The sequence below is a fragment of the Crossiella sp. NPDC003009 genome (assembly GCF_053591555.1).
In genome coordinates this window covers 1-56449 of record NZ_JBSFUA010000037.1, presented here as the reverse complement: position 1 = coordinate 56449, position 56449 = coordinate 1, and the positions used below count along the sequence as shown (strand labels likewise).

Here is a 56449-nt window from a genome sequence, read left to right as displayed (position 1 = left end):
TGGGCAACACCGGCGGCTCCACCGGCGCGCACCTGCACTACGAGCAGCGGCTCAACGGGGCCGATGTGCGGATCACCTTCAACGGCAGCCAGATCCTGTACTTCGGCAGCCGGAGCTACACCAGCCGCAACTGCGGTGGCGGCGGCAACCCCTATACCCCGGAGCAGGTCTGCGGCAGCGGCTACGGCGTGGTCGACGAGCAGGCCCTGGGCACCGTCGGCCGCACCTACCTGCTCTACAACAACAGCAATGGTAACAACTGCGTGGTGACCCTGAAGTCGGTCTCCGTGGGCACCGCGAGCGCGGTCTCGGCCTTCCTGGAGGTCCAGGGCGAGGCCCGCACCACCGACTCCGGCAACTTCACCCACTACGCGGGACCGGTGCGCAAAGCGGCCCCCGGCAAGTGCGTGAAGTGGGGCGGCTCGGTCGGTTCCACCGCCTACACCAGCGGGTTCGAGCACTGCGGTAGCTGAGCCCCGGCGCCAACCGCAGGGAAAGTCTGTGGCGGCCGTCCCCTGGGGGTCGGCCGCCACAGACGCGTCGAACCTCAGTTGCGCAGCATCTCCGCGACCAGGAACGCCAGCTCAAGGGACTGCTGGGTGTTCAGGCGCGGGTCGCAGGCGGTCTCGTAGCGACCGGCCAGGTCGGCGTCGGAGATCTCCTGTGCCCCACCGAGGCATTCGGTGACGTCCTCACCGGTCAGCTCGATGTGGATGCCACCGGGGTGGGTGCCCAGCTTGCGGTGCACCTCGAAGAAGCCCTGCACCTCGTCCACGATCCGGTCGAAGTGCCGGGTCTTGTAGCCGGTGCTGGCCTCGATGGTGTTGCCGTGCATGGGGTCGCACTGCCAGATGACCTGGTGGCCGGAGGCGGTGACCTTCTCCACGATGGGCGGCAGCACCTCGCGCACCTTGGAGTTGCCCATGCGCGAGATCAGCGTCAGCCGGCCGGGGGTGTTGTGCGGGTCGAGCCGCTGCACGTACTCCACGGCCATCTCCGGCGTGGTGCCCGGCCCGATCTTGAGCCCGATCGGGTTGGCCAGCAGCTCGGCGAAGGCGATGTGCGCGCCGTCGAGCTGACGGGTGCGCTCACCGATCCACAGGAAGTGCGCGGACAGGTCGTACAGCTTGGGCGTCTCGCCGCTGACGTCCATCCGCAGCATGGCGCGCTCGTAGTCCAGCACGAGCGCCTCGTGGCTGGCGTAGAGCTCGACCGTCTCCAGGTTGTGGTCGGTCACGCCGCAGGCCTGCATGAAGCGCAGCCCGCGGTCGATCTCGGCCGCCACCGCCTCGTACCGCTCACCGGCGGGCGAGGAGCGCACGAAGTCCTTGTTCCAGTCGTGCACCCGGTGCAGGTCGGCCATGCCCGCGCTGGTGAGCGCGCGGACCAGGTTCATCGCCGCACCGGCGTTGGCGTAGGCGCGGACCAGCCGGGACGGGTCGTGCGCGCGGGCCTCCGGCGTGGCGACCAGCGAGTTGACCATGTCGCCCCGGTAGGTGGGCAGGCCGAGCGCGTCGGTGCCGGAGGAGCGGGGCTTGGCGTACTGCCCGGCGATCCGGCCCACCTTGACCACCGGCATGGAAGCGCCGTAGGTCAGCACGATCGCCATCTGCAGCAGCGTCCGGATGTTGCCCCGGATGTGCGGCTCGGTGTTGTCGGCGAAGGTCTCCGCGCAGTCGCCGCCCTGGAGCAGGAACGCCTCACCGCGGGCCACCTGGGCCAGGCGGTCACGCAGGCGCTCGATCTCCGGCGGCACCGTGATCGGGGGAACACTTTCGAGCACGGCGCGGACGTTGCGTACCTGCTCGGGGTCGGGCCAGTCCGGCTGCTGGGCAGCGGGACGGGCGAGGGCGTCGTCGAGACGGGTACGCAGTTCGGGTGGCAGGGGCGGCAACGCAGGAAGCGTGTCGACCGGCACGTCCACGGTCCAGTTCACGGGCCAAGGGTACGCGGTGTAGTCCAGCTCCTGATCCCTGGTACAGCCCTCCCGCTATGTGGAACGAAAACGTGAGAGCAGGCTCACCGAATCAATCCAGTTAGGTCAGGCTAACCTTAAACTCAGGGAGTCATCCAGAGCTGAGGGAGAACGTCATGCAGCGCCCGCTACGGGTCGCGGTCATCGGTGCGGGACCGGCGGGCATCTACGCCGCCGACATCCTGGCCAAGTCCGAAACCCCGGTCAGCATCGACCTGCTGGAAAAGCTGCCTGCTCCTTATGGCCTGATCCGCTACGGCGTGGCCCCCGACCATCCCCGCATCAAGCAGATCGTGCACGCCCTGCAGCGAGTGCTGGAACGCCCGGAGATCCGCTTCCTGGGCAACGTCAACTACGGCACCGACCTCACCCTGGACGACCTGCGCAGGCACTACGACGTGGCCATCTTCGCCACCGGCGCCGAGAAGGACCGCAGCCTCGACATCCCCGGCATCGGCCTGGACGGCAGCTACGGCGCGGCCGACTTCGTCAGCTGGTACGACGGCCACCCGGACGTGCCGAGGGACTGGCCGCTGGTCGCCAACAGCGTCGCCGTGCTCGGCGTGGGCAACGTCGCCCTGGACGTGGCCCGCATCCTGGCCAAGACCGCCGACGAGCTGCTCAGCACCGAGATCCCGGACAACGTCTACCGGGGCCTCAAGGGCAGCCCGGTCACCGACGTGCACGTCTTCGGCCGCCGGGGCCCGGCCCAGGCCAAGTTCACCCCGCTGGAGCTGCGCGAGCTCGACCACTCCCCCAACGTCGAGGTCATCGTCCACCCCGAGGACATCGAGTTCGACCAGGGCAGCCTGCAGGCCATCGAGCGCAGCAACCAGGTCCGCCAGGTGGTCAAGACCCTCCAGGACTGGGCCATCCGCGACCCCGGCGCCCGCCCCCGGCGCCTGCACCTGCACTTCCTGCACCGCCCGGTGGCGATCCTCGGCGACGGCGTGGTCACCGGCCTGCGCACCGAGCGCATGGAGCTGGACGGCACCGGCGACGTCAAGGGCACCGGCGCCTTCCACGAGTGGCCGGTCCAGGCCGTCTACCGCGCGGTCGGCTACCTGAGCAGCCACCTGGCGGAGCTGCCGTTCGACCACGCGGCAGGCGTGGTGCCGAACGAGGCCGGCCGGGTCCTCGACGGCGCGGAGCAGGTGGACCGCACCTACGTCACCGGCTGGATCAAGCGCGGCCCGGTCGGCCTCATCGGCCACACCAAGGGCGACGCGCTGGAAACCGTCAACAGCATCCTGGCCGACCTGCCGAACATCACCCCGGCCGCGGAGCCGAATCCGGACCGGGTCACCGAGCTCCTCATCGAACGCGGCATCGAATACACCACCCTCGACGGCTGGAACCGGCTCGACACCCACGAACTGAAACTCGGCCTGGCCGCCAACCGGGAACGCATCAAGGTGGTGAGCCGCGAGGAGATGATCGAGATCTCCAGCGAAGTGGCGGATCGTTCGACTCGAATTTCGTCGAATTAAGCCAGGCACAGGTTTCTCGCCGCTCAGGGATTGACTGGGCAGGTCGGCTACTGCAATGTTGCGATACGCTTTTCCGCCGCCCTGAAGACGCGGGAGAAACCTGTGCGCTCACCAGCAAAAAAGATCAAAGTCGGCTTCCTCGCCGCGGTGCTGGCGGTTGCCGCCTCCGCGTCCGGCTTGGCGAGTCCGGCATCGGCAGCTCCGGTGAACCAGCTGAACGCCGCGCAGATCGTGGCCAACATGGGTGCGGGCTGGAACCTGGGCAACCAGCTGGAAGCCAATATCAACGGAACACCCGGCGAAACCGCCTGGGGTCAGCCGACCATCACGCAGGCACTCATCGACAAGGTGCGGGCCGCCGGGTTCAAGACGATCCGAATCCCAGTCTCCTACCTGCGCCACATCGGCGCCGGCCCCAACTACACGATCAACTCTTCCTGGCTGAACAGGATCCAGGAGGTCGTGAACTACGCCTACAACCGCGGCCTGCACGTGCTGATCAACATGCACGGTGACGGTTACAAGACCATCAGCAACTCCTGGCTGATCTGCGACTCCTCCGCGCAGGCCACCATCAAGGCCAAGTACCAGAAGGTGTGGCAGCAGATCGCGCAGCGGTTCCAGAACTACGACCAGCGCCTGATCCTGGAGTCGATGAACGAGAATTTCGACGGGCAGTTCGGCAATCCGACCCAGCCCTGCTACTCGAACATCAACAGCTACAACCAGATCTTCGTGGACACCGTGCGGCGGGCGGGCGGGCAGAACAGTTCACGGTGGTTGCTCGTGCCCGGCTGGAACACGAACATCGACTACACCGCGGGTAACTACGGCTTCGTGCTGCCGACCGACCAGTACCGGTCTCCCTCGATCCCGGCCAACGAGAAGCGCATCATGATTTCCGTGCACTACTACAGCCCGTGGGACTTCGCGGGTGAGGAGAAGGACACCATCACGCAGTGGGGCCGGGGGTCGACCAATCCCGCCCGGAAATCCACCTGGGGCCAGGAGGACTACCTGGATTCCCAGCTGAAGAAGATGTACGACACCTTCGTCAGGAAGGGCTACCCGGTAGTCGTCGGTGAGTACGGCTCGATCGACAAGTCCTCGGCCGACTCCTCGAACAACAGGTATCGCGCGGACTACGCGCGGGCCATCGTGTCGGTGTCGAAGAAGTACGGCGCGGCCACCGTCTACTGGGACAACGGCGAAACCGGACGGCACGGGTTCGGGCTGTTCAACCGGCGGACCCTCGCGGTGACGCAGCAGGGCATCATCAACGCCATCATGAGCGGCCTCCAGTAGCTGAGCAACGAGAAGAAAGCGACGCTCTCCCCGTTGAGAGCGTCGCTTAGCTCAACCCGTGAACTCAGCCGAAGAAGACCTCGGCCTCGGCGTACCGGTCCACCGGCACGGTCTTCAGCTCGGCCGTGGCCTCGGCCAGCTTCACCCGCACGATGTCCGTGCCCTTCAGCGCCACCATCACGCCGAAGTCGCCGTCGTTGACCGCGTCCACCGCGTGCAGCCCGAACCTGGTGGCCAGCACCCGGTCGTAGGCCGTCGGGGTACCACCGCGCTGGGTGTGCCCCAGGATCACCGCCCTGGACTCCTTGCCGGTCCGCTGCGCGATCTCCTCGGCCAGCCAGGTGCCGATGCCGCCGAGCCGGACGTGCCCGAAGGCGTCCTTCTCACCGGTGAGCAGGACCTCGGCCCCGTTCTCCGGCACCGCGCCCTCGGCCACCACGATGATCGGCGCGTACTCGCGTTCGAACCGCCGCTGCACCCACTCGACGACCTTGTCCACGCTGAACGGCTTCTCCGGCACCAGGATCACGTTCGCGCCGCCGGCCAGGCCGGAGTGCAGCGCGATCCAGCCCGCGTGCCGCCCCATGACCTCCACGACCAGAGCCCGGTGGTGCGACTCGGCGGTCGTGCGCAACCGGTCGATGGACTCGGTGGCGATGTGCACCGCGGTGTCGAAGCCGAAGGTGTAGTCCGTCGCGCCCAGGTCGTTGTCGATCGTCTTCGGCACGCCGACCACACCGATGCCGTCATCGGTCAGCCGCTTGGCCACACCCAGGGTGTCCTCACCGCCGATGGCGATGAGCGCGTCCACCCCCAGCTCGGCCAGGTTCTTCCGGATGGCCTCGACGCCACCCTCGACCTTGTACGGGTTGGTCCGGGAGCTGCCCAGGATCGTGCCGCCGCGAGTCAGGATGTCCTCGACCTGGTCCAGGCCCAGCGGCTTGGTGTGACCCTCGATCGGGCCCTTCCACCCGTTGCGGAAGCCGACGAAGTCGTGGCCGTAGACCTCGACGCCCTTGCGGACGACTGCCCGGATGACCGCGTTCAGCCCCGGGCAGTCGCCGCCACCCGTGAGCACACCAATGCGCATGTAGTGCCTCCTCTTCGCGCCGACTGTGAGCGGCGTCTCTCGCGTCACCGCCGAGTCTGCCCGCACCTGGATCGGTGCAGCAAGCGGGGTGCCGATAACCGGCAACACTTCCGGAACTTCGGGCGAAGAAGAGGAACTACCGCCGCCTGCTCAGCGGACCGCGAAGCCCTTCCGCTGGCGGGTCTGCTCCATGATCTGCCAGCGCTGGTAGTTGTGCCTGGCGTCGGCCAGCGCGTCGTGCGCGTCGGCGGGCGGGCCGGGCAGCCGGGGCTTGCCCAGGTCCTCCCAGCGCTGCCGCAGGTCCCTGGTGAACCGGGGCAGCTCCGGCGGCAGGGCGGGCATCGCGCCCCACAGCTGGGCCAGCGCCACGTGGTCGTAGGCGGCGAACCAGGCCCACAGCTCGGGCTGGTTGTCCGACTCGGTCACGAAGTCGAGCAGCTCGCGGCGGATCTGGTTGCGGCTGCGCCAGTGCGGATCCGAGGGCGGGGGCAGTTTGGCGAGCACGTGCTGCCGCACCCACGGGCCCGCCCGCTCGGGGTCGAACTCAGTGGACACGGCGTAGTACTCACGACCGTCCTCACTCACCACCCCGATGGAGACGAGGTCGATGGTGACCCCGTCCTCGATGAACTCACAGTCGTAGAAGAACCGCACCGACCAAGGTTAGTCGCCGCCCGTTCCGCCCCTGACCGCGACTCAGGCGGCCTTGCGCTCCGGGGTGGCCGAGGACGGCGTGGCCTGCGGCTCCTTGACCTTCGCGGCGTAGACGTCCACGTACTCCTGCCCGGACATCTCCATCAGGGTGTACATGATCTCGTCGGTGATGGACCGCTCGATGAACCGGTCCCCGCCGAGGCCCTCGTACCGGGAGAAGTCCAGCGGCGGGCCGATCACGATGCGGATCTTGTGCGGCCGCCACATCTTGGAGCCGATCGGGTTGGCCCGGTCCGTGCCGACCATGATCACCGGCACCACCGGCACCCCGGCCTCCAGCGCCATCCTGGCCACGCCGGTCTTGCCCTTGTACAGCCTGCCGTCGGGCGAGCGGGTGCCCTCGGGGTAGATGCCGAGGAGCTTGCCCTCCTTGAGCAGCCGGACGCCGGTGTCCAGCGCGGCCTGCGCGGCCATCGCGCTGGAGCGGTCGATCGGCACCTGGCCCAGCCCGCCGAAGAAGGCCCGCTTGAACCGGCCCTTGATGCCCTTGCCGGTGAAGTACTCCCGCTTGGCCAGGAAGGTGACCCGGCGCGGCACCATCAGGGGCAGGAAGAACGAGTCGGCCACCGCGAGGTGGTTGCTGGCCAGGATGGCTCCGCCGGACTCCGGGACGTGCTCAAGTCCCTGGATGGACGGACGGAAGAACAGCCGCAAGATGGGTCCGAGCAGAACCCACTTCATCACCCACCACAACACCGCGGAAAGCGCCTCCCTCAAAGCCCAGACCAGGCCGGTGTACGCCAGACTACGGAGCGAGTTCGACTGCGCACAACGGCAACGCACCCGTTGACGTGCACAGGTGACCAGACACACCCATCTTCTTCTGCCGGAAGGCCCATTCCGACGTCTGCCGGGCACGGCCCGCTCATGGGACGATGGCGGGGATGAGCAACCGCGCGGAGGAGACCAACGGACCGGAGGACGTGGACGCCGCCTTCGAGGCGATCGTCGCGGGTCTCCGCCGTGAGGGCAGCGCTCCGGAATGGCCGGAGACCCCGGAGGCCGCGGCCAAGGCCGTCGAGCCGCCGGAAGCGGAACGCGCCCCGCGCCCCGAGCGCGCGGCCGAACAAGAGCAGCCGTCCCGCCAGGCGGCCGCGCCGCCGGAGGAGGACGAGGGCCACTACGAGCCCCCGGAGCCGCCGCCCATCCCGCCGCTGCGCCGCACCACGGCCGCGGCGCTGGCGCTGATCGGCCTGGGCGTGCTGCTGTTCTTCACCCACGGTGTGATCGGCATGCTGTGGAGCACCGCCTTCCCGCTGGGCCTGCTGCTGATCAGCGGCGGCATCGGCTGGCTGGTGGTCAACATGCGCAAGGGGCCGCCCCCGGACTCCGGCTGGGACGACGGCGCCCAGGTCTGACGGCGTTCAGCTCTTCGCCAGCGCCAACAGGTTCGCCACCAGCCCGAGCACGATCAGCAGGCCCAGGATCGTGTGCAGAGCGTCCGGCGTGACCCGGTCCGCGCGCACCGGGAACGGCGTCCAGCCGCGCTGCACGTTGGTCTCGATGACCGCTTTCGGCCAGCCGGTCAGGTAGGGCACCCACCAGCTGACCAGGTTGCCGACCAGCATCACCGCGTACAGCACCGCGGCCACCCACAGCTCGAACCGGTGCCCGAGCAGCGTGGTCACCGCCAGCAGCAGCAGGAACAGCTGCATCCACCCGTTGGCCGCCCGGTTCTCGAACCGCAGGTCGTTGAACGGCGGCATCGGGATCCAGTGCGTGACGGTGAAGTATCCGGTCAGCGCCAGGACGCGCTGGTCGAGCGGGTCTCCGAGCTGTCCCGCCCGCCAGAGCCCGCACCGGACGAGCCCCCGGCCACCCAGCTGCGCGCCTTCGCGCACTCCCTGCGCGCCACCCTGATCCGGCACCCCGGCGTGCTGCCGCTGGTGGCCACCCGGCCGCTGCACGGCGCGGGCGCACTGCCGTTCATGGAGGCCACGCTGGCCCGCCTGCGCGCGGCCGGGCTCACCGCGGCCGCGGCCATGGACCTGCTCAACGTGCTGGGCTGCTTCGTCATCGGGCACACCCTGGCCGAGGTGGTCGCCACCGGGGCGGGGCTGGACATGGCGAGCCGGTTCGCGCGGGCGGTGGAGGTGCTGCTCGACGGGTTCGGCGGGAGCCAGCTCACAGGGGATTCGGTAACGCGGTGAAGTGGGCCACGAACTGCGGTTTCTCGTTTGTGTACCGATTCAGTCGAGGCGTAGCCTGAGACTCGTCAGAACCGATACAGAAACGGAAGGCAGGTCCCTCTTCATGGATCAGCTCCAGGCCATGTGGCTCGCCAAGGCGCTCGCCGAGACGAGCTGGGCGCGTGAGCAGAAGCAGCACCGTCGCAACACCACCGGTGGCCGTCGCCGCCGCCTGTTCCGCCGCAGCGCCCGCTGACCCAGCGGCGCCTGACCGGCAGCGTCGCCGGTTCAGCCAGGCGTTCTCCACTTGCCGGACCCGTGCCACCGCGCCGGGTCCGTTTCGTTTTCGAAGGGGCTCAGACCCTGGCGACCAGGTCCGCGGCCAGCGCGGCCGCGCCGACGATGCCGGCGTCGTCGCCGAGCTGGGCCGGGCGGATGCGGGCCAGCGGGCGGTGGCCGGCTCCGGTCACCTGCCGCGCGTAGTGCTCGCGGGCCTCGTCCAGGAACAGCGGCGCGGACTCCGAGACCCCGCCGCCGATCACCACGACCTCCGGGTCGTAGACGTCGGCGACCAGGGCCAGGCCCTCGCCGAGCCAGCGGGCCAGCTCGCCGAAGGCGCGCAGCGCCAGCGGGTCGCCCTCGCGGGCCGCGCCGGCCACCGCGCGGCCGGTGATGGTGCGGCCGTCGCGCACCGGCTCGCGGGCCAGCACGGTGGACAGGCCGGGCTCGTTGGCCAGCAGCTCCACCGTGGTCGCGGCCAGCGCGGTGCCCGAGCAGTAGCGCTCCCAGCAACCCCGCTTGCCACACGGGCACGGGCGGCCGTCCGGCACCACCCGCAGGTGGCCCAGCTCGGGCGCCACGCCGTGCGCGCCGCGGAAGACCTCGCCGTCGACCAGCAGCGCGCCGCCGATCCCGGTGCCGAGTGCGACCATCACCGACACCCGCGCGCCGCGGGAGGCGCCGAAGCGGTACTCGGCCATGGCCGCGGCGTTCGCGTCGTGCTCCAGCACCACGGGCAGCCGCAGCTTGCGGGTCATCCGGTCCGCGACCGGGGCCTGCCGCCAGGCCAGGTGCGGGGCGAAGCGCACGCCGCGCCGGTCCTCGGTGACGAACCCGGCGACCGCGAGGCCGACCGCGCACACCTCGTGCCGCTCGGTCAGCTGGCCGACCACCGAGGCGATGGCGTTCTCCAGCGCGTCCTGGCCGGCCGGGGTGGCGGTGCGGGCGGTGTCCAGCACGGAGCCGTGGTCGTCGACCACCCCTGCCCGCACCGTGGTCCCGCCGACGTCGATGCCGACAGTCAGCACTCCCGCTCCACCGTGATCCGCTGTACCCGGGGCGCGCTCGGCGCTTCAGGCCCAGGCGACCCGGCGGGCGGCGGCGCGGCACCGGCGTCCTGACCCGGCGCCGCGGGCACCCGCTCCTCCATGGCCGCGCGCAGCGTGCCCAGCAGCCCGGCCAGGTGCTCGGCCGCGCGCACGGCCAGCTCCGGCCGTTCGCCGCGGGCCACCGCGATGGCCGCACACAGCGGGCACCAGCCGCAGCTGGCGGGACTGTGCTCGCCGCCGGGCTGCTCGGCGGCGAGCTTGCGCAGCCAGGGCACCGCCCGCTCGGCGAGGGCGTCCAGCAGCAGCCTGGCCTCCTCGGCCAGCCGGTTCTGTCCGTCGCCGGTGTTGTTCTGCTCGTTCATCGCCTCACCGCATCCAGAGCCGGGGGTCGGGCCGGAACCGCACGGTCAGCCCCTCGGTCCCGGCGGCCGCGCCGGTCACCTCGCACCGCCGCAGCACCGCGGGCAGCGCGACCAGCTTGCGCCTGCCGTCCACCGTGACCACCAGGTCGTCGTCCACCCGCGCCAGGTCCACTGAGGACTCGGCCAGCAGCGGCAGCGCCAGGTGCAGCTCGTAGCGGGCCTCCAGGCCGCGGCCACCGCCGCTGACCGAGACCAGCGGCGGCCGGTCGGCCCCGGCCAGCGGGTCGCCCTCGCCGTAGAGCTCGGCGGCCAGTTCCAGCAGCGCGGGCACCCCGACCGGTTCGGCGGCCCGGTGTTCCACGATCCGCACCGGCACGTCGGTGGCCTCGTGCAGCTCGGCCAGCACGGTGTCCTGCTCGCCGCGGCGGGTGCGCAGCCACTGGGCCGCGGCGCCCCGGCCACCGGCGCCCAGGTCGGGCAGCACCCGGTTGGCGATGAGTCCGTCCACCCGGATGCCTTGCAGCGCCAAGGCGGTCAGCGTGCGCCGGGTCTCGGCGGCGACCACCCGCTCCGGGGTCAGCACCAGCCGGACGCTGGTGTGCTCGGGGCTCACCAACAAGTCGCGCAGGGCCTCCAGCCGCACGGCCAGCCTGCCCAGCGCCTCGGCCGCGGCGTCCCACTTCTCCACCGTGGCGCTGCCCGCGACACCGGCGAGCAGGCCGCGGACCACCCTGCGGTGGGTGGGGAAGAGCCGTTCCAGGTAGCCGGCGAAGGCCTCGGGCAGGGCGAGCAGGCGCAGTGTCTCGGCGGTCGGACCGCAGTCCACCACCACCGTCTCCCACGGGCCAAGGCGCGCGGCGCGCTCGACCTCGGCGAGGGCCAGCAGCTCCTCCACGCCGGGCAGCACGGTCAGCTCCTCGGCGTCCAGCTCGTCCACCCCGGCGCCGGCCAGCACGGTGTGCAGGTGCCCGCGCAGCTCCTGCCAGGCCCCGTCGACCAGGCCACGGGCGTCGATCTGGGCCGCGTACAGCCCGTTCGCGCCCTCGACCTCGGCGGGCGCGGAGGTCAGCGGGGCGCCGAGGGCGTCGCCGAGGGAGTGCGCCGGGTCGGTGGAGACGACCAGCGCTTTGTGGCCGCCTGCCGCGAGGCGGGCGGCCGTCGCGGCGGCGAGGGTCGTCTTGCCCACCCCGCCCTTGCCGGTGAACAGCAGGACACGCACGAGTGACGATTCTCCGGGACGCCGGTTCAGCCCGCGCTCTCGACCCGTCGCTTGAGGTTCTTCAGCGCGATATCCATGATCATCTTCTCCGCCTTGCGCTTGAACAGCCCGATCATCGGGATGGCCAGCTCGACGGTGAGCGAGTAGGTGACCTTGGTGCCGGCGCCCTCTTCGGCCAGCTGGTAGCGGCCGTTCTGGGCCTTCTGCATGGTGCCCTTGACCAGGTTCCAGCCGAGCGAGCGGCCGTCCTCGCTGTAGTCGTAGGCCAGCACGTACTCGTCCTTGAACGCGCCGGCGTCCACCTTGAACCGGACCTGGCTCGGCCGGTCCTGATCGTCGGTCTCCAGCACCTCGACCGACTTGAACTGGTCGGCCCAGTCGGGATAACTGACGAAGTCGGCGATCACCGCCATGATCTCCTCTGGCGAGGCGGCGATGACGATGGACTGGGTGGACTGGTCGGCCATAGCCGGGAGGTTACCGCGTTCGGGGGTCACCACCGCAGCACGTAGGGCCGCTCCCGCCGCTGGAAATGACCCACGTTGACGCATTCCGTCCGCCCGATCCGCATCCGCTGCGCCAACGGCTGGTGCACGTGCCCGAACACCGACCACCGAGGCCGGTCCCGGTCAATGAGCTCCACGATCGCCGAGGAGCCCAGCTCGGCCCGCCGCGCCACCACGTCGTAGGTCAGCTCGGCCCGCGCGGGCGGGATGTGCGTGCAGAGCACGTCGACCGCGCCGAGCTCCAGCACCGCCTCGCCGAACTCCTCCGCCGAGCGCAGGTACGGCAGCCACGGCGCGTTCTGCGGCAGCGAGGTGCCCGGCAGCAGCAGCGCCCCACCGGCGAACCCGAACCGCAGCCCTCCGATCTCGGCCACGTCCCCGTCCAGCACCTGGAGATCGGGACCGGCGAACTCCTTCCACAGGTACGGCAGGTCGACGTTGCCGGGCGTGGCATAGGTCGGCGCGGACATCGCCCCGAACATGGCCGCGTACTGCTCCCGCGCGGCCTCCTCGATCACCGACGCGGCGTCGGCCAGCCCAGCCCACAACGACCGGACAAAGGCGCCAGCCTCGCCCCGCCGCCCGCCTTTGCGCAGCTCAGCGAACTGCCGGACCTTCTCCGCGCCGAACACCGCGCCGAAGATCCCGCGCTCGTGGTTGTGGTAGTCGACGAAGTCCAGCAGGTCCCCGAGCACGACCAGCGCGTCCGCTCCCTCACCGGCACGGGCCAGCGCGTCGGCGTTGCCATGGACGTCGGAGACCACATGAACTCGCACGGAACGACTTTAGGCGAGCGGCGGGATCAGTTGAGGCGGCCCAGGTCGATCGTGACGGGGAAGGGCACCGTGGTGGTGAAGGTGCCGGTGACCCGGGAATCGTCCTGGTACCCGAACTCCTCGGTGCGGTGACAGGCGACCAGGGAGACCGGGCGGGTGATGTCGACGATCCAGTAGTGCGGGATACCGGCGTCGGCGTACTCAAGCCGCTTGGTCACGTTGTCGGTGCGCCGTGAGCCAGGCGAGACAACCTCGACGACCAGGCGAACTTCGGAGGCCCGGATGATGCCCCCCTCGGCCTCGATCCTGGGCAGCACGGAGCGGTCGACCACGATGAGGTCCGGTCGCCGGGAAAAACCGGGTTCGTCCGGTGGCGCGAACTCGAGGTCGATGTCGACGTCCGGCACGGCTTCGAGATCGTCGGGGAGTTGCTGTTCGAGCTGCGCCATGAGCCGGTAGATGGCTCGGTTGTGCTGAGGCACCGGACTCGGGGTCATCAGGAGGCGGCCTTCCAGGAGTTCGGTGTAGCCGTGTTCGACTTCACCCAGCGCGAGATACTCCTCGATGGTCAGGAGGTGAAAAAACCCGGTCTCCGGAAGTGCCGTCACAGCCGCTCCTCACGTCTACCGGCAGTATCCCACCGGCCGCCGGCTCACCGCACCAGCACCGCCTCGGCCTTGGCGTTGCGCTCGAACTTCGACCACGGCGTCCCCGCCCCAGCACCGCAGTACCCGCACCCCGCCCCGAAGAACAACCCGCGCGCCTGCCCGTCCCCCATCAGGTGCCACCGGAACCAGGCCGTCACCGGCCCCCGCAACTCGATGCCGGCCAGATGCCCCGCCCCGCGCAGCTCCCCGAACACCGCGGGCACCTGGCCCGCCCGCGCGTACTGGCTCCACACCACCGGCGACCCCACGAGGAGGTCGTTCTGCCCCGCGGTGAACAACGCCGGCCCGCCGTTGCTCCACAGCAGCACCGGGTGCCGCGCACAGCCGAGGCTGCCGAGCTGGCTGGGCCGGAAGATCGTGTGACCGGTGCCGTTGGAGGCGGAAGTGACCGCGAACGGACCCGAGGACGCCCAGTTCCCGTTGACCGAGGGGCAGGCAGTGGCTCCGGCGGCCGCCACGGGTGCGAGGCCCGCCAGCGAGACGAACACCGAGAAAGCGATCGCGGCAAGCCGCAAGCCACCCCGCTTCACCGCAGGCCGCGGGCCTTCTCGTAGATCTCGATGTACTGCTCCGGCGACACCTCGGCCACCACCTCGCCGATCAGCTCCAGCGGCAGGTCGTCCAGCTTGGTGAACCGCACGCAGGACTTCCCCATGTTGAGCTTCTTCCCGGTCGCCTCGTACCGCGCCCGGAAGCCGTCCCCGTCCGCGTACGCCCCCATCAGGTACAGCGACAGGTACTGCTTCTGCGAGGCCAGCGCCACGTAGCCCAGTGGGTGGCCGTTGTAGGTGTCCGGGTACCGGCTCAGCGGGACGTGCCAGCAGATCATCCCGAAGTCCATGCCCTCTTCGTAGCCCGCCGGCAGGTTCGCCAGGACGACCTCACGGACGGCGGCCACGGTCTCGCGGCGGTCCGGGGGCAGCTCGGCCAGGTACTCCTCGACGGTGTTCGCGCTGCTCTGCATACGTGCAGGCTAAGGCGCGACCCCGACCGGCCGGCCCGCCTCGAACAGGTCCTTCCAGGTGAACGCGACCTTCTTCTGGGCGCGCTGGCGGCGCACGGTCTCGCGCTGGGCCTCGCGCGGGGTGAACGGGACCTCGCCCGGGCGTTCGGCGCGCAGGAAGTAGTGCACGACGGTGCCGTCCAGCACCGCCTCCAGCCACAGCTCCATGGTGCCGACCAGCGCCCCGGCCACGGTCCAGCGCAGGCCCTCGGCGCCGCGGTCGGCGTATACGGTCAGCTCCAGGTCCGGCCAGTACGCGCGCCAGGAGGCCGGGTCGGCGAGGCTGGCGGCCAGGGTGGACGGGGGAACTGTGATGAAGAGTTCGTCGACCACGTCTACCGAGGACATGGGACAAAGCGTGCCATAACGGCCACAGCTGGGTTACGCCCTATTGTCACAGCGTCACAAGGAGCTAGGTTAACCCGTCAGTAACACCCTCCCTGCGTTAGCGAGGTTGACGTGCGAGAGTTCAGCGTCCCGGCCACCGCCACCGTGGCCGATGAGGAGAACCTCACCGACATGGTGTGGGCCAACGCGGAGCGGTTCGCGACGGCGGTGAGCTTCCGCAGACGGGTCGACGGCACCTGGCTTGACGTCACCGCCAAGGACTTCGCCAACCAGGTCGTCGCACTGGCCAAGGGTTTCATCGCCGCGGGCGTCCAGCAGGGCGACCGGATCGGGCTGCTGTCCAAGACCCGGTACGAGTGGACCCTGTTCGACTACGCGATCTGGTTCGCCGGCGCGGTCAGCGTGCCGATCTACGAGACCTCCTCGGCCGGTCAGATCGAGTGGATCCTGTCCGACTCGGGTGCCCGCGCGGTGGTCGTGGAGACCTCGGCACACCGCAGCACCCTGGACGGCGTGCGCGGCAACCTGCCCGAACTGTCCGATGTGTGGCAGATCGAGAACGGCGCCGTGACCAGTCTCACCGAGGCGGGCAAGGACGTGCCCGACAGCGAGGTGCACAACCGGCGCGCGGCGGTGCGGGCCGACGACCTGGCCACCATCATCTACACCTCGGGCACCACCGGCCGCCCCAAGGGCTGCGAGCTGACCCACCGCAACCTGCTGGCCGAGATCCGCTCCGACATCGCCGCCTTCCCCAGCCTGCTGCAGCCCGGCAACTCGATGCTGGCCTTCCTGCCGCTGGCGCACGTGCTGGCCAGGGTGCTCGCGGTGTGCGCGGTCTACACCCGCACCACGGTCGGGCACACCGCGGATGTGAAGAACCTGGTCGCCGACCTCGGCACCTTCCGGCCGACCTTCGTGGTCTCGGTGCCCAGGGTGTTCGAGAAGGTCTACAACGGCGCGAAGCAGAAGGCGCACGCCGAGGGCAAGGGCAAGATCTTCGACCTGGCCGAGGCGACCGCGGTGGCCTACAGCGAGGCGCAGGACCACGGTGGCGCGGGCCTTGGCCTCAAGCTCAAGCACGCGCTGTTCGACAAGCTGGTCTACGTCAAGCTGCGCAACGCCCTCGGCGGCCGCTGCCAGGCCGCGGTCTCCGGCGGCGCCCCGCTCGGCGCCCGGCTGGCGCACTTCTTCCGCGGGGTCGGCGTCACCGTCTACGAGGGCTACGGCCTCACCGAGACCAGCGCCGCGGCCTGCGTGAACACCCAGGACGCGATCCGGATCGGCTCGGTCGGCCGCCCGGTGGCAGGCACCTCGGTGCGCATCGGCGAGGACGGCGAGGTGCTGATCAAGGGCGACATCGTCTTCCGCCGCTACTGGAAGAACGAGGCGGCCAGCGCCGAGTCGATCAGGGACGACTGGTTCCACACCGGTGACCTCGGCGAGCTCGACGACGCGGGCTTCCTCTTCATCACCGGGCGGAAGAAGGAGATCATCGTCACCGCCGGCGGCAAGAACGTGGCCCCCGCGGTGCTGGAGGACCGGCTGCGGGCGCACCCGCTGATCAGCCAGTGCATGGTGGTCGGCGACCGGCAGCCGTTCATCGCCGCGCTGATCACCATCGACCCGGAGTTCTTCCCGGCCTGGAAGAAGCAGCACGGCAAGCCGGAAGCCGCCAGTGTGGCCGAGATGATCGAGGACGCCGAGCTGCGCGGGGAGATCGAGGCCGCGGTGGCCGAGGCCAACCAGGCGGTCTCTAACGCGGAGGCGATCAAGAAGTTCCGGATCCTGCCGGTGGACTTCACCGAGGCCGGTGGCGAGCTGACGCCGAGCCTGAAGCTGCGCCGGAACGTGGTGAACGAGACCTACTCGACCGAGATCTCCGGCATGTACAGCTGAGGCAAAAATTTCGGGTGGCCCGCGCTTCGTCCCCCTGTAGCGCGGGCCACCCGGCCCCCCTGAGAACAAGGTTGCCGGACGGCGCTGTCGTCTCGCTGACGTGTGACTAACGCGGACGCCTACAGTGTTCGGGGCACGGTCGGCCCAGGCTTCATGGTGCCCGTAACCAGGGCACGGGGGGAAGGAATTCATGGAATCGGCGCCCAAGGAGGTGGTTTTCCGGATCCTCGGGCCGGTCGAGGTCCGCCGCGGCGGGCTGCCGGTCGAGGTGCGAGCCGGGAAACACCGGGCGCTGCTGGCCACCCTGCTGCTGCGGGCCAACCAGGTGGTGCCGGTCGAGGAGCTGTTCGACCGGATCTGGGGCGACACGCCGCCCGCCCGCGCCCGCGGCACCCTGCAGACCTACGTGATGCGGCTGCGCCAGGCCCTCGGCGACGAACCGGGCCCCGGCCAGCTGGTGCACACCCGCCCCGAGGGCTACCTGATCCGGCTCGGCTCCGCCCAGCTCGACCTGTTCACCTTCCGCGAGCTGCTGGAACGGGGCCGGGCACTGGCCGCGGCCGCCGATCCGGCAGGCGAGGCGGACTGCCTGCGCCGGGCGCTGGCGCTCTGGCGCGGCGAGGCCCTGTCCGGGGTGCCCTCGGACGCGCTGCGCCGGGACGAGGCGCCCCGGCTGGCCGAGGAGCGGTTGCAGGCCCTGGAACGCCGGATCGAGGTCGACCTCCAGCTGGGCAGGCACGCCGAGCTGGCCGCCGAGCTGCACCGGCTCACCGCCGAGCACCCGCTGCGCGAGCGGTTCTGGCACCAGCTGATGCTGGCCCTCTACCGCTGCGACCGGCAGGCCGAGGCGCTGCGCGTGTTCGGCCAGCTCAGCGACACCCTGGCCGAGGAGCTGGGCATCGACCCCGGTGAGCCGCTGCGCCAGCTGCACCGGGCGATCCTGGTCAACGACCCCGCGCTGGCCGCGCCCCGCCCGGTCGAGCCACCGGCCGACCTGCCCGCCCAGCCGCGCCAGGGCGTGCTCCGCCAGCTGCCGCCGGACCTGGCCGACTTCGTGGGCAGGGCCGGTGAGCTGCGGCGGATCGGCGAGCTGCTGTCCAGCTCCGCCCCGCGCACGGCCGCGCCGATCGTGGTGCTGGCCGGCCCGCCGGGCATCGGCAAGACCGCGCTGGCCGTGCGGGCCGCGCACCGGCTGGGCGAACGCTTCCCGGACGGCCAGCTGCACATCAACCTGCGCGGGCACGCCAGCAGCCAGCCGATGACCGTGGCCGAGGCGCTGGCGCACTTCCTGCGGGTGCTGGGCGTGCCGCAGAAGCAGATCCCGACCGAGATCGAGGAGCAGGCCGCGCTGTACCGGTCGCTGCTCACCGGCCGCCGGGTGCTGGTGGTGCTGGACAACGCGGCCGCCGCCGAGCAGGTCCGCCCGCTGCTGCCGGCCGAGCCGCACTGCGGGGTGCTGGTGACCAGCCGGGACGACCTGCGCGGGCTGACCGCGCTGCAGGGCGCGCGCAGGCTCACCCTGGAGGTGCTGGACCGGCCGGAGGCGCGGGACCTGCTGGCCGCGATCCTCGGGCCGGACCGGATCGCCGCCGAGCCGAGCGCCGCCGACGGACTGGCCGAGCTGTGCGCCCGGCTGCCGCTGGCGCTGCGGATCGCCGCGGCCAACCTGGTCAGCAACCCCCGGCACACTCTGGGCGGCTACCGGGACGAGCTGCGCGCAGGCACCATCGCCGCGCTGAGCATCGACGGCGACGACCAGGCCGCGGTGCACGCCGCCTTCGACCTGTCCTACACCGCGCTGCCGGCCGACGTCCGCCGCCTGTTCCGCCACCTCGGCCTGGTCCCCGGCCCCGACTTCACCGCGCTGGCCGCCGCGGCACTGGCCGATGTCGACCTGGCCGAGGCCGACCGCCTGCTGGACCGCCTGGCCGCGGCCAACCTGGTCGGCCAGCACTCGCCTGGACGCTTCCACTTCCACGACCTGCTCCGCCGCTACGCCCAGGACCTGGGCGAGGAGGAGGACAGCGCCGGGGAGCTGGCCGCCGCGCGGCAGCGGCTGTTCGCCGGCTACCTGCGGGGCGCGGACCAGGCCATCCGGCGGCTCTACCCGGACGCGCTGCTGCTCACCAGGGACACCGAGGAGGTCCCCGCGCCCGAGTTCGCCACCGGCCAGGAGGCGCTGGCCTGGCTGGACACCGAGCGGCCCAACCTGCTCGCCGCGGTGCACCACGCCGCCGGCCACGGGCCGCCGGAGACCGCCTGGCACCTGATCGACTCGCTGCGGCTGTACTTCTACGCGCACCGGCACACCGCGGAGTGGCTGGCCGCCGGGCACGCCGCGCTGCGCGCCGCCCAGGAGCACGGCGAGGCCGAGGCGGCCGCGACCATGCACCACAACATCGGCACCGCGCACAGCAACGGCGGCGACTACCAGCAGGCCGTCGAGCACTTCCAGCGCGCGCTGGCCCTGCGCGCCGGTCGCCCGAAGACCGCGGCCACCGCGACCACGCTGAACAACCTGGGCATCGCGCACGCGGTGTTCGGCAGGCTCGCCGAAGCCGCCGGGCACCTGCACCGGGCGGTCGACCTGCACCGCGAACTGGGCGCGCGGGCGCTGGCCTACAGCACCCTGGTCAACCTGGCCATCGTGCTGGCCGACCTCGGGCAGCTGCGCCTGGCCGCGGACCAGCTCACCGAGGCGCTGGCCTTCTACGCCGACCACGGCTCCCGCTACGACCAGGCCAACACCCAGGAAGCCCTGGCCAAGGTGCACCTGGACCTCGGCGAGCACGCCGAAGCCGCCCGGCACGCCGAGGCCGCGCTGGCCAACGCGCGCGCGGTGGACGACCGGCGCACCGAGTGCGACACCCTGTGCACCCAGGCCGCGCTGCACCTGGCCGCCGGTGAGCACGCCGCCGCGCTGCGCGCCGCCACCGGCTCACTCGGCCTGGCCCGCGACATCGCGCACGCCAGCACCGAGATCGACGCGCTGATCGTGCTCACCCAGACGCACACCGCGGCAGGCGCGGTCGAGGAGGCGCTGCACTGCGGGCGGGAGGCCGAGCGGGTGGCCAGGGCCGCCGGCCGCCGGGTCAAGGTCGGCCAGGCGCTCACCGCGCTGGCCGCCGCCTGGCTGGCCGCGGACCCGCTGGGCGCCGACGGCCTGGCCGCGGCGCTGTCCACCGCGCAGCAGGCGCTGGACGTGCACGTGGAGACCGGTCACCGGCTCGGCGAGGCCCGCACCCTGCTGCTCATCGCGGAGGGACTGGGCCGCGGCGCGGAGGCCGAAGCCGCGGCGCCGTACCTGGCGCGGGCGCGGGAGTTGTTCACGCTGGTGTGGGGGCGCCAGCGCGAGCCAGCGGGGGTCGAGTAGACAGGTTGAGCGGAAGGGGGGTGGTGGCGTGACCGGGCTGGAGTTCCAGATCCTCGGTCCGTTGCAGGTGAGCAGTGCCGGCCGGGTGCTGCGGATCGGCGCGGCCCAGCACCGGGTGCTGCTGGCCTGCCTGCTGCTCAGTCCCGGCAAGCCGATCGACGCGGACACCATCGCCGGCCACCTATGGCCGAGGGAGGCCGCCCGGCCGCGCAACCCGCGCGGCGCGGTGCACACCTACGTGCAGCGGCTGCGCGCGCGCCTGGGCGCCGAGGTGATCCGCACCGTGGCACACGGCTACCTGCTCGACGTGCCACCGGAAGCCGTTGACCTGCACCGGTTCGCCGCGCACCTGCGCCGCGCGGACGAGGCCCAGGACACCGCGGTGGAGCACACCGAGCTGACCGCGGCGCTGGCCCAGTGGCACGGCGAGCCCTTCGCCGACGTGCCCGCGCCGGGCTTCACCGAGCCGGAGGCGGCCCGCTGGCAGGAGCGCAGGCTGACCGCGCTGGCCAGGCGGATCCAGCTGGACCTGGACCGCGGCGAGCACAACGCGGTGATCGGCGAGCTCCAGCTGCTCACCCGGCGGCACCCGGTGCAGGAGGTGTTCTGGAGCCAGCTGATGGTCGCCCTCTACCGCGCCCAGCGCCCGGCCGAGGCGGTGCAGGTCTACGCCACCGCGGCGGCCACCCTGCAGGCCGAGCTGGGCATCTCGCCGGGGGCCAGGCTGCGCTGGACGCACGAGGCGGTGCTGACCAACGCCCCGGGACTGGCCGCGCCGGCACCAGCGGCCGACCTGTGGCGACCGGCCTGCCAGCTGCCCTCCGACATCAGTGACTTCACCGGCCGCCAGACCGAGCTGACCGAGCTGGGCGAGCTGCTGGCGCGGCGGCGGGAGCGGCGGGTGCTGGTGTGCGGGCAGCCCGGCATCGGCAAGACCGCGCTCGCGGTGCGCGCCGGGCACCTGCTGCGCCCGGCCTTCCCGGACGGTCAGCTCTACGTGAACCTGCGCGGTTACTGCCCCGGCGAGCAGCTCGACCCGGCCCAGGTGCTCGGCCAGTTCCTGCGTGCGCTCGGCGTGCCCGCCGACCAGGTGCCCTACCGCACCGCGGACCGGATCAGCCGCTACCGGGCGCTGCTGGCCGGGCGGCGGGTGCTGGTGCTGCTGGACAACGCGGGCTCGGCCGCCCAGCTGTTGCCGCTGCTGCCGGACACCCCCGGCTGCGCCGCGCTGGTCACCAGCCGCAACGCTCTGTCCACTGTGGACTGTCTTCGGATCAGGCTGGATCCGTTGGGGGAACAGGACTCCCTGGACCTGATTGGCGCGATCCTCGGCCCGGAACACCTGGCGGAGCACCGCGCGGCCGCCGCCGAGCTGGCCGGGCTGTGCGCGCGGCTGCCGCTGGCGCTGCGCATCGCCGCGGCCAACCTGACCGTCCGCGGCGAGCCGGACCTGCCCGGCTACGTGCACGAGCTGGCCACCGGCAACCGGCTGGCCGCGCTGGCCATCGACGGCGACGACGACGCGGCCGTGCACCGCGCCTTCGACCTCTCCTATGCCACGCTTTCCCCTGCCGCGCAACGGGTCTTCCGTGACCTCGGCCTGGTGCCGGGCCCCGACTTCACCGCCGCGCACGCCGCCGTGCTCACCGGGTGCACCCCGGCGGAGGCGGCCGAGCTGCTGGCCCAGCTGGCCACCGCGCACCTGGTGCAGGAGCACCGCGAGGGCCGCTACCAGTTCCACGACCTGCTCCGGCTCTACACCGGCAGGCAGCGCGACCTGGAGGACCCGCCGGAGGCGGTGGCCGCGGCCCGGCAGCGGCTGCTGGCCTACCTGCTGGACTGCGCGAGCTACGCCGCCCTGCTGCTCTACGCCGAGGCCCCGCGCGCGGACGTGGTGGTCGGCGAGCAGGCCCCGTTCACCGACTCCGACGGCGCCAAGCACTGGCTGGACGCCGAACGCGCCACCCTGGTGGCCGCCGTGCTGGCCACCCAGGAGCAGCCGGACGAGCTGTGCGTGGCCCTGGCCACCGCGCTGACCACCCACTTCTGGACCAACGGGCACTTCGAGGAGCAGGTGCTCAGCTGCGAGGCCGGGCTGCGCTCGGCGCGGCGGCAGGGCCTGGTCCTCGGGCAGGCCGACATGCACAACGCGCTCAGCGGGGCGCTGTCGGTGTACGGGCGGGTGGCCGAGGCGGTGCGGCACGGCGCGCTGGCGGTGTGCCGCTACCGCGAGATCGGCTCCCGCTCGGGGAAGGCCATGGCGCTGACCAACATCGGCATGGCCTACGAGGTCGCCACCCGCTTCCACCGGGCGATCGCCCGCTACACCGAGGCGATCCGGCTCAGCGCCGAGGCCGGGTTCCCGGCGGGCGAGGGCTACGCCAGCCAGGGCCTGCACTCGGCCTACGTCGCGGTCGGCCGACTACCCGAGGCGGTCGCCCGGATCGAGCACGCCTGCCAGATCGCGCACCGGCTGCAAGCGCACGAGTCGGAGACGCTGTGCCTGGTGCGCCTGGCCGACACCCTGGCCGGGGTGGGCGAGTTCGCCGAGGCCGGCCGCCGGCTGACCCAGGCGCAGCGGCTGGCCCAGCGCCTCGGCCGCCTGCAGCAGCGCCTGGTCGAGGAGGCCCGCGCCCGGTACGAGCTGGCCAAGGGCGATGTGGCGGCCGCGCGGGTGCACCTGGACCGGGTGCTGGCCAGCGAGGCGGGCAGCTCACGGGACCGCCTGGAACCGGCCACCCGCACGCTGATCGCGGCCATTCACCGCGCGCACCGGGAGTGGACCGAAGCGCTGCGGCACTACCGGGCCGCCCGCGAACTGGCCAGCACCTCCGGCGGCCACCCCGCGGTCCCGGTGCTGATCTGCCTCGGCGTGTCCGCGGTGCACCGCGGCCAGGGCGACCCGGCCGCGGCGCTGCCGCACGCCGAGGAGGGCGAGCTGATGGCCCGCACCAGGGGCCTGCGCACCGCGCTCGGCGACGCGCTCACCGAGCTAGCCATGGTGCGGCTGGACCTCGGCGAGCCGGAGACCGCGGCCGGACTGGCCGAGTCTGCGATCGCCGTGCACCGGGAGACCGGCAGGCGGCCGGGTGAGGCGCATGCGCTGGAGGTGCTCGGCCAGGCCAGGCTGGCCACCCACGGCCCGCGTGTCGCCTGTCCATTGTGGACACAGGCGCTGGCACACTACGTAGCCATGGGCGTGGTGGACACCAGCGCCGTCCGGGCCAGGCTGGACGAGCACGGAGCCACCCCGTGACGCTGGAGTTCCGGCTGCTCGGCCCCACCGAGACAGTCCACAATGGAGCGTTGCTGCCCGCGCTGCCCGGCAAGCACCGCACCGTGCTGGCCGCGCTGCTGCTGCGACCCGGCCGCCCGGTGAGCATCACCGAGCTGACCGAGCAGGTGTGGGAGCAGCCCCCGCGCAACCCGAAGAACGCGCTGCAGACCTACATCCGCCGCATGCGCGCCACCCTGCCCGAACCGGTGCTGCGCACCACCGCCACCGGCTACCTGGCCGATGTCCCGCCCGATTCCGTTGACCTGCACCGCTTCCGCGCCCTGGTCGCCGAAGCCGGCGGCGACCCGCACGCCGAACGCGCCACCCTGCGCGCCGCGCTGGCGCTGTGGCGCGGCCCCGCGCTCTCCGACGTCTTCTCCCCCGCCCTGCGGGTCACCGCGGCCGGCCTGGAAGCCGAACGGCAGCGGGCGCTGGAACGCCGGATCGACCTGGACCTGGCGCTGGGCGGGCACGCCGAGCTGGTGCCGGAGCTGCAACAGCTGACCACCCAGGACCCGCTGCGCGAACGGCACTGGGCCCAGCTGATGCTCGCGCTGGCCGGCTCCGGCCGCCAAGCCGAAGCGCTGCAAGCCTTCCAGACCGCGAGCGAGACCCTGAGCAGCCTGCTCGGCATCCGCCCGTCCCCGGAACTGCGCGCCCAGCACCAGGCCATCCTGACCGAACAGCTCCCCCGCACCACCCCGCCCCCTGCGCCGCGCGGCGGCCTGCCCATCCACCAGCTCCCGCTGGACATCAACGACTTCGTCGGCCGCGCGGAGCTGGTCGAGGCCATCACCACCGCCCCGCACGGCTGCACGGTGATCTACGGCCAGCCCGGCGTCGGCAAGACCGCGCTGGCCGTGCACATCGGCCACCTGCTCAAGGACCGCTACCCCGACGGCCAGCTCTACGTCGACCTGCGCGGCTACTCCCCCGAGGAGAAACCCACCACCTTCGCGGTGCTGGCCCGCTTCCTGCGCGCCTTCGGCCTCACCGAGTCCGAGATCCCCGCCGACGAACCGGGCCGCGCCCGCCTGTACCAGTCCCTGCTCGCCGACCGCCGCTTCCTGGTCCTGCTGGACAACGCCGCCGACGCCACCACCGTCGCCCCCCTGGTGCCCACCGGCAAGCACTGCCGAACCCTGATCACCAGCCGCGGCGTGATCCCGGGCCTGCCGGAATGCCGCCGCATCACCCTGGACGTGCTCAGCCATACCGAAGCCAGGAGCCTGCTCCGCCGCGTCCTCGGTCCGGCCCTGGTCGAAGCCAACCCGGCCGAGGCCGACCGCCTGGCCGAACTGTGCGCCCGCCTCCCGCTCGCATTGCGGGTGGCCGCGGCCAACATCGCGGGCCTGTCCTCCCCCGACCTCGGCACCTACCTGCACCGGCTGGCCGGCCGCGACCGGCTCGCCGAACTGGCCATCGACGACGACCGGGACACCGTGGTCCGCCGCGCCTTCGACCTGTCCTACCGCGCGCTGTCCGCGCCGGCCCGCCGGATGTTCCGGCTATCCAGCGTGACGCCGGGCTCCGACCTCACCGAACCGACGGCGACCGCGCTCGCCGGGGAACCGGCCGGGGCCGCGCTGGCCGAACTGGCCGACGCGCACCTGCTCGATGAGTACCGGCCCGGCCGCTACCGCGCGCACGACCTGCTCCACCTCTACGCCGCGGAACGCCACCAGGCGGAGGACGCCCCAGCGGACCGGGCGGCCGCCGAGGACCGGCTGCTCGAGCACTGCCTGACCGGCACGGTGCAGTTGACCGGCCTGCTGTACGGGCCGCGTACCGAGACCGCGCTCGACGACTGGTCGCCGCAGCGGGCCTGGCCGCGGCCGCGCACCGCAGCCGAGGGCCTGGAGTGGTTCGACACCGAGTTCGCCACCCTGACCGGGGTGCAGGGGCGGGCCGCCAGCGCCGATCCTGAGCGCAGCGCGATGCTGGGTATCGCGCTGCTGCGGGTGTTCTACATCCAGTACCAGCACGCCGAACAGGTCATCCTCGCCCGGCGCACCGTCGAAGCGGCGGACCGGGCCGGAGCGCACCGGCCGGGCGCGGACGCGCGGGTCATCTTGAGTGAGATCCTGCTCTGGTTGCGGGACTACCGCGCCAGTGTGCGGCTGGGCACCGAGGCCAAGCTGGTCTTCACCCGGCTTGGCCTGCCGGCGGGCGAGGCCCTCGCGCTGATCCGCATCGGCCACGCCCACGGCCTCGCCGGGCGGCTGGACCGGTCCCAGGTGTACTTCGAGCGCGCCCACCAGCTGGCTACCGCGGCGGGTTCGCGGCTGGTCCAAGGGGTGGCGCTGACCCATCTTGGTGCGGCGACCATGCGACTGGGCCGCCTCGCCGAGTCCGGCGCGCAGGTCTCCGCCGCGATCGAGATCTTCGCCGAGCTCGGCGCGGCGGGGCTGGAGACGCTCGCCCTGGCCGACCTCGCCAACCAGCAGGTCCGCCTCGGGCGGCCCGAACTGGCCCTGCGCAGCCTGTCACGCAGCCGCGACCTGCGCTGGAAGCTGGGCATCGCCGCCCCGGAGGCCGTCGGCACCGGCTTGATCGCCGAGGCCTACGCGGAGCTGGGCGAGTACGAGCAGGCGCAGCGGCAGATCAACGCGCTGCGAACCGACCCGTCCCCGGTGCGGCGCAGGCTGAACAGCGCCTACGGCCTGGTCGCCGAGGGCATCGCGGAGCACCGGCGGGGACGGCCCCGGCTCGCCGCCGACCGCTTCGCGGCCGCCTACGAGCAGGCGGCCCCGCTCGGCCAGTTCCAGGAGATGACACAGGCGCTGCTCGGGAACGCCCTGGCCCACCTCGACCTGGCCGAGCTGCCCGAGGCCCGGCGGCTCGCCAGAGCGGCGGTCGCCCTGGCGCGGCGCACCCGCCAGCGGACCTTCGAGGCCCGCGGCCTGCTGGCGCTGGCCAGGACCGAACAGCGGCTGGGCGCGACCGCGGCGGCGGCCCAGCACGCGCGGGCCGCGCTGACCGCTTTCCAGGAGACCGGCTACGAGGGCGGCACCGGGCAGACCCTCGCGCTGCTCGCCGAGCTGGGCGCGGCTCAGCCGTCCAGGTAACCCGCCAGCCGCGCCCCGGCGGCGTCCCAGCGCCAGGCCCGGCGCATCCACTCCCGCCCGGCCCGCCCCATGCTCGCCGCCAGCTCCGGATCACCCAGCAGCCGCCCGACCGACTCGGCCACCGCGCGCACCGAGCGCCCGTCCACCACGCTGCCGGTCACCCCGTCCCGCACCGTCTCCGGCACCCCGCCGGAGTCCCCGGCCACCACCGGCAGCCCGCTGGCCGCGGCCTCCAGGAAGACCAGGCCGTGGCCTTCGACGTCCAGGCCGAAGCCGCGTTTGCGGCAGGGCATGGCGAAGACGTCGGCGGCGGCGTAGTAGGCGGGGACCTCGGTCATCGGGACCGCGCCGGTGAAGATCACGTGTTCGTCCACAGTGGACTGTCTGGCCAGGCGGCGCAGGCGTTTGTGGTACGGGCCGCCGCCGACCAGCAGGAGCTTCGCGCCGGGGACCTGGGTCCGGATCCGGGGCAGGGCGCGGATCAGGGCGTCCTGGCCCTTGCGCGGGACCAGGCGGGAGACGCACAGCACCACCGGGGCCGCGCCGAGGCGGTGGCGGCGGCGGATCTCTTGGCGGGCAACGGAGTCCGGACGGAAGTAGGTGGCGTCCACCCCGGCCGGCAGGTGTTCCAGCGCGGCCAGCGGGCCGAAGGAGGAGGCGATGGCCGAGCGGGTGTACCGGCTCACGCAGGTGACCACGTCCGCGGCCGCGCCGATCCGGCGCAGTGCCCAGCGCGCCCCGGGGAACATGGACCAGCCGACCTCGTGGCCGTGGCTGCACGCCACCACCCGGCGCGCCCCGGCCACCCGCAGCCGCGCGGCCAGCAGGCCCAGCGGGGCGGCCGCGCCGAACCACACCGCGGTGCAGCCCTCGGCGCGCAGGATGTCGGTGGCCCTGGCCACCACCTCGGGCTCGGGTAACAGCAGCGGGCTGGCGTGCCGGATCACTGGGAACGGCAGCGCGGCGTCGAAGTCCGCGGCCGAACCCACCGGGCCGTCCCAGGCCGGGGCGTAGACCACCAGGCTGTCCGGGGGCAGCGCGGTGGCCAGCGAGTGCAGGTACGCCGGGATGCCACCGGGACGGGGCGGGAAGTCGTTGGTGACCAGCAAGGTGCGGCGCACGGGGCGAACCCTAGTGGTTCGGCCCGGAGTATTCGCCTGGTATCGGCCGTGCCACGGCGCGTCCGGCAAGGCGCCGGGGCATCCGCGTACCGGGTCGTACGTGGGTGCCCCGGCAACGCCGCCGGTCGCGTCGTGGTGCGGTCGAGACCAGGCGAAGGCTCCGGGCCGAACCACTAGTTGTAGGTCTTGCGCAGGAACTCTCGCCAACCGACTAGGAGTTTCGCCCGGTCCACGCCGAGGATCTCGCGGAGTATCCGGTCCTGTCCCGCGGTGTCGATCTGGCCCGCCCTGGCCAGCCGCCGGTACAGCTCCACCAGCGTGGCCTCGCCGTAGCGCTCGGCGATGTGCGCCGACAGCGACCAGGACGACTGGTAGGCCACGTCCAGGCGCTGGCCGCCGGAGCGGAAGTCGGTGTCGGCCGGCAGGTCCAGCACGCCGTCCTGGGCGCGCACCCGGCGGGTCAGGTCGGGGGCGGCCTCGGTGGGGGCGATGCCGGAGCCGCGGTAGCCCACGTAGTCGGCGAAGCCCTCCAGCAGCCACATCGGCGCGCCGTCCACGGTGGCGGCGCGAGCGGCCACGTGGGTGATCTCGTGCCGCAGCACCACCCGCAGCGCGCTGGCCGACAGGCGGGTGGCGGTCTTGGGGTTGAACACGATCCGGGCGCCCTCGACCAGCTGCTGCTCGTGGTCCACCCGGTCGGCCAGGGCGACCGCGGCGATGGAGTCCACCGCGAACTCCGAGCCGACCGTCGCCTGTAGCTCCCTGGTGGTCTCCGGCAGCACCACGACCACCCGCTGCGACCACTCCCGGCCCCACACCTCGCTGACCGCGCGCACCGCCGCGTCCAGCTCCTTGGCCACCCGCTGGGCCAGCGCCTGGTTGGCACGGTGGCCGAGCACGATGCCGGAGTTGGTGGTCAGCACCTGGCAGGGCCCGAAGTCCCACGGCCCGCGCCAGGTCCGGCGGCCCTGGGCCTCCAGCGCCGAGTCCGAGGTCAGGTACCAGCTGTCGCCGTAGCGGGCGAACAGGTAGCCCATCGGCCGGGTGGTGGCCACCGCGTCGCCGCCGCCGATGGCGTAGCTCAGCTCGACCCTGGGCGAGTACAGCTCGTCGGCGTCGGGGGCGTAGGAGGTCAGCCCCGAGGTGCCCAGCGCCTCGGCCGGCTCGACCTGGTAGCGCCAGCCGCTCAGCGGCACCCCGGCCAGGTTGACGAACAGGTTGCGCTGGGCGGTGCCGAAAGCGGAGTCGGCGTTGGGGTCGAGGGTGGCCAGGAAGGTGGCCTCGTCCCTGCGCAGCACCGCCTCGGCCCTGCGGCGCAGCAGCTCGGCCACCGCGGCCGCGCGCGGGGCCTCCGCCGAGGTGGCCGGGGCTTCCGGGGGGACCGGGCGGCCCGCCGCGTCCAGGGTGGTGACCTGGGGCGAGGGGTCGACGACGTCCCTGGCCTGCGGCGTGGCGACCACGGCCAGCCCAGCAAGCAGCACGGCGGCCACCGCGGCGACCAGCCAACTCCTGTACCGGCCAACCCCGGACACAGCTGCATCCTAGGACGGGAATGGCCGCAGGGCCGACACCCGATCGGTGACGGCCCCGCGGAAAACAGACTTACCTACCCGTCTGGGTCAGGACCCGACCCCGACCCGGCGGACCGCGATGATCCCGCTCTGCAGCGGGGCGATCTTGACCACGTCGCCGGTGGTGGGCGCGTGCACCATCTTGCCGTTGCCGACCGAGATGCCGATGTGGCCCTTGTAGGCCACCAGGTCGCCCGCCTGGATCGCGTTGATCGGCACCGCGGTGCCGATCCGCGCCTGCTGCGAGCTCGACCGCGGCAGCGTCATGCCGACCTGCTGGTACGCCCAGTAGACCAAGCCGGAGCAGTCGAAGGTGCTCGGGCCCTCGTCGCCGTAGACGTAGGGCGAGCCGCGCTTGCTCAGCGCCTTCTGCAGCGCCGCGCCCGCGATGCCGCTGTTGCCGGGGATGTCGACGACCGAGTTGTCCTCGGGCCCCTTGAGCTTCTTCTTCTCGTCCGCGGTGAGCTTGTCGTACTGCGCCTTCACCTTGGACGTGCGGCTCTTCAGCTCGGCGTCGCGCTTGTCCAGCTCGGCCTTGATCCGCTGGGCCTCGTCGGTGGCCTTCTGCGCGCGGTCCTTGGCGTCCACCGCTCGCTTGGCCGCGTCCTCGGCCTGCTTGATGGTGGCGTGCAGCTTGTCGATCGCGTCCTTGTTGTCGCCCGCGATCAGGTCCAGCACGTACATCTTCTCCAGGAACACCTGCGGCGACGACGAGGTCATCAGCGCTTCGACCTGGCTCAGCCGGGCGCCCTCGAAGTCGGCGGCGGCGACCTTGTCGACGTCCTGGCGGAGTGCCTGCTCCTGCTCGCGAGCCTGGGCGCCCAGCTTGCTGGCGTCCTCGGCCTCCTTGTTGGCCTTGGCCAGGTCCGCGTTCTTCTTGTCGAGGTCGTCCTGGGCCTCGTGCAGGGATTCCGCGAGCTTCTCGGTCTCCTTGGCCAGTTCCTGGAGCTGCTTCATCGCCTCGGAGGCGTTGGCGGGCAGTTCCGGGTCGGCCAGCGCGGGGGTCGTCGGCGCGATGCCAACAGCTACGACCACTGCTGAGGCCGCGAGGGCCCCGCGCATCGTGCGCTTGAGTCGATGCGACGCCACGTGGCGTACTACTCCTTCGTGCTCGCTACCGCTTACCGGGTTAGCTGACGGGTTCGGGCCCGAAGTCGCCCTACGCGCGGCGCCTTCGATCAAGGCCCGCCCGATTCACCCCAACTGCCTGGGTCCCCGGTTCGGCCCCCCGACAGGCCGATTCGGCGGTGACTCGCGGTGTCGCCCTCGGTTGGACGACGGTCCGCCGCGAGATCTCGGACAGGTTACGAGTAGTGAGGCCCGCAGTCCACCGCCGGGGGTCGGCCGATGTTTGGCCGTGACCTGGCCGCCCGATCGGAGTAGTTACCCAGCGACACAACAGCGCTGTGTAGTCGCTCACTATATTCAGCGCGACCTGCGGTGTTCGCCCTGTCCAGAGATCAACTCTGGCCACGCACCGACACGGACGGTTTCTGGTTGCAGGATGGTTCATCCGAGAAAAGTGACGAGCGCCACACGTATAGCGGGTATGGGTGGACTCACACCCGGCCGAGCCTGGCCAGCAGCACGGCCGAGGGCACCGGGTGCGCACCGCGCCTGCGCACCGAGTCGGCCACCGCGCGGTCGGAGGTCACCACCACCACCGGGCGGCCTTCCGGCTCGGCGGTGACCAGCGCCCTGATCACGTCGTCGGCCAGCACCCCGGGGTCGCTGAAGAGCACCCGCACCCCGCGCGGCGCGGAGGCGGGCACCGCGACCACGCCCGCGCCGTCGAAGACCAGGGTGACCTCGGCCCCGGTGCGCGCGGCCAGCACCGCGAGCTGGTGCACCAGCCGGTCCCGCTGCTCGGAGAGGGTCAGCTCGGGATAGCCGGTCTTGGTCACGTTGTAGCCGTCCACCACCAGGTGCACGGCAGGCAGCGCCAGCAGCCGGTCCAGCGCGGCCGGGTCCTGCACCCGGCCGACCGCACCCGAGGCCGGGGTGGCCCCGCGCACGGTGTCCGCGGGCCGGGGGCCGCTGCCGCCGAGGGCCAGTTCCCTGCGCAGCCCGGTGACCGCGCCGGCCAGGGTGTCCACCAGCAGGCCCAGCCGGACCTCGTCGGCCTGCCTGGCCTCGCGGGCGGACTGCCTGGCCACCTCGGCCTCGGCCTGGGCGCGGGCGGCCTTGAGCCGCTCCACCTCGGCCCGTTCCCGTTCCTTGTCCCGTTCTGCGGTGACCGCGGCGACCACCGCCTCGGTCTCGCCGTGTCCCTTGCTCAGCGCGGACCGCGCCGCCTCGGCCTCGTCCTTGGCCTGGCGCAGCTTCACGCCCTGCTCGCGCAGGCGCTTGCGCAGCCGGTCCAGCTCGGCCTCGCCCTCCTGCCGGACCTGCTCGGCCGCGCCCCTGGCCTCGGCCAGCTCGGCGCGCACCCTGGCCAGCTCGGCCTCCAGCCGCTCCAGCCGGGACAGCGCCGCGTCCCGCTCGGCCCGCAGCTGCGCGTCCACCGAGCGCCTGGCCACCAGCTCCACGTGCAGCGGGGCGGCCGGATCGGCCAGCAGCACCGCGGCGGCCGCGGTGGCCACCGGGTCGCCGGGCGCCAGCTCCAGGGTGCTGGGCCGGTGCTCCCGGCACCACTGCACCACCGCGTTGCGGAAGACCGCGGAGTCGCGCAGCGCGGCCAGCAGCGGCCCGGCGCCCAGCTTGGCCCGCTTGGCCGGGGCGAACCGGGCCACCGGCCGCAGCGGCTGCGGGATGTCGAGCTGGGGCATGGTGCCCAGCGCCTCGGCGGAGAGCTCGGCGAGCCGCACCCGAACCGCCTCCGGCAGGGTGTCGAAGTCCACCTCGGGCTCCGACGGCGGCGCACCGTCCACAGCGGACGGACCCGGGTCGGGTTCCGGCCGGTCGTGGCTGGTCTGCGCGGGCAACGGGAACACCCGCATAAGGTTAGCCGCCGTCAACCCCCTCGGCGCGCGCCCGTGGTTACGCTCGGCGACGCTTCGGCAACAACCTGATCACGCCCGCGCCGGGACGAGGCCGCCGCGCGCCCATTCAACAATTGAGTGCGCGCTCCTGACAGTTTTGCGCCAGGAAAGCAACGCCGGACCGAATTGCGTAAATCTCTCAGTTCTCGTCGACCATTGTGGGTAATTCTGGCCTGCTCATCTTGTCCTTGCGCATGGAAGACTGGAGGATTCGCACCAGCAGTCCGCGCGGGATCCGGCGCACCAGCGGCATCAGCCAGGCAGGCGCCAGCGAGCTGACGAAGATTCGCAGCGTGGTCGCCGAGACCTTGGCGAACTCCGCGCAGGCCTGCTCCACCAGCCGGGCGCGGAACTCCTCCAGCTTGGCCCGGCCGCGCTCGGCGCCGAAGATCTTCGCGTACATCCGGATCGTGCTGTAGCTGCCCGCGGCCACGTCCTTGGCGTAGGAGGGCACGTCGTCGGCGATCTCCCAGAGCATGTACAGCGGCTTGTTCACCCGCACCAGCTCGTCCACGATCCTGGGGTCCACCCCGACCAGGTTGAGCATCAGCGGGATGGCCAGCGCGATGTCGGAGGAGCGGATGGAGAGCACCTCGTAGACCGAGTCCTCGGTGACCTCGACCTGGCCGAGCAGCAGCTGCCCCTCCAGCTCGAAGTACCGCTGCAGGTCGTCCAGCCGCGCCCTGGCCTGCTCGTCCAGCAGGCCGTAGCCCTCCAGCAGGTCCTCCATGTCCCGCCGCCAGCCGAGGTCGACCTCGAAGGACCCGTTGACCTGGGCCTCCTCATAGGCGAGGTCGGCCTGGTAGACCAGGGCCAGGAAGTGGATCACCAGCGGCTCGAACACCTTCGCGGTGTCCTCGCTGACCCCGACCAGGTGCAGCATCGTCTCGTAGCCGTCGAGGAACATGACCCGGCTGGCCTTGAGCGACTCCAGGTAGGTGACCCGGGTCGTGGACCAGAACTCGGGAGCATCGGCGCCGAGGATGCGCTCGCGGAGCGCCTCGGCGGTGGCAGTGCCGTGCACCATTGCGTTTCCCCAGGTGGGTTGGTGGTTCAGGGCAGATGTAAGCGCTTGCCTACGCAAGCTCTGCGCGCGCGGCGACCGAGGTGGTGATCGGCTGCGGCACGGACGGCTGGTCCTGCCGCCTGGCCAGCCAGGTGCGCAGCTCGCGGTGGCCGCTACGGCCGAGCCTGCCCGCCCGCAGCCGCTGGTGCGTCTCGGTGAGCAGGTCCTGGCGGTGCTCGCGCACCCTGGTCGCGGCCCGCTGCGGGCCGGTCAGCGCCAGCAGCGCGCGGTAGTGGTTGTACCGGTCGGCGCGCACGTCGGCCGGGTAGTCGGCGAGGTCGCCGTCGAGCTGGGCCAGCCGCACCGCGGACTCGTAGACGGCCAGCTCGTGCCCGGCCAGCGGCCGCCCGCGCAGCGTGCTGATCACCTTGACCAGCGCGAGCAGCTCACCGGCGCGCAGCCTGCTCAGCTCGGTCAGCAGCGAGGGGGTCGGTTCGAGCAGGCCCGCGCGCAGCGAGGCGGTCAGCGTGCGGGCGTGCTCGAGGTCGTAGAGGCACTTCTGCACGTCGCTGTCGAAGGCGCCGTAGCTGCGGAAGAACGCCTCGATCTCCTTCTTCCAGGAGTCGTCGGCGACCTCCGTGCGGCGGGCCTGGCTGCACAGCGCGAGGTAGTGGTAGGCGATCGGCTGGATCAGCCGGATCTCCAGCCTGCTCGCGCCGAGCAGCTCCCAGTAGCGCAGCCCGCCGCAGGAGAAAAGCCGCGCGGTCGAGGTCACCTTGTCCTGATAGGTGACACTGCTCTGCGTCCACAGTTCGGGCGCAGACCGGCCGTAGACGTTATCCCTGATTTTTTCTAACGACTTCCGTCCCCACTTGGACAACGGTGCACTCCTCGCCTCGAAACTTGGGGCGAAACTAGCAGCGTGCGCCGTTGCCGCCGCGCGGTTGACGAAAACTTGAGGAAAGACTTCCCTTTTCGCCACCCGCAGATCTGCTGGTGCCTTCGGCGATTTCTATCGGGCGTTCACGTCTTCGGGCAACGGTGTGGGCACCGGCGCGGTGGCCAGGTCCCAGGTGCGCCCGACGTTGATCAGCAGCGGCAGCAGCACCGCGCGCGGCAGCCGCGCCACCACCGAGGCGGTCAGCTCGATGCCCAGATCCGGCAGGGCCGCGGTGAGCAGCTTGCGCAGCGCCGCGGTGCTCGCGCCGGGCAGCTGCCCCAGCGCCTGGCGCAGCAGGCCGGCCCGGTACGCGCGCAGCTTGTGCACGCCCTGGCTCTGGCCGTGCGCCTGGACGAACAGCCGGAGCAGGTTGAACCGGTCCCAGGCGATGTCCTCCGGGTAGCCTGCGAGGTCGCCGCGCAGGTCCTGCAACCGCAGCCACGGGTCGATCAGGCCGAGGTGCTCCTCGTCCACCGGGCGGTCCCGCAGCAGGTAGAGCAGCCGGTTGAGCACCCGGACGTCGGCGACCCTGCTGTGCGTCAGCTCGGTGATCACCTTCTCGTCCGCGGCCAGCTCGCCGCGCCGCAGCCGGTCCCTGGTGACCAGGGACTCCGACAGCTCGGCCAGTCCGGCCCGCACCTGCTCGTCGAGCACGCCGTAGCTCTCGGCCAGCGTGACCAGCTCGGCCACCAGCGCCGGGTCGGACTCCGCCTGGTAGGCCAGCGCGATGTAGTGCCGGACGAACGGGCGGATCACCTCGAACTCGCCCCTGCTGAAGCCCAGCGCGTACCGCGCGCCCCAGTTGTCCCAGAGCAGCGCGCGGTTGGCCCGCATGCTGTCCCGGTAGCTGATGTCCAGCTTCTGCCAGGCCGCAGGCGGCTCCTTGGGAACCATCCGTTCCTTGAGCCGCTGCACCGCCGCCTCGGTCACGATCTTTCTCCCTGCTGAAGTGTGTGGTGGTGGCGTCAGCCGCTGGGTCAGGACACCGGTACCAGCGGGCCGGACTCGGCGATCGGCTCCGGGATCACCTCGGCGCCGTTGCCCTCCAGCTTGTAGGCGCTGACCGCCAGCTTGGCCAGCACCGCGCGGGGCAGCGTGCCGAGCAGCTCGGGCACCACCGGCAGGTTCAGGTTCACCAGCGGGGTGCTGGTCAGGTAGCGCACCAGCGCCGGCTTGCCCACCTCGCCGAAGAGGGCCAGGCCCCTGGCCCAGATCCGCTCCCGCAGCGCCTGCAGCTTCTCCTTGGCCTGCTCGACGCCGTAGAGGGCGACGTAGAGCCGCAGCGAGTTGTAGCTCGCGTCGGCGATGTCGCGCTCGTAGGAGTCGAAGTCGTCGCCGATGTCGAACAGCGCCATCGGGGCCTTGAGCAGCTGGTAGAACTGCTCGTTCGGGGTCCGGCCCTTGAGCCGGTCCATCACCCTGATCATCACGTGCAGGTCCGAGGAGCGCAGGAACGAGATCTCCTCGATGACCTCCTCGGTCAGCGGCAGCTCGCCCAGCAGCAGCTGGCCCTCCATGACGTAGTAGCGCTCCAGGTTGTCCACCCCGGCCTGGATGCGGCTGTCGTAGAGGTTGTGGTTCTTCAGCAGCTCCTGCATGCGGGTCTTCCAGCTGTGGTCGGTGACCCGGCTGGAACCGGCCTGCTGGGCCGCCTCGTAGATGATGTCGCCCTGGTAGACCAGCGAGTAGAAATGCAGCACCAGCGGCTCGACCAGCTTGGCCTCGGCCGGGGTGCATCCGATGGTGTGCCAGTAGCCGCCGTCGGTCTTGTTCAGGATCGACATCTCGGCGCGCATGTTCTCGAAGTACGAGATCCGGTTGTCCTGCCAGCTGTCGGGGCGTTCCCCCGCGGCCAGCGTGCGGCTGATCCGCTCCAGTACCCGCCCGTTACGCGTGCCCACTCCCAAGACCTCCGAACCCACCATGGCTGATGAGCCCGAACGTAACCGTGGATCTTGAACGCAGGCCAGGAAGAACCTTTGCAGTGGTCCGGTTCTGCCGACGGAACTGTCAGTGGGGTGACTTACCGTCGCAGCTGATGAGCCAGCACAGCCCGAGGGCCACCCCACTGCAGCTGTCCTTCGAGCAGCTCGGCACCCCGCTGCACGAGGTGACCTTCGTCGTGCTGGACCTGGAGACCACCGGCGGGCGGCCGGGATCGGACATGATCACCGAGTTCGGCGCGGTGAAGGTGCGCGGCGGCGAGGTGCTCGGCGAGTTCGGCACCCTGGTCGACCCGGAGCGCGGCATCCCGCCGGAGGTGGTCGCGCTGACCGGCATCACCGAGATGATGGTGCGCCAGGCGCCCAAGCTGGCCCAGGTGCTGCCCGCGTTCCTGGAGTTCGCCACCGGGGACCCCAAGACCGTGCTGGTGGCGCACAACGCGCCCTTCGACATCGGCTTCCTCAAGGCCGCCGCGGCCCAGCTGGACTACCCGTGGCCGAAGCCACAGGTGCTGTGCACGGTCCGGCTGGCCCGCAGGGTGCTCTCCCGCGAGGAGGCCCCCAGCTGCCGCCTGTCCGCGCTGGCCGCCCTCTTCGGCGCCAGGGTCACCCCGAACCACCGGGCCCTCGATGACGCCAAGGCCACCGTGGACGTGCTGCACGCGCTGCTGGAGCGCCTCGGCCCGCTGGGCGTGCACTCGCTGGAGGAGCTGCTCGGCTACCTGCCCGAGGTCACCCCGGCCCAGCGCGGCAAACGCGGCCTGGCCACCGGACTGCCGGAACGGCCGGGCGTGTACCTCTTCCGCGGCCCGCGCGAGGAGGTGCTCTACGTGGGCACCGCGACCAACCTGCGCCGCCGGGTCGGCCAGTACTTCACCGCTGGCGAGACCAGATCCCGCATCCGGGACATGGTCGCCTTCGCCGAACGCGTCGACCACGTCGAGTGCGCGCACCCGCTGGAGGCCGCGGTCCGCGAGCTGCGCCTGCTGGCCGCGCACCGCCCCCGGTACAACCGCCGCTCCACTCAGCCGCACCGCGCCTGGTGGATCACCCTGACCGAGGAGGCCTTCCCCCGCCTGTCCGTGGTGACCAACCCGCGCGAGGGCGCACTGGGCCCCTTCGGCAGCCGGGGCCAGGCCACCCTGGCGGTGGAGGCCATCCACGAGGCCATCCCGCTGCGCCAGTGCAACCAGCGCATCCCGGCCCGCAACCCGCAGGGCCGCCCCTGCATCCTGGCCGAGCTGCACCGCTGTGCCGCCCCCTGCGCCGGCCACCAGTCCACCGACGACTACGCCCCCGCCGTCGCCGCCATGCGCGCCCTGGTGGCAGGCCACGACGACGAACCCGTCCGCCTGCTCCTGGACCAGCTCGGCGCCTACGCCACCACCGAACGCTTCGAGCAGGCAGGCCTGCACCGGGACCGGATCGTGGGCCTGCTCAAAGGCCTGGACCGCGGCCAGCGCCTGACCGCCCTGGCCGCCATCCCCGAGCTCATCGCCGCCCGCCCCGACGGCGCCGGCGGCTGGCAGTTCGCGATCGTCCGCCACGGCCGCCTCGCCGCCGCCGGCGGCGCCCGCCGCGGCGTGGCGCCGATGCCGGTGGTGGAACAGCTGGTGCTGGCCGCGGAGACGGTGATCCCCGGGCTCGGGCCGCTGCGCGGGGCGCCGGCGGAGGAGGTCAGGGTGATCCTGCGCTGGATCGAGCAGCCGGGGACGCGGCTGGTGCGCGCGGCGGAACCGTGGCGCTCGCCCGCGCGGTCGGCGGCGCGGTGGCGGGAGTGGCTGGATCGCGCGGAGGCGGGGCGGCACGGGTACGCGGGGGCGGACTAGCGGCAACTGCCGGGGCGTGTCCGCACAGTCCCGGCTGCGGGCGCGGTGATCGATTGGTCGCAGGCAGTGCGCCTAACGCGGGTGGGACTTCGCGGCCCCGCCCTGGGCGGGTTCGGCGAGCCGGACCTCGTCGACCAGCACCGGTGATGGGTGCGGCGTGGAGAAGTCAACACCACCGCATCCACCGCGGCCAGGTCGAAGTCCTCGGCCGCCCACGCCAGGGCCGCGCGGGACTCCTCCTCGAAGCTCGCCCGCGCCTCGCCTTCCAGCGCGCCCCAGACCCCCGTCCACCGATCCGGTCCCGAACCCGCTGGCTACGATCGGTCCACCACCTCAGCGCCCAAGGAGCACACCGTGATCAAGGCCATCGTGCTGATCCAGTCCGACGCCGCCAGCATCCCGGAGGCGGCGCAGACCATCGCCGACTTCGAGGGGGTGCTGGAGGTCTACTCCTGCGCCGGTGACGTGGACCTGATCGCGGTGGTCCAGGTGGCCAGGCACGAGGATCTGGCCGAGCTGGTGCCGGGGCGGATCGGCAAGGTGGCCGGGGTGCTCAACACCGACACGCACATCGCGTTCCGCTCCTACTCCAAGGCCGACACCGAGGCCGCGTTCAACATCGGCGTCGACTGATCACTCCGGCGTGCCCAGCTGTGCCGTGGTGCTGGCGCCATCCAGCGACTCGCGGATGAGGTCGGCGTGACCGGCGTGCTGGGCGGTCTCGCGGAACAGGTGCAGCAGGATCTGCCGGGCCGACCAGAACTGGGGTTCCGGCGGCGACCACGGGGTCTGCGGCAGCAGGACCCTGGCGTCCAGGTCCACGGTGGCGAAGGCGGTGTCGGTCATCTTGGCCACCGCCAGGTACTCCGCGCGCAGCTCGGCCAGTGACCGGTCCGCCGGCATCAGGTACTGGTCCTCGTCCATCATGCCCTCCGGCAGGGTGCCGTCGCCGGTCAGCAGCACCCTGGTCCAGTTCCGCTCGCCCGAGATCAGGTGGCGCAGGATGCCGCCGAGGGTCAGCTCGCTCACTGTGCTCCTGGCGCCGGCCTGCTCATCGGTCAAGCCGCGCAAGGTGATCAGCAGGGTCTGGCGGGTCTCGGCCAGCATGGCCAGGGTCTGGGTGCGCTCGTTCGTCATGATCAGGACGTTAATCAGCTAGGCGGACAGGACGTGTCCTAGTTCGCCACCCGAACAACAAAAAAGGCGCGGCCCGCGAACGAGATCGCGGGCCGCGCCTTCCTGCTGTGGCTTACTCCTTGGGCGCCGCGGGCTTGCCCGCGGTCAGCTCCCTGGTGTTGTCGCCGCCGCGCAGCTCGCCCTCGTGCTGGGCGCGCTTGAGCGCGGTGGTCTCCTCCGCCGGGTCCGGGCGGAGCAGGCTGCCCGCGACCGGCTCGCCGGCCGCGCCCAGCGCGTTCATCTTCTTCGGCACCGAGGCGCCCTGGTAGGCCAGGGGCACCGGGTGGCCGTGGTCGTCCACCGGGCCCAGCGGCTGGTGGATCTCGATGAACTCGCCGTGCGGCAAGCGCTTGATGATGCCGGTCTCCACACCGTGCTCCAGCACCTCGCGGTCGTGCCGCTGCAGGCCGAGGCAGAGCCGGTAGGTGAGGATGTAGGCGATCGGCGGCAGGATGATCAGCCCGATCCGGCCTGCCCAGGTCATCGCGTTCAGCGAGATGTTGAACTGGTACGCGATGATGTCGTTGAAGCCCGACAGCATCATCACCATGAAGAAGGTGATGGCCATCATGCCGAGGCTGGTGCGGACCGGCACGTCCCTCGGCCGCTGCAGCAGGTTGTGGTGCGCGTCGTCCTTGGTCATCTTGCGCTCGATCCACGGGTAGAGGATCGCCAGGGTGACGCAGAACCCGATGCTGCCCATGAACGGGAAGAACGAGGCCGGGATGGTGTGCCCGAAGATGTAGATCTCCCAGGCTGGCCACAACCGGACCAGGCCGTCCGTCCAGGCCATGTACCAGTCGGGCTGGCTGCCCGCGGAGACCTGCGCGGCGTTGTACGGGCCGAAGTTCCAGATCGGGTTGATCTGGAAGAGCCCGCCCATCAGCGCGATGACGCCGACCGTGACGGCGAAGAAGCCACCGCCCTTGGCCGCGAACACCGGCATGATGCGCACGCCGACCACGTTGCTCTCGGTGCGGCCGACACCCGGGAACTGGGTGTGCTTCTGGTACCAGACCAGCGCCAGGTGCACCGCGACCAGGCCAAGGATGATGCCCGGCAGCAGCAGGATGTGCACCGTGTAGAGCCTCGGGATGATCTCGGTGCCGGGGAACTCGCCGCCGAAGAGCGCCCAGTGCACCCAGGTGCCCAGCACCGGGATGGTCAGGATCAGCGCGGAGGCGATGCGCAGGCCGACACCGGAGAGCAGGTCGTCGGGCAGCGAGTAGCCGGTGAAGCCCTCGAACATGCCCAGCACGAACAGCAGGATGCCGATGATCCAGTTGACCTCGCGCGGGCGGCGGAACGCGCCGGTGAAGAACACCCGGAACATGTGCGCCACGATCGAGGCCATGAACAGCAGTGCCGCCCAGTGGTGCACCTGGCGGGCGAACAGGCCGCCGCGCACCTCGAAGGAGATCTGCAGCGCGGACTCGAAGGCCCGCGACATCCACACGTCCTTGAGGTTGGTGAACACCCCGGCGTACTTGACCTCCTCCATGGAGGGGTCGAAGAACAGCGCCAGGTAGACACCGGAGAGCAGCAGCACGATGAAGCTGTACAGCGCGATCTCACCGAGCATGAACGACCAGTGCGTCGGGAAGACCTTGTTGATCTGCCGCCGGAGCCCGGCCGCCACGTGGTAGCGGTCGTCCGCCCACTTGGCCGCGCCACCGGCCGCCCGGGACGCCGCGTTCGCCTGCTTGGTCGGCGTGGTGATCGAACTCATGGCTTACGCTCCCAGTACGCCGGGCCCACCGGCTCGATGAAGTCGCCGCGCGCCACCAGGTAACCCGTCTCCGGGTCGATGGTGATCGGCAGCTGCGGCAGCGACCGGGTCGCCGGGCCGAAGATCGGCTTGCCGTAGGTGAAGACGTCGAACTGCGACTGGTGGCACGGGCAGAGCAGGCGGCCGGTCTGCTGCTCGAACAGCGAGGTCGGGCAGCCCAGGTGGGTGCAGACCTTCGAGTAGGCGTACAGGTCGCCGAAGTTGAAGTCCGCCTGGCCCTTGCGCTTGGTCACCAGCTGGCCCGGGCGCAGCCGGATCAGCATGACCGGGTTGTCCGAGCGGCGCAGCGCCTTGAGCAGGGCGTGGTCATCGCCCTTCTCCGTCTCCCGGTAGGGGAAGACGGTCTCGAAGCCGCCGGGCTCCACGTCCTCCGGGCGGACCCGCACGACCTCGTGCGGGTCGCCGGTGTCGCGGCGCAGGAAGACCTTCTCACCGGGGAAGTTGGGCTTCCAGCCGCTGGTGGCCAGCGGGCCGTCCGCGTCGTAGGCCTTCGGGTTGCGGACCAGGCCGCCGATGGCGAACACGCCGACACCGAGGCCGAACACGGTGCCCGCGCCGAGCAGGCTGCGCCGGATCAGCGAACGGCGGCCGATCTCGGACTTGGCCCCGGAGTCGGCCAGCAGCGCGGCCGAGGTCTGCTTGTCGAACTCCGCCGAACCGCCGTCGTGCCGGTCCTGCACCGCGACCTCGTGCGGCAGCAGCTTCTTGGCGTAGGCGATCACGCCGACGCCGATACCGGTGATGGACAGACCGAGGGTCAGGCCCAGCATCGGGGTGTGCAGGTCGAACCAGAAGCTGCCCGGCTCATCCGGCGCCACGTACTCGTGCGGCCAGGCGAAGTACACGCCGAGGAAGGCCAGCCCGGCCAGCGCGCCCAGGATGAACCAGGCGGCCACCCCGCGCTCGGTGCGCTTCTCGGCCCTGGTGCCCGGCACCGGGAAGTGCGGGTCCCGGTGCTTGAGGTGCACGCCGTCGGCGGCCAGGCCGAGGGTGACCAGCTCGTCGCGGCTCAGCTCCGCCAGCTCGGCGTCGCTGGGTGTCTTCTTGTCCTGCTGGTCGCTCATGCCCTGCTCCCGATCCACACGGTCACGCCGATCAGGGCGGCGAGGCCGATGATCCAGGCGACCAGGCCCTCGGTGGCGGGGCCGAACCCGCCCAGCGGGTGGCCACCCGGGTTGTTGTTGCCGTCGGTGACCGACTTGACGTAGGCCACGATGTCCTTCTTCTCCTGCGGCGAGAGCTGCCGGTCGGAGAACTTGGGCATGTTCTGCGGCCCGGTGAGCATCGCGGCGTAGATCTGTTCCTCGCTCACGCCGTCGAGCGCGGGCGCGAACTTGCCGGAGGACAGCGCGCCACCACGTCCGGTGAAGTTGTGGCAGGAGGCGCAGTTGAGCCGGAACAGCTCACCGCCGCGGGCGGAGTTGTCCCCGCGCAGCTCCTTGCCGGACTCCTGGGGCAGCGTCGGACCGCCGCCCTTGGACTGGATGAACGCGCTGAGCTGGTCGATCTCCTCGGAGTTGAACTTGGCAGGCTTGCGCAGCGCCTGCGCCTCCTGGCGGGCCATCGGCATGCGGCCGGAGGAGACCTGGAAGTACACCGCCGCCTCGCCGACACCGATCAGGCTCGGCCCGCGGTCCTGCTCACCCTGGAGGTTCGCGCCGTGGCAGCTGATGCAGGCGGTGTTGTAGAGCTGTTCGCCCTTCTGGATCTTGGTCGGATCCTGCTGGGCCTGCGCGGTGTGCGGCTCGGGCAGGAACCCGGCGTACGCCGCGCCCGCGCCGACAAGCGCGAAACCGAGGGCGAGCAGGCCGGACAGGCGGCGCCGGAACTTGGCCCGCTTCCTGGCCCGATCGTTGTTGGTGGTCATCAGTGCGGCAACCCTTGCAGTCGAATTCGGGCGTACGCCTTGGGTGGGAGCTTCGGGATGAAGTCGTCTCGTCAGGGAACGAGGTAGATGACGGCGAACAGCCCGATCCAGACGATGTCGACGAAGTGCCAGTAGTACGACACCACGATCGCCGCGGTGGCCTGGGCCGGCGTGAACTTGCTGAGCTTGGTACGCCAGATCAGGAACACGAAGGCGATCAGGCCGCCGACCACGTGCAGGCCGTGGAACCCGGTGGTCAGGTAGAAGACCGTGCCGTATGCCGAGGACGCGATGGTGGTGTGGTGCCCGGTGACCAGCGTGTAGTACTCGCCGATCTGACCGCCGACGAAGATCGTGCCCATGATCAGGGTGAGCACGTACCAACGCCGGAGACCGAACACGTCACCGCGCTCGGCGGCGAACACACCCATCTGGCAGGTGAACGAGGACGCCACCAGGATGGTCGTGAAGACCAGGGCGTACGGCAGGTTCAGCTCAGTCGGGTCCGGTGGCCACTTCCCCGTGTTCTGGGCCTTCACCGTGAAGAACATGGCGAAGAGCCCAGCGAAGAACATGAGCTCGCTGGACAGCCAGACGATGGTGCCGACGCTGACCATGTTCGGGCGGTTCAGCGAGTGCACCCGTTGGCCGATGGAGGGCGCAGCAGTTGTCACGCGACGCATTATGTCCTGCGGCTCCGAGGCTCGCTGGGCCGGGTCCGGCCGAGTTCCCGATCGTGTCCTGTCCCACACCGCGCGCGAGGCCCCGCGGACAGGGCGCGGCCCGCTCGTCCCCGGCCGGGCTATAGCATCCAACTGCCCGAACGACCTGCCGTAGAGGACGCGTGATGAGCAACGACACCCTGACCGTCCTGGTGTTCAGCCACCGCCCCGAGGTGCGCGAGGCGATCATCAGCGCGGTCGGCCGCAGGCCCGCGCCTGACCTGCCGCGACTGCGCTACATCGAGGCGGGCGCCATCGCCGAGGTCCTGGTCGAGGCCGACTCCGGCGGGGTGGACCTGGCCATCCTGGACGGCGAGGCCCAGCCCACCGGCGGCATGGGGCTGTCCCGGCAGCTGAAGAACGAGATCACGAACTGCCCGCCGATCGTGATCGCGGTGCGGCGCAAGGACGACCGGTGGCTGGCCACCTGGTCCCAGGCGGACGCGGTGCTCGTGCACCCGCTGGACCCGCTGGCCGCCGCCGAGACCGTGGCCGAGGTGCTGCGCTCCCAGCGGCTGCCCGCGGCCCAGGGCTGAGCGGGACGGGGCGGCTGCGCGATGAGCGGGACAACGGCTGACCCGGACACCACTGCCCCGGCGCCGACCTGGCCGGACCTGCTGGGCCGCCTGGTCGCCCGGATCGACTGCCCCACCTCGGACCTGGCCTGGGCGATGGACCAGGTGATGTCCGGCGCGGCCACCGTCGCGCAGACCGTGGCCCTGGTGGTCGCGCTGCGCGCCAAGGGCGAGACCGCCGCCGAGGTGGCCGGCATGGCCGAGGGCATGCTCGCGCACGCCCGCCGGGTGGAGATCGACGTGCCCGCGGTGGACATCGTCGGCACCGGCGGCGACCGCTCCGGCACGGTGAACATCTCCACGATGGCCTCTCTGGTCACCGCGGCCGCCGGCGTGCCGGTGGTCAAGCACGGCAACCGGGCCGCCTCCTCCAAGTGCGGCACCGCCGACGTGCTGGAGGCCCTGGGCGTGGTCATCGACCTGCCCCCGGCGGGCGTCCAGCGCAGCGTGGCCGAACTGGGCATCGGCTTCTGTTTCGCCCCGGTCTTCCACCCGGCGATGCGGCACGCCGCCCCGGCCCGCCGCGAGATCGGCATCCCGACCACGTTCAACCTGCTCGGCCCCCTGTCCAACCCGGCCCAGCCGGCCGCGGGCCTGATCGGCTGCGCCGACCCCAAGGCCGCCCCGCTGATGGCCCAGGTCTTCGCCGACCGCGGCTCCTCGGTCCTGGTGGTCCGCGGCGACGACGGCCTCGACGAGCTCACCACCACCACGACCAGCACCGTCTGGCAGGTCCACCGGGGCACGGTCACCAAGCACACCCTGGACCCGACCGAGCTGGACATCCCGGTCTCCACCCCGGAGGCGCTGCTCGGCGGCGACGCCGGGGTCAACGCGGAGGCGGTCCGGCAGCTGCTGGCCGGCCGGCAGGACGCGATCCGGGACGCGGTGCTGCTCAACGCGGCCGGCGCGGTCACCGCGCACCGGGGGCCGTCCGGGGACCTGGTGGCCGATCTGCGCGGGGCGCTGGGCGTGGTGCGCGAGGCGATCGACTCGGGCGCGGCGCGGGAGCTGCTGGCGCGCTGGGTGACGCTCACCCAGAAGCTGAAGTCGGAGCTGTCCTGACCGACCGGCCCGGCCTGCTGACCACGTGGCGGCGGGCCGGGATCGCCGAGGGCATGACGGTGGTCGCGCACGCCGCCCTGTCCAGCCTCGGCCACGTGCCAGGCGGAGCCGCCACCGTGGCCGATTCACTGCGCCAGGCGGTCGGCGGCACCGGAACCCTGGTCGCCCCCGCGTTCACCCCTCAGGTGGCGGATCCGGCCCCGGAAGCGGGCATCCCGGACGCGCGGACCCGCGCCGAGCGGGCTGCGGTGCCGCTGTTCCACCCGGACCTGCCCTCGCCGATGGGCGCGGTGGCCGAGGCCGTGCGCACCAGCCCGGACGCGCTGCGCAGCAGCCACCCCCAGGCCTCGGTGACCGCGCTCGGCAGGCGCGCGGCGGAGATTGTGGCGCACCAGCCGCTGTCCTTCGCACTGGGCCCGGACTCACCCTTCGGCAGGCTCTACGAGCTGGACGCGCACATCCTGCTCATCGGCGTCGGGCACAACCGGAACAGCTTCCTGCACCACGTGGAGAGCCGCGCGCCCCGGCCGAGGCTGAAGCTGCGCCGGTTCCCGCTGCTGGTTGGTGGGGAGCGGGTGTGGTGCGAGGCGCTGGACGTGGCCGACGACAACGGCAGGTTCTTCCCGGTGCTGGGCCGGGAGTTCGAGCAGCAGGCCGGGATCCAGCCGTTCCGGGCGGGTGCGGCCGAGTGCCGCCTGCTGCCCGCACGGGCGCTGGTGGACTTCGCCGTCCCCCGTCTCACCGAGCTGCTGGCGGATCCGCACGTGTCCGCCACCCCCAGCCACCGCCGACCCTAAGACGACCGGTCACATGGCGCCGCCAGCCGAACTGAGACGACCGGTCACATTGCGTCCACCAGCCGGTTAAGACGACCGGTCACATTGCCCTACCAGCCCGGCTGAGACGACCGGTCACATTGCCCTACCAGCCCGGTTGAGACGACCGGTCACATTATGCCCGCCAACCGGTTAAGACGACCGGTCACATTGCGCCCACCAGCCGGTTAAGACGACCGGTCACGTTGGGCAGCTAGCCAGGCTAAGACGACCGGTCACATTGAGAAGACCCGTCAGCTCCTCCCCCAACGCGAACGGCGGGCGCCCCCACCAGGGGAACGCCCGCCGTCGGCGATGCGGAAACGCTCAGTCGTGGCTGGGCGCAGCGGTGTGGTACTCGAACAGCAGGCCACCCACCATGATCAGCACGGCGACCAGGCCGAGCACGATCAGCCAGATGTGGAAAAAGGCCATTGCCACGCCGGTGAAGGCGGCCGCGGCGGCCAGGCCGACCGGCCAGTAGCTGCCCGGGCTGAAGAAGCCCAGCTCGCCGGCGCCGTCGGCGATCTCGGCGTCGTCCACGTCCTCGGGGCGGGGCTCGATCCGGCGGGCGATGAACCGGAAGTAGGTGCCGCACAGCAGGGTCAGGCCGCCGGTGAGGACAAGCGCCACCGTGCCCACCGGCTCCTTGGCCCAGAAGCCGTAGACGACCGCGGCCACGAAGCAGAAGATCGTGATGAACTCGAAGATCCGCGCTTCGACCTTCATGATTCCCTCAACTCCAGTTCTGCGCTGCTCACCAGGGTGGTCACCGGTCCCCGCCCGAAGGCTTCCGGGAGGTGCGGCTGGTGTCGAACGGCTTGGTCCTGATCGCCTGCGGGGCGCACCACTCGCCGCACTTGAGCTCGGTGAGCGCCTCGGCCGCGGTGTACGGCTTGCCGGTGGCCGGGTTCAGCTTGGTGCGCAGCTGCATGTACCGGTCGAAGACCTGTGGCTGGAGCGCCCGCACCTCGAAGTTCATCACCGCGTGGTAGGTGCCGCACAGCTCGGCGCAGCGGCCGACGAAGGCGCCTTCGTGGTCGATCGAGTTCTGGAAGACGTTGTCCTGGCTGTTCTGCTTCGGGAACGGGATGGTGTCCCGCTTGAAGTTGTACTCCGGCACGAAGAAGGAGTGGATGACGTCCTTCGACTCGATCGTGTAGCGGACTTCCTTGGTCGCAGGCAGCACCAGCAGCGGGATCTCGGTGCTCGAGCCCGTGGTCCGGACCGTCTGGCCGTCCGGGGTCTTGAACTCGGGGTACTCGAACTCCCAGTTCCACTGGAAGGCCCACACCTTGACGTTGACGTCCGGTGTCTTGTCCTTGTTGGTGACCACGTTCTGCGCGTGCGTGGCGAAGACGAACAGCACCACGATGATGACCATCGGGAGTCCGATGAGCACGAACTCCAGCGGCCCGTTGTACTGGAACTGGCGCGGGAACTCCTCGGACTTCTTCCGGTGGAAGATGATCGACCAGAAGATCAGCGCCCACACGATCACGCCGACGACCAGCGCGGCGATCACGGACCAGGTCCACAGCTGACGCATCGCCTCGGCCTGCGGGGTTACCCCCTTCGGCCACCCGAAACGCAGCACTTCCTCGGCGGAGCAGCCGCTGGCCGCGACGCCCACCAGGCTGACCAGGCCGGTGACCTTGGCCAGCCGCGCTGCCCGGTTGCCCTCCTTGCGGCCCACTGCTCGCTGCCTCCTCGTGACAGGCTGGAAAACGGTCCCGGCCCACCCGCGCACCAGCGCGGTTGACCTGCCGTCGCAATCAGTTCGGGACTCTAGCCCAGCACTAGCCTGCCTACCCGTTCGGGGTGAGCCGGACACCTGCGTGTCGGCGGGCATACTGGGCGCCGACGTCGTCGACATGAGAGGTGCGCGAGAAGCGTGTGCGGCCTGCTTGGACTGGTGTGTTCCGCCCAGAACAACAACGCGAACATCGGCACGGCTGTCGGCAGCGTTGCGAGGGCGCTCCAGTGCCAGCGCCACCGCGGTCCCGACGAGAGTGACACCTGGCACAACAACGACGTGGTCTTCGGCTTCAACCGGCTGTCGATCATCGACGTGGAGCGTTCCCACCAGCCGTTGCACTACGCGAACGGGCGCTACACGATCCTGTTCAACGGCGAGATCTACAACTACCTGGAGCTGCGCGCGGAGCTGCGGGACAAGTTCGGCGCGGAGTTCGCCACCGACGGTGACACCGAGGCCATCGTGGCCGCGTACCACCACCTCGGCCCGTCCATGGTCGGCCGCCTGCGCGGCATGTTCGCCTTCATGATCTGGGACGCGGAGAAGCGGGTCGTCTTCGGCGCGCGGGACCCCTTCGGCATCAAGCCGCTGTTCTACGCGGCCGGTCCGGGCGGGGTGGCCTTCGCCAGCGAGAAGAAGAGCCTGCTCGACCTGGCTCCGACGCTGGGCCTTTCGCCCAAGCTGGACCAGGCCGCGCTGCAGCACTACCTGATCCTGCAGTACGTGCCGGAGCCGGAGACTTTGCACACCACGATCCGCCGGATCGAGTCCGGCACCTCCTTCACCGTCTCCCCCGGCGGCCAGGTGGTGACCGAGCGGTACTTCCAGCCGACCTTCGCCCCGCGCCCGATCACCACCAGCTCCGAGGCCGGTCAGCTGTACCGGGACATCGCGGGCGTCATGCGCGACTCGGTGGCCAAGCACATGCGCGCCGACGTGACCGTGGGCGCCTTCCTCTCCGGCGGCATCGACTCCACCGCGATCGCCGCGCTGGCCAAGGAGCACAACCCGGACCTGATCACCTTCACCACCGGGTTCGAGCGCACCGGCTACTCCGAGGTGGACGTGGCCGCGGAGTCCGCGGCCGCGATCGGGGTCAAGCACGTGGTCCGCACCGTCTCCGCGGAGGAGATGATGCAGGCCCTGCCGCTGATCACCTGGTACCTGGACGACCCGGTGGCCGACCCGGCGCTGGTGCCGCTGTGGTTCATCGCCCGCGAGGCCCGCCAGCACGTGAAGGTGGTGCTCTCCGGCGAGGGCGCGGACGAGCTCTTCGGCGGCTACACGATCTACCGCGAGCCGCTGTCGCTGGCCCCGTTCGAGAAGGTGCCCGGCGCGCTGCGCTCGGTGATGGGCAAGGTCTCCAGCCGCATCCCGGAAGGCGTGCGCGGCAAGGACCTGCTCCGCCGGGGCGCGCTGACCCTGGAGGAGCGCTACTACGGCAACGCGCGCATCTTCCGCGACGACCAGATCCAGCAGGTGCTGCGCACGCACGACCCGCGCATCTCGCACACCGACGTGACCGCCCGCTGGTACCGCGACTCGCTGGCCTGGGATCCGGTGACCCGGATGCAGCACATCGACCTGTTCACCTGGCTGCGGGGCGACATCCTGGTCAAGGCGGACAAGATGACCATGGCCAACTCGCTGGAGCTGCGGGTGCCGTTCCTGGACCCCGAGGTCTTCCGGGTGGCCGCGCGCATCCCGCAGGACCAGAAGATCACCAGGGAGACCACCAAGTTCGCCCTGCGCCAGGCCATGCACGGGATCGTGCCCGCGCACGTGCTCAACCGGCGCAAGCTCGGCTTCCCGGTCCCGGTCCGGCACTGGCTCAAGGACGAGATGCACGACTGGGCCCGCGACATCGTGCACCAGTCCCTCACCGACGACCTGATCAACAAGAACGCGGTGCTGCGCATCCTGGAGGAACACCGCTCCGGCCTGCTCGACCACAGCCGCCGGATCTGGGCGTTGCTGGTGTTCATGCTGTGGCACGGCATCTTCGTGGAACGCCGCATCACGGTGCAGGTCCCGGAACCGCACTACCCGGTCAAGCTCTGATCGCGACGATCTCCTGCGGCTGGCGGGATCCCATCTCCGAGGAGGAGATGACCGATCTCGTCCAGTCGCACGGAGGCGCCGCCGAGACCGGCTGGTGGAGCCGGGTCAAGCGGCACAGCCTCGGCTGGGTGGCCGCCAGGGACGCCGCCGGCCTGCTGGTCGGCTTCGTGAACGTGGCCTGGGACGGCGGCGTGCACGCCTTCCTGCTCGACACGAAGACCAGGGGCACACACCAGCACCACGGCATCGGCACCGCGGTCGTCCGCCTGGCGGCGGAGCGGGCGCGGGCGGCGGGCTGCGAATGGCTGCACGTGGACTTCGAGCCGCGGCTGCGGCGCTTCTACCTCGACGCTTGCGGCTTCCGCCGCACCGAGGCGGGGCTCATCCGCTTGGCCGAGGGACCCTGACCCGACGAGCCCGATCCGTCGCCGCGAGATTGTCGGTGGGTCCGCGTAGCCTCCGATCCGTCAGTGACCCACATCACTTCGGAGGACGTCGTGCCTGAGGAACAGGTGGTGCTCGCCGTCGGCACCCGCAAGGGGCTGTGGCTGGCCACCAGCGAGAACGACCGGGCGGACTGGACCTGGTCCGGGCCGCACCACGCGATGACCGAGGTCTACGCGGTGGCCGTGGACATCCGCCGGGACACGCCCCGCCTGCTCGCCGGCGTCGCCAGTGAGCACTTCGGGCCCAGTGTGGCCACCAGCGACGACCTCGGCGCGAGCTGGCAGGAGCCGGACCACCCGCCGGTGGCCTTCCCCGAGGACACCGGGACCTCGTTGGAGCGGGTCTGGCAGCTGGCCGCCGGGCCGGTGGACCAGCCGGAGGTGGTCTACGCGGGCACCCAGCCCTCGGCGCTGTTCCGCTCAACCGACGGCGGGCGCACCTACGACATGGTGCGGGGGCTGTGGGACCACCCGCACCGCGAGCAGTGGGGCGCGGGCTACGGCGGGCAGGCGGTGCACACGATCCTGCCGCACCCGACCGACCGGGGGCAGGTCACCGTGGCCATGTCCACCGGCGGGGTGTACCGCACCGAGGACGGCGGGACGAGCTGGTCGCCGAGCAACTCCGGCATCAAGGCCTACTTCCTGCCCGACCCGTACCCGGAGTTCGGGCAGTGCGTGCACAAGATCGCGCGCAACCCCGCCGAACCGGACCGGCTGTTCCTGCAGAACCACCACGGCGTGTACCGCAGCGAGGACGGCGGCGCGCACTGGACCTCCATCGCTGACGGGCTGCCCAGCGACTTCGGCTTCCCGATCGCGGTGCACCCGCACCGGCCGGAGGTGGTCTACGGCTTCCCGCTCACCGCCGACGCCAACCGGTTCCCGCCGGACGGGGCCTGCCGGGTGTACCGCAGCGAGGACTCCGGCGACAGCTGGACCGCGCTGACCAAGGGCCTGCCGCAGCAGAACTTCTGGACCACGGTGCTGCGGGACGCGCTGTGCGTGGACGACGCGAGCGTGCCCGGCGTGTACTTCGGCTCCCGCTCCGGCGAGGTCTACGCCAGCCGGGACGAGGGCGGCAGCTGGCAGCGGATCATCGAGCACCTGCCGGACGTGCTGAGCGTGCGCGCGGCCGTGATCCGGCGGTGAGCCCGATGCGTGTCACCGTGCTGCTGCCCGGCGTGCTGCGCCCGAGCGCGGGCGGCGCCGCCACCCTCGACCTCGACCTGCCGGAGCAGACCACCCTCGGCGGCGCGCTGGACGTGCTGGCCGCGGACCACCCGGCGCTGAACCGGCGGCTGCGCACCGAGCAGGGCACGCTGCGCCGCTACGTGAACTTCTACGTCAACGGCGAGGAGTGCCGACAGCTCAACGGCCCGGACACGCCGCTGCCCCCTGGCGCGGAGGTCCAGGTGATCCCCTCCGTGGCGGGCGGCTGATGGCGCACACCCTGACCGAGGCACTGGCCGTCGCGACCGACTGGCTCACCGGGCACGCCGCCGGAAAGCCCGGGTTCGGCGGCGCGTACCTGGCGGGCTCGGCTGCTGCGCTGGCGCCGGAGGCGGTGCTGCCCGCGAGCTCCGACCTGGACCTGATGGTGGTGACCGGGGCCGAAGAGCCGCCGAAGCTGGGCAAGTTCCGCTACCGGGGCGTGCTGCTGGAGGTGACCTACCTGAGCTGGGCGCGGCTGGCCTCGCCCAAGGCGGTGCTGGCCGACTACCACCTGGCCGCTGGCCTGCGCCGGGACACCGTGCTGGCCGACCCCACCGGCAGGCTGCGCGCGTTGCAGGCCGCGGTGGCCGCGGACTTCGCCGCGCCGCGCTGGGTCCGCCGCCGCTGCGCGCACGCCGAGGACCGCATCCGTGCCGGGCTGGACGCGGCCCGCGCGGCCGCGCCCTGGCCGGAGCGGGTGCTGCGGTGGCTGTTCGCGACCGGGGTGAGCACGCACGTGCTGCTCACCGCGGCCCTGCGCGACCCGACCATCCGGCTGCGCTACGCCGCCACCGGGACGCTGCTGGCCGAGCTGGGCAGACCGGAGTGGCAGGAGGAGCTGCTGGCGGCGCTGGGCTGCGCGCACCTGCGGCCGGAGCGGGTCCGGGAGCACCTCGGCGCGCTGACGGTGATCTTCGACGAGACCAGTCAGGCCGTCGAAGCCGCCGCGAGCGACCCGGCGGCCCGCGGCGCGTTGCCCTGCTACGCCAGCGACCTCAGCCGGGAGGCCCGTCCGATCGCGATCGACGGCGCGCATGAGCTGATCGACGCCGGACTGCCCCGCGAGGCGGTGTTCTGGCTGGTCGCCACCTACGCCCGCGCGCTGACCATCCTCGGCCGGGACGGCGACGAGGCGTTCAGCGCGCTGCTGGCCGACCTCGGCAACAGCGGTCCGGCCGACCTGCACACGCAGATCGGCCGGACCGAGGAGTTCCTGCCCCGCCTCGCCGACATGCGGGAGGCGGTGCTGACTAGTTCCTGAACGCCTTGGCGATGTCCGCGGCGGCGTCCGCGCCATAGGCGCTGGTGAGGCGGGTCAGCGCGGACTCGCGGTCGAAGACCCACTCCTGCGGGCCGTCCACCTCCAGCACCAGCACCGCGATCAGCGAGCCGAGCTGCGCGGCCCGCTCCAGCGGCAGGCCCGCGACGATGCCGGCCAGGAAACCGGCGCGGAAGCCGTCGCCGATGCCGGTCGGGTCGGCCTTGTGCGTCTCGGGCACGGCGGGCACGTGCAGCGGCGCGGGCAGGCCCTTGCCGACCAGCTCCACGCCCTTCTCGCCGAGGGTGGTGATGCGCAGCTCGACGTGCTCGAGGATCTCCTCCTCGGACCAGCCGGTCTTCTGCAGCAGCAGCTGGAGCTCGTAGTCGTTGGTGAACAGGTACTTCGCCCCGTTGACCAGCTGCTTGGCCTGCTCGCCGTCCATCCTGGCCAGCTGCTGGGAGGGGTCGGCGGCGAAGGCGATGCCCCGCTGCCTGGACTCCTCGGAGTGCCGCAGCATGGCCTCGGGGTCGTTCGGGCTGACCAGGACCAGCTCAAGGCCGCCGACCTTGTCGATGATCGGGCCCAGCTCGATGTTGCGGGCCTCGGCCATTGCACCGGCGTAGAAGGAGGCGATCTGGTTCATGTCGTCGTCGGTGGTGCAGACGAACCGGGCGGTGTGCTTCACCTCCGAGGTGTGCACGCCCGAGCAGTCGACACCGTGCCGCTCCAGCCAGGAACGGTAGTCGGCGAAGTCGGCGCCCACGGCGCCGACCAGGACCGGCGAGTAGCCGAGCACGCCCATGCCGAAGGCGATGTTGGCCGCGATTCCCCCACGGCGGACGGTCAGGTCATCCACCAGGAAGCTCAGCGACACCCGGTCCAGGCGGTCGGCGACCAGTTGGTCGGTGAACCGGCCGGGGAAGTGCATCAGGTGGTCGGTGGCGATGCTTCCAGTCACAGCGACAGGCACGTACTGCGCTCCCTATGAGACGACTGCTGGTAGGCCATCGTCACCCATTCCGGTCGCAGACGGCCGGAGCCGAAGACTACTTGGTGGTAAGGCTGTCGCACATCAATCAGCGGTCCTAACGTCCTCGATGTGACGATTCCGGACGCCAGCACCCTGGCCGAGCTGATCCACGACTGCGCCGAGATTCCGCCCGCCCTGCGCCCGGCGGAGCACCTGCTGCCGCTGCCGCGGAACCAGGCATCGTGGCAGGTCAACGAGGTGTGCACGGCTCAGGTCCGCGATATGGACGACTACGGCGCCTGAGCTCGCGGACACGAAAAAGGACCGCGGAGAACTCCGCGGTCCCGTTTTTCGCGCCCCTGGGCTACCAGCAGAACTAGTGGAAAGAATCACCACAGGCGCAGGAGCCACCGGCGTTGGGGTTGTCGATGGTGAAGCCCTGCTTCTCGATGGTGTCGACGAAGTCGATCACGGCGCCTTCCACGTAGGGCACGCTCATCCGGTCCACCGCGACCTTGAGGCCGCCGAAGTCACGGAAGGCGTCCCCATCGAGGGTCCGCTCGTCGAAGAACAGCTGGTAGCGCAGGCCGGCACAGCCACCAGGCTGGACGGCGATGCGCAGGTGCATGTCGTCTCGACCCTCCTGGTCGAGCAGCGCCTTCGCCTTGCTGGCAGCGGCGTCGGTCAGCGTGACGCCGTGCGTCTGCGCTTCGGTCGCCGTGGTGTTCTCGGCGGTCATGGTTCTCCCTACGAGGTCGGCGCTCGGGCCCGTACCGTAGCTGCAACGCAGCCCTGAGCCGGGATGTTCCCGTACTCCTATGGTCGCACAGCAATATCTCCGCGTTAGTTCTGTGGGCTCCGCCACTGACCGGCCACGCGCTCGGCCAGACCGCTGAGTCCACCGGCCGGTTCGGCCATCGCCTTGGCCACAGAACCGACGTGCTCGGTGACCGAGTACGACTCCTCGACCCCGGCCGCGCCGGCCTCGCGGCGGCCCACGCTCACCTGACCGGCGAGCACCAGGCAGGGCACCCCGCGGTCGGCCGCGCCCGCGGCCACCCGGCTGACCAGCTTGCCGCGCAGGGACTGCCAGTCGAAGCTGCCCTCGCCGGTGAGCACCAGCGCCGCGGAGTCCAGCGCCTCATCCAACTGGCTGAGCCGCCGGACCAGGTCCGCCCCGGAGTCCACGGTCGCGCCCAGCGCCAGCAGCGCGCCACCCAGCCCGCCGGCCGCGCCCGCGCCGGCCAGCCCGGCGACGTCGGCGCCCAGCTCCTCCAGCAGCACCTCCGACCAGCGGGTCAGCGCCCGGTCCAGCTGCTCGACCTCGTCGGGGCTCGCGCCCTTCTGCGGGCCGAAGACGTGCGCCGCGCCGGTCGGGCCGAGCAGCGGGTTGTCCACGTCGGAGGCGGCGACCAGCCGCAGTTCGCCCAGGTCCGGCCGACCGGCCAGCCCCGCGCAGTCCGCCAGCGCCGCGCCGCCGTCGGGCAGCGGCACGCCCAACGCGTCCACCGGCCCCGCGCCCAGCGCGGCGAACAGACCGGCGCCACCGTCGGTGGTGGCCGAGCCGCCCAGCCCGACCACCGCGGTGCGCATCCCGGCGCGCACCGCGTCCAGCAGCAGCTCCCCCACCCCACGGGTGGTGGCCGCGCCTGCCGCACGTTCCGCCTTGGGGACCAGGTGCAGTCCCGCCGCCTGGGCGGACTCGAGGTAGGCGGTGCCGTCATGGGCCAGCCACACGGCGGTGACTGGTTCGCCGCGCGGTCCGGTGACCTCGACCGTGTGCAGCTCGCCCCCGAGGGCGGTGTGCAGCACGTCCACGAAACCGGGGCCGCCGTCGGCGAGCGGACGAAGGAGGAGCCGGTCGGCGGGCGAACCCCGCCGCCACCCCTCGGCGATGGCCTCGGCCGCCTCGTTCGCGGTGAGGGTCCCGCCGAAACAGTCAGGGGCGATGAGCACCACTCGCCCTGAGTTGTCCGTCATAACGGCGGACGGTACTCGGCCCGTTTTGCCCCTGCCCTACCCTGTTTGCGTGAGGTTCCTCCGTCGCAACAGCACCGAGTCAGCCACGGCGCCCGAAGAGCAGGCGCCCTCGGCCGAGATCGCCGAGCCCATCGAGGGCGAGAAGGCGCGCACGCCGGGCAAGGGCCGGGCGACGCCCAAGCGCCGTGAGGCCGAGGTGCGCAAGCGCGGACCGGTCCCGCCGCCGCCGCGCACCCAGCGCGAGGCACTGCGCCGCGCCAAGGGCAACAAGGAGGAGCGGCGCAAGGCCGCGGCCATCCGCCGCGAGCGGATGAACGCCGGCGACGACGCCTACCTGATGCCCCGCGACCGCGGCCCGGCCAGGGCGTACGTGCGGGACCTGGTGGACTCGCGGCGCAACCTGATGGGCCTGTTCATGCCGCTGGCCATCATCGTCTTCGTCTCCATCCTCACCCCGTCCCCGATGATCAAGCAGTACGCCAGCCTGTTCTGCATGTTCATGCTGCTGTCGATGATCATCGAAGGCGTGGTGCTGGGCCGCCTGGTGACCAGGAAGGTGCGCGAGCGCTTCCCGCAGGACACCAGCCGCGGCTTCGGCCTCGGCTGGTACGCCTTCACCAGGGCCACCCAGATCCGCAAGCTCCGCATGCCCAAGCCCAGGGTGAAGGCCGGCGCCGCGGTCTGACCACATCGCCTACGGCTAGCGAAAGAGGCGTGGCGCGCCAGCGACACGGCGGGCTCTTGACCCAGCGGCGGGGTTGATTTTTTCGCGTCGTGCGTTCGTGACTCCGACACTCCGAAGCTTGCTTCGCGTGTGTCGGAGTCAC

At 71.5% G+C, this 56449-nt stretch carries 54 protein-coding genes and 1 riboswitch (1 of these 55 cut by a window edge); of the genes, 22 read left to right on the top strand and 32 right to left on the bottom strand.

What is annotated here, in order from left to right:
* Positions 1-473 carry the 3' portion of a M23 family metallopeptidase gene (locus tag ACWDY5_RS30225; RefSeq protein ID WP_449725540.1) on the top strand. It extends 376 nt beyond the left edge of the window, so only the last 473 of its 849 coding nucleotides appear in the window; its start codon lies off the left edge, out of view; its stop codon occupies positions 471-473.
* Positions 474-547: 74 nt separating this feature from the next.
* Here ACWDY5_RS30225 and ACWDY5_RS30220 read toward each other — a convergent pair whose 3' ends face one another.
* Positions 548-1936 carry a class II 3-deoxy-7-phosphoheptulonate synthase gene (locus ACWDY5_RS30220; RefSeq protein ID WP_283663957.1) on the bottom strand — a complete coding sequence of 463 codons (1389 nt, stop codon included), beginning with the start codon at positions 1934-1936 and terminating at the stop codon, positions 548-550.
* 155 nt (positions 1937-2091) lie between these two features.
* Here ACWDY5_RS30220 and ACWDY5_RS30215 point away from each other — a divergent pair, with 155 nt between their 5' ends.
* Both ACWDY5_RS30215 and ACWDY5_RS30210 read left to right on the top strand, forming a co-directional pair.
* Positions 2092-3465, top strand: coding sequence for an FAD-dependent oxidoreductase (locus tag ACWDY5_RS30215; protein ID WP_449725539.1), 1374 nt, complete (start codon positions 2092-2094; stop codon positions 3463-3465).
* A gap of 30 nt (positions 3466-3495) precedes the next feature.
* Positions 3496-4770, top strand: a complete 1275-nt coding sequence (locus tag ACWDY5_RS30210; RefSeq protein WP_449725538.1) for a glycoside hydrolase family 5 protein — start codon at positions 3496-3498, stop codon at positions 4768-4770.
* Between the two features lie 64 nt (positions 4771-4834).
* Here the strand turns inward: ACWDY5_RS30210 and ACWDY5_RS30205 are convergent, their stop codons facing one another.
* The 3 genes from ACWDY5_RS30205 to ACWDY5_RS30195 form a co-directional block, all read right to left on the bottom strand.
* Positions 4835-5860, bottom strand: a complete 1026-nt coding sequence (locus tag ACWDY5_RS30205) for a 6-phosphofructokinase (RefSeq protein WP_449725537.1) — start codon at positions 5858-5860, stop codon at positions 4835-4837.
* A 150-nt stretch (positions 5861-6010) separates the two neighbouring features.
* The gene (locus tag ACWDY5_RS30200; protein ID WP_449725536.1) at positions 6011-6514 is read right to left on the bottom strand and encodes a polyadenylate-specific 3'-exoribonuclease AS; all 504 of its coding nucleotides are present in this window, start codon (positions 6512-6514) and stop codon (positions 6011-6013) included.
* 42 nt (positions 6515-6556) lie between these two features.
* Positions 6557-7270, bottom strand: coding sequence for a lysophospholipid acyltransferase family protein (locus ACWDY5_RS30195; RefSeq protein ID WP_449725572.1), 714 nt, complete (start codon positions 7268-7270; stop codon positions 6557-6559).
* A gap of 188 nt (positions 7271-7458) precedes the next feature.
* Here ACWDY5_RS30195 and ACWDY5_RS30190 point away from each other — a divergent pair, with 188 nt between their 5' ends.
* A complete protein-coding gene (locus ACWDY5_RS30190) occupies positions 7459-7932 on the top strand; it encodes a hypothetical protein (protein WP_449725535.1) in 474 nt (157 codons plus the stop codon).
* A 6-nt stretch (positions 7933-7938) separates the two neighbouring features.
* Here ACWDY5_RS30190 and ACWDY5_RS30185 read toward each other — a convergent pair whose 3' ends face one another.
* Positions 7939-8280: a hypothetical protein gene (locus ACWDY5_RS30185; RefSeq protein WP_449725534.1), complete on the bottom strand. Its 342-nt coding sequence runs from the start codon at positions 8278-8280 to the stop codon at positions 7939-7941.
* Positions 8281-8289: 9 nt separating this feature from the next.
* On the opposite strand from ACWDY5_RS30185, the gene ACWDY5_RS30180 reads away from it, so the two are divergent.
* Entirely contained in the window at positions 8290-8724 is a 435-nt protein-coding gene (locus ACWDY5_RS30180; RefSeq protein WP_449725533.1) for a TetR/AcrR family transcriptional regulator C-terminal domain-containing protein, read from the top strand.
* Between the two features lie 103 nt (positions 8725-8827).
* Positions 8828-8959, top strand: a complete 132-nt coding sequence (locus ACWDY5_RS30175; RefSeq protein WP_449725532.1) for a hypothetical protein — start codon at positions 8828-8830, stop codon at positions 8957-8959.
* A 100-nt stretch (positions 8960-9059) separates the two neighbouring features.
* Here ACWDY5_RS30175 and ACWDY5_RS30170 read toward each other — a convergent pair whose 3' ends face one another.
* The 9 genes from ACWDY5_RS30170 to ACWDY5_RS30130 are packed head-to-tail and all read right to left on the bottom strand — an operon-like array spanning position 9060 to position 14913.
* Positions 9060-10010, bottom strand: coding sequence for an ROK family glucokinase (locus tag ACWDY5_RS30170; protein WP_449725531.1), 951 nt, complete (start codon positions 10008-10010; stop codon positions 9060-9062).
* Complete coding sequence (locus ACWDY5_RS30165; RefSeq protein WP_449725530.1) at positions 10004-10393, bottom strand: hypothetical protein; 390 nt, start codon at positions 10391-10393, stop codon at positions 10004-10006. Before ACWDY5_RS30165 ends, ACWDY5_RS30170 begins: the two co-directional genes overlap by 7 nt.
* Before the next feature lie 4 nt (positions 10394-10397).
* Positions 10398-11612 carry a TRC40/GET3/ArsA family transport-energizing ATPase gene (locus ACWDY5_RS30160; protein WP_449725529.1) on the bottom strand — a complete coding sequence of 405 codons (1215 nt, stop codon included), beginning with the start codon at positions 11610-11612 and terminating at the stop codon, positions 10398-10400.
* A 26-nt stretch (positions 11613-11638) separates the two neighbouring features.
* Positions 11639-12079 carry an SRPBCC family protein gene (locus ACWDY5_RS30155; protein WP_449725528.1) on the bottom strand — a complete coding sequence of 147 codons (441 nt, stop codon included), beginning with the start codon at positions 12077-12079 and terminating at the stop codon, positions 11639-11641.
* 26 nt (positions 12080-12105) lie between these two features.
* Positions 12106-12894, bottom strand: coding sequence for a metallophosphoesterase family protein (locus ACWDY5_RS30150; RefSeq protein ID WP_449725527.1), 789 nt, complete (start codon positions 12892-12894; stop codon positions 12106-12108).
* Positions 12895-12920: 26 nt separating this feature from the next.
* Positions 12921-13502: a Uma2 family endonuclease gene (locus ACWDY5_RS30145; RefSeq protein WP_449725526.1), complete on the bottom strand. Its 582-nt coding sequence runs from the start codon at positions 13500-13502 to the stop codon at positions 12921-12923.
* A gap of 44 nt (positions 13503-13546) precedes the next feature.
* Entirely contained in the window at positions 13547-14077 is a 531-nt protein-coding gene (locus ACWDY5_RS30140) for a hypothetical protein (RefSeq protein ID WP_449725525.1), read from the bottom strand.
* Between the two features lie 11 nt (positions 14078-14088).
* Positions 14089-14526, bottom strand: a complete 438-nt coding sequence (locus tag ACWDY5_RS30135) for a DUF1801 domain-containing protein (RefSeq protein WP_449725524.1) — start codon at positions 14524-14526, stop codon at positions 14089-14091.
* Between the two features lie 9 nt (positions 14527-14535).
* Positions 14536-14913: a polyketide cyclase / dehydrase and lipid transport gene (locus tag ACWDY5_RS30130; RefSeq protein ID WP_449725523.1), complete on the bottom strand. Its 378-nt coding sequence runs from the start codon at positions 14911-14913 to the stop codon at positions 14536-14538.
* Positions 14914-15024: 111 nt separating this feature from the next.
* On the opposite strand from ACWDY5_RS30130, the gene ACWDY5_RS30125 reads away from it, so the two are divergent.
* From ACWDY5_RS30125 to ACWDY5_RS30110, 4 genes are all read left to right on the top strand, one after another.
* On the top strand, positions 15025-16812 hold the full coding sequence (locus tag ACWDY5_RS30125; protein ID WP_449725522.1) for an AMP-dependent synthetase/ligase: 1788 nt from the start codon (positions 15025-15027) through the stop codon (positions 16810-16812).
* Between the two features lie 190 nt (positions 16813-17002).
* Positions 17003-20185, top strand: a complete 3183-nt coding sequence (locus tag ACWDY5_RS30120; protein WP_449725521.1) for an AfsR/SARP family transcriptional regulator — start codon at positions 17003-17005, stop codon at positions 20183-20185.
* A gap of 28 nt (positions 20186-20213) precedes the next feature.
* A complete protein-coding gene (locus ACWDY5_RS30115; RefSeq protein WP_449725520.1) occupies positions 20214-23441 on the top strand; it encodes a BTAD domain-containing putative transcriptional regulator in 3228 nt (1075 codons plus the stop codon).
* Entirely contained in the window at positions 23438-26530 is a 3093-nt protein-coding gene (locus ACWDY5_RS30110; RefSeq protein WP_449725519.1) for a BTAD domain-containing putative transcriptional regulator, read from the top strand. The genes ACWDY5_RS30115 and ACWDY5_RS30110 overlap by 4 nt, the downstream gene beginning before the upstream one ends.
* On the opposite strand, the gene ACWDY5_RS30105 is transcribed toward ACWDY5_RS30110, so the two are convergent.
* From ACWDY5_RS30105 to ACWDY5_RS30070, 8 genes are all read right to left on the bottom strand, one after another.
* Positions 26515-27651 (bottom strand): glycosyltransferase family 4 protein, encoded by a 1137-nt coding sequence (locus ACWDY5_RS30105; protein ID WP_449725518.1) that lies wholly within the window; start codon positions 27649-27651, stop codon positions 26515-26517. The genes ACWDY5_RS30110 and ACWDY5_RS30105 overlap by 16 nt on opposite strands.
* A 173-nt stretch (positions 27652-27824) precedes the next feature.
* Complete coding sequence (locus tag ACWDY5_RS30100) at positions 27825-29183, bottom strand: basic secretory protein-like protein (RefSeq protein WP_449725517.1); 1359 nt, start codon at positions 29181-29183, stop codon at positions 27825-27827.
* Positions 29184-29270: 87 nt separating this feature from the next.
* A complete protein-coding gene (locus ACWDY5_RS30095) occupies positions 29271-30311 on the bottom strand; it encodes an NlpC/P60 family protein (protein WP_449725516.1) in 1041 nt (346 codons plus the stop codon).
* 14 nt (positions 30312-30325) lie between these two features.
* Positions 30326-30479: riboswitch (cyclic di-AMP (ydaO/yuaA leader) on the bottom strand.
* 302 nt (positions 30480-30781) lie between these two features.
* On the bottom strand, positions 30782-32161 hold the full coding sequence (locus ACWDY5_RS30090) for an NYN domain-containing protein (protein WP_449725515.1): 1380 nt from the start codon (positions 32159-32161) through the stop codon (positions 30782-30784).
* Between the two features lie 181 nt (positions 32162-32342).
* On the bottom strand, positions 32343-33230 hold the full coding sequence (locus ACWDY5_RS30085; RefSeq protein ID WP_449725514.1) for a hypothetical protein: 888 nt from the start codon (positions 33228-33230) through the stop codon (positions 32343-32345).
* Positions 33231-33279: 49 nt separating this feature from the next.
* Complete coding sequence (locus tag ACWDY5_RS30080) at positions 33280-33984, bottom strand: hypothetical protein (RefSeq protein ID WP_449725513.1); 705 nt, start codon at positions 33982-33984, stop codon at positions 33280-33282.
* 237 nt (positions 33985-34221) lie between these two features.
* Positions 34222-35079: a hypothetical protein gene (locus tag ACWDY5_RS30075; RefSeq protein WP_449725512.1), complete on the bottom strand. Its 858-nt coding sequence runs from the start codon at positions 35077-35079 to the stop codon at positions 34222-34224.
* A gap of 47 nt (positions 35080-35126) precedes the next feature.
* Positions 35127-36050 (bottom strand): hypothetical protein, encoded by a 924-nt coding sequence (locus tag ACWDY5_RS30070; RefSeq protein ID WP_449725511.1) that lies wholly within the window; start codon positions 36048-36050, stop codon positions 35127-35129.
* A gap of 137 nt (positions 36051-36187) precedes the next feature.
* On the opposite strand from ACWDY5_RS30070, the gene ACWDY5_RS30065 reads away from it, so the two are divergent.
* Positions 36188-37921, top strand: coding sequence for a DEDD exonuclease domain-containing protein (locus ACWDY5_RS30065; protein WP_449725510.1), 1734 nt, complete (start codon positions 36188-36190; stop codon positions 37919-37921).
* Positions 37922-38275: 354 nt separating this feature from the next.
* On the top strand, positions 38276-38554 hold the full coding sequence (locus ACWDY5_RS30060) for an Lrp/AsnC family transcriptional regulator (protein ID WP_252486639.1): 279 nt from the start codon (positions 38276-38278) through the stop codon (positions 38552-38554).
* Here the strand turns inward: ACWDY5_RS30060 and ACWDY5_RS30055 are convergent, their stop codons facing one another.
* The 5 genes from ACWDY5_RS30055 to ctaE form a co-directional block, all read right to left on the bottom strand.
* A complete protein-coding gene (locus ACWDY5_RS30055; protein ID WP_449725509.1) occupies positions 38555-39058 on the bottom strand; it encodes a DinB family protein in 504 nt (167 codons plus the stop codon).
* A gap of 112 nt (positions 39059-39170) precedes the next feature.
* Positions 39171-40826, bottom strand: coding sequence for a cytochrome bc1 complex cytochrome b subunit (gene qcrB / locus ACWDY5_RS30050; protein WP_449725508.1), 1656 nt, complete (start codon positions 40824-40826; stop codon positions 39171-39173).
* Positions 40823-41950: a cytochrome bc1 complex Rieske iron-sulfur subunit gene (qcrA, locus tag ACWDY5_RS30045; protein WP_449725507.1), complete on the bottom strand. Its 1128-nt coding sequence runs from the start codon at positions 41948-41950 to the stop codon at positions 40823-40825. Before qcrA ends, qcrB begins: the two co-directional genes overlap by 4 nt.
* Complete coding sequence (qcrC, locus tag ACWDY5_RS30040) at positions 41947-42753, bottom strand: cytochrome bc1 complex diheme cytochrome c subunit (RefSeq protein WP_449725506.1); 807 nt, start codon at positions 42751-42753, stop codon at positions 41947-41949. Before qcrC ends, qcrA begins: the two co-directional genes overlap by 4 nt.
* A 71-nt stretch (positions 42754-42824) precedes the next feature.
* Positions 42825-43436, bottom strand: a complete 612-nt coding sequence (ctaE, locus tag ACWDY5_RS30035; protein WP_283663928.1) for an aa3-type cytochrome oxidase subunit III — start codon at positions 43434-43436, stop codon at positions 42825-42827.
* A 164-nt stretch (positions 43437-43600) separates the two neighbouring features.
* Between ctaE and ACWDY5_RS30030 the strand changes: the two genes are divergently transcribed.
* The 3 genes from ACWDY5_RS30030 to ACWDY5_RS30020 are packed head-to-tail and all read left to right on the top strand — an operon-like array spanning position 43601 to position 45912.
* Positions 43601-44011 (top strand): hypothetical protein, encoded by a 411-nt coding sequence (locus ACWDY5_RS30030; protein WP_252486645.1) that lies wholly within the window; start codon positions 43601-43603, stop codon positions 44009-44011.
* Positions 44012-44032: 21 nt separating this feature from the next.
* Positions 44033-45115 carry an anthranilate phosphoribosyltransferase gene (trpD, locus tag ACWDY5_RS30025; protein WP_449725505.1) on the top strand — a complete coding sequence of 361 codons (1083 nt, stop codon included), beginning with the start codon at positions 44033-44035 and terminating at the stop codon, positions 45113-45115.
* A gap of 53 nt (positions 45116-45168) precedes the next feature.
* Positions 45169-45912: an aminoglycoside N(3)-acetyltransferase gene (locus ACWDY5_RS30020; RefSeq protein WP_449725504.1), complete on the top strand. Its 744-nt coding sequence runs from the start codon at positions 45169-45171 to the stop codon at positions 45910-45912.
* 345 nt (positions 45913-46257) lie between these two features.
* Here ACWDY5_RS30020 and ACWDY5_RS30015 read toward each other — a convergent pair whose 3' ends face one another.
* On the bottom strand, positions 46258-46659 hold the full coding sequence (locus tag ACWDY5_RS30015; RefSeq protein ID WP_252486648.1) for a cytochrome c oxidase subunit 4: 402 nt from the start codon (positions 46657-46659) through the stop codon (positions 46258-46260).
* A gap of 40 nt (positions 46660-46699) precedes the next feature.
* Positions 46700-47626, bottom strand: coding sequence for an aa3-type cytochrome oxidase subunit II (gene ctaC, locus ACWDY5_RS30010; RefSeq protein ID WP_449725503.1), 927 nt, complete (start codon positions 47624-47626; stop codon positions 46700-46702).
* Positions 47627-47824: 198 nt separating this feature from the next.
* Here ctaC and asnB point away from each other — a divergent pair, with 198 nt between their 5' ends.
* The 5 genes from asnB (at position 47825) to ACWDY5_RS29985 (ending at position 52672) form a co-directional block, all read left to right on the top strand.
* Positions 47825-49750, top strand: a complete 1926-nt coding sequence (asnB, locus tag ACWDY5_RS30005; RefSeq protein ID WP_252486650.1) for an asparagine synthase (glutamine-hydrolyzing) — start codon at positions 47825-47827, stop codon at positions 49748-49750.
* Between the two features lie 47 nt (positions 49751-49797).
* A complete protein-coding gene (locus tag ACWDY5_RS30000; RefSeq protein ID WP_449725502.1) occupies positions 49798-50157 on the top strand; it encodes a GNAT family N-acetyltransferase in 360 nt (119 codons plus the stop codon).
* 90 nt (positions 50158-50247) lie between these two features.
* A complete protein-coding gene (locus tag ACWDY5_RS29995) occupies positions 50248-51348 on the top strand; it encodes a WD40/YVTN/BNR-like repeat-containing protein (RefSeq protein WP_449725501.1) in 1101 nt (366 codons plus the stop codon).
* 5 nt (positions 51349-51353) lie between these two features.
* Positions 51354-51638 carry a ubiquitin-like small modifier protein 1 gene (locus ACWDY5_RS29990; RefSeq protein WP_449725500.1) on the top strand — a complete coding sequence of 95 codons (285 nt, stop codon included), beginning with the start codon at positions 51354-51356 and terminating at the stop codon, positions 51636-51638.
* Positions 51638-52672 carry a hypothetical protein gene (locus ACWDY5_RS29985; RefSeq protein WP_449725499.1) on the top strand — a complete coding sequence of 345 codons (1035 nt, stop codon included), beginning with the start codon at positions 51638-51640 and terminating at the stop codon, positions 52670-52672. Before ACWDY5_RS29990 ends, ACWDY5_RS29985 begins: the two co-directional genes overlap by 1 nt.
* Here the strand turns inward: ACWDY5_RS29985 and ACWDY5_RS29980 are convergent.
* A complete protein-coding gene (locus ACWDY5_RS29980; protein WP_449725571.1) occupies positions 52662-53600 on the bottom strand; it encodes a carbohydrate kinase family protein in 939 nt (312 codons plus the stop codon). The genes ACWDY5_RS29985 and ACWDY5_RS29980 overlap by 11 nt on opposite strands.
* 171 nt (positions 53601-53771) lie before the next feature.
* On the opposite strand from ACWDY5_RS29980, the gene ACWDY5_RS29975 reads away from it, so the two are divergent.
* On the top strand, positions 53772-53945 hold the full coding sequence (locus tag ACWDY5_RS29975; RefSeq protein WP_252486655.1) for a hypothetical protein: 174 nt from the start codon (positions 53772-53774) through the stop codon (positions 53943-53945).
* Between the two features lie 73 nt (positions 53946-54018).
* Here the strand turns inward: ACWDY5_RS29975 and ACWDY5_RS29970 are convergent, their stop codons facing one another.
* Positions 54019-54381, bottom strand: coding sequence for a HesB/IscA family protein (locus ACWDY5_RS29970; protein WP_252486656.1), 363 nt, complete (start codon positions 54379-54381; stop codon positions 54019-54021).
* 104 nt (positions 54382-54485) lie between these two features.
* Entirely contained in the window at positions 54486-55622 is a 1137-nt protein-coding gene (locus ACWDY5_RS29965; RefSeq protein ID WP_449725498.1) for a glycerate kinase family protein, read from the bottom strand.
* A 49-nt stretch (positions 55623-55671) separates the two neighbouring features.
* Between ACWDY5_RS29965 and ACWDY5_RS29960 the strand changes: the two genes are divergently transcribed.
* On the top strand, positions 55672-56307 hold the full coding sequence (locus ACWDY5_RS29960; RefSeq protein WP_449725497.1) for a DUF3043 domain-containing protein: 636 nt from the start codon (positions 55672-55674) through the stop codon (positions 56305-56307).
* Positions 56308-56449 lie beyond the last annotated feature (142 nt).

Bases quoted from the DNA above. Each gene is read 5' to 3' on its own strand.
- ACWDY5_RS30165 (WP_449725530.1), bottom strand. From the start codon at position 10,393: ATGAACGAGCAGAACAACACCGGCGACGGACAGAACCGGCTGGCCGAG.
- ACWDY5_RS30015 (WP_252486648.1), bottom strand. From the start codon at position 46,659: ATGAAGGTCGAAGCGCGGATCTTCGAGTTCATCACGATCTTCTGCTTC.
- ACWDY5_RS30030 (WP_252486645.1), top strand. From the start codon at position 43,601: ATGAGCAACGACACCCTGACCGTCCTGGTGTTCAGCCACCGCCCCGAG.
- trpD (WP_449725505.1), top strand. From the start codon at position 44,033: ATGAGCGGGACAACGGCTGACCCGGACACCACTGCCCCGGCGCCGACC.
- ACWDY5_RS30020 (WP_449725504.1), top strand. From the start codon at position 45,169: ATGACGGTGGTCGCGCACGCCGCCCTGTCCAGCCTCGGCCACGTGCCA.
- ACWDY5_RS30175 (WP_449725532.1), top strand. From the start codon at position 8,828: ATGGATCAGCTCCAGGCCATGTGGCTCGCCAAGGCGCTCGCCGAGACG.
- ACWDY5_RS30185 (WP_449725534.1), bottom strand. From the start codon at position 8,280: ATGCCGCCGTTCAACGACCTGCGGTTCGAGAACCGGGCGGCCAACGGG.
- ACWDY5_RS29990 (WP_449725500.1), top strand. From the start codon at position 51,354: ATGCGTGTCACCGTGCTGCTGCCCGGCGTGCTGCGCCCGAGCGCGGGC.
- qcrB (WP_449725508.1), bottom strand. From the start codon at position 40,826: ATGAGTTCGATCACCACGCCGACCAAGCAGGCGAACGCGGCGTCCCGG.
- ACWDY5_RS30090 (WP_449725515.1), bottom strand. From the start codon at position 32,161: ATGCGGGTGTTCCCGTTGCCCGCGCAGACCAGCCACGACCGGCCGGAA.
- ACWDY5_RS29965 (WP_449725498.1), bottom strand. From the start codon at position 55,622: ATGACGGACAACTCAGGGCGAGTGGTGCTCATCGCCCCTGACTGTTTC.
- ACWDY5_RS30215 (WP_449725539.1), top strand. From the start codon at position 2,092: ATGCAGCGCCCGCTACGGGTCGCGGTCATCGGTGCGGGACCGGCGGGC.
- ACWDY5_RS30135 (WP_449725524.1), bottom strand. From the start codon at position 14,526: ATGCAGAGCAGCGCGAACACCGTCGAGGAGTACCTGGCCGAGCTGCCC.
- ctaE (WP_283663928.1), bottom strand. From the start codon at position 43,436: ATGCGTCGCGTGACAACTGCTGCGCCCTCCATCGGCCAACGGGTGCAC.
- ACWDY5_RS30085 (WP_449725514.1), bottom strand. From the start codon at position 33,230: ATGGTGCACGGCACTGCCACCGCCGAGGCGCTCCGCGAGCGCATCCTC.
- qcrA (WP_449725507.1), bottom strand. From the start codon at position 41,950: ATGAGCGACCAGCAGGACAAGAAGACACCCAGCGACGCCGAGCTGGCG.
- ACWDY5_RS30190 (WP_449725535.1), top strand. From the start codon at position 7,459: ATGAGCAACCGCGCGGAGGAGACCAACGGACCGGAGGACGTGGACGCC.
- ACWDY5_RS29980 (WP_449725571.1), bottom strand. From the start codon at position 53,600: ATGCACTTCCCCGGCCGGTTCACCGACCAACTGGTCGCCGACCGCCTG.
- ACWDY5_RS29985 (WP_449725499.1), top strand. From the start codon at position 51,638: ATGGCGCACACCCTGACCGAGGCACTGGCCGTCGCGACCGACTGGCTC.
- ACWDY5_RS30065 (WP_449725510.1), top strand. From the start codon at position 36,188: ATGAGCCAGCACAGCCCGAGGGCCACCCCACTGCAGCTGTCCTTCGAG.
- ACWDY5_RS30000 (WP_449725502.1), top strand. From the start codon at position 49,798: ATGACCGATCTCGTCCAGTCGCACGGAGGCGCCGCCGAGACCGGCTGG.
- ACWDY5_RS29970 (WP_252486656.1), bottom strand. From the start codon at position 54,381: ATGACCGCCGAGAACACCACGGCGACCGAAGCGCAGACGCACGGCGTC.
- ACWDY5_RS30205 (WP_449725537.1), bottom strand. From the start codon at position 5,860: ATGCGCATTGGTGTGCTCACGGGTGGCGGCGACTGCCCGGGGCTGAAC.
- ACWDY5_RS30130 (WP_449725523.1), bottom strand. From the start codon at position 14,913: ATGTCCTCGGTAGACGTGGTCGACGAACTCTTCATCACAGTTCCCCCG.
- ACWDY5_RS30120 (WP_449725521.1), top strand. From the start codon at position 17,003: ATGGAATCGGCGCCCAAGGAGGTGGTTTTCCGGATCCTCGGGCCGGTC.
- ACWDY5_RS30155 (WP_449725528.1), bottom strand. From the start codon at position 12,079: ATGGCCGACCAGTCCACCCAGTCCATCGTCATCGCCGCCTCGCCAGAG.
- ACWDY5_RS30055 (WP_449725509.1), bottom strand. From the start codon at position 39,058: ATGACGAACGAGCGCACCCAGACCCTGGCCATGCTGGCCGAGACCCGC.
- qcrC (WP_449725506.1), bottom strand. From the start codon at position 42,753: ATGACCACCAACAACGATCGGGCCAGGAAGCGGGCCAAGTTCCGGCGC.